This is a genomic window from Flavihumibacter petaseus NBRC 106054, assembly GCF_000974785.1.
Lineage (GTDB): Bacteria > Bacteroidota > Bacteroidia > Chitinophagales > Chitinophagaceae > Flavihumibacter > Flavihumibacter petaseus.
In genome coordinates, this window is sequence record NZ_BBWV01000001.1 from 230,687 (window position 1) to 288,357 (window position 57,671).

Below are 57,671 nucleotides of genomic sequence, written 5' to 3' on the forward strand. Positions count from 1 at the left end.
AAAAATGCGCCAGGCATTCATAGGCAGCCATGTGTGTATATGCGTAAACCCGGCTTGCGACCGGGGGAGAAAATATATCATGCACCATCACATCGGTAAGTGCCTGATGAGCCCTGTGCAGCAACGCAGTTCCATTCACGTCATTCTTTTTTGGCGTTTGGGTCCTTGCAGCACCGCCAACCAACAATAATACCGGCAACAGCCAGCGATTGATACTCAATTTCACTTGTTAATTTTCAGCAGTTCCACCGGGCCGTCATTACGGGCGGCCAGTATATAAGATGTTCCGGTTCCGTTTTTGATCAGGGACAATCTCCTGACATCGCCGCCCAGGTAAAGCGCTGTGGTGGCAGGATCAACCGCCTCAAATTTCCTCGGACCTTTGGGTTGTAGCAGGCAACCGAGACTGGCATCGGACTGACCGGTAGTTACACGGTAAGCTTCAAAATTGCCGGCCAGTAACAGTTCCCTGGTACCGTCCTGGTCGAAGTCTTCATATACCGCGCCGTTCACAGCCGAAAACTGGGCTTCCACCGGTAATGCATCAAATACAAAACGGTTACTTCCCTGGTTCCACAAAATACCGGATGCCATCTGATTACATTGTAACCGGATGGCCTGTTTCATTTTTGCCTTCGGCACAATCTGGTCAACAGTTACATCAGCATAGTCCTTGTAATACACAAATCGCTTACGCAGGGGAGTCACCTGCTCCAGCAACTCATCTCTTGAGGCAACAGGAAAAGATTGTCCCTGGATATAATAGCTCAGCAACGGCTCAAGTGTTCCGTTATCATCTATGTCAACCGCAACCAGGCGCGCAGGTTCGGCTACCGTGGCTTTCATCTGCATGTTCATTCCACAGTTCCCCAGCAGGAGATCTGTCTTGCCATCCCCGTCAAAATCTCCGGCATACATCGAACGCCACCACCCTGATCCGGCTTCCCCGATAGGCTTTGCATTTTTATCCAGTTTGCCCCGGTGGTTCCCAAACACCTGTACTGTCATCCAATCGCCTGCAACCACCAACTCCGGAAATTCGTCGCCATCCAGGTCTGCAAATGCAGCACAGGTTATTGCCCCGGGTGACCAGTTTGCTGCTATTTCATGGGTGATGTCTGTGAAACTTACTTTACCGTTTTGTGAATCGTTGCGAAGCAGCCAGGAAGGTGCCGTCTGCGGATACATACCCGGTGTGTAGAATCCGCCCACGAACAGGTCCAGGTCTCCATCACGGTCAATATCACCAACAGCAACTGTTTGTTTGGAAGACAACATGGCAGGAAGCGCGTCAGTCAGCCTGGTAAACCCTCCTTTTCCGTCATTGATATAGAGCCGGTCCTGGTATTCCGGAGATTGATCCGCGTATTCATTGCCACCGCTCACCACATACAGATCCGGGTCGCCATCTTTATCGACATCAAAAAATATGGCGTTGACATCTTCGGCACTGGAGTCAGCAATCCATGGCTGTGCTCCGGCCCGCACAAACGCTCCGTCACTCGTCTGCAGGTACAATACCCCCTCCTGCCCGATCGCACCGCCCAGGAAAACATCCGGTCTGCCATTTCCGTCAACATCCGCAGCGGCCAATGCCGGCCCCTGCCTCGACAGCATTTGCGGCAACAATACTTCGTCTTTGAAATCAATAAAACTGTTCTCGCGGTGAACAAAATCAAGTCCTGATTTTGCTGTCGCAGGTGAAAAAAGACCAGTACTCATTGCAGCTGCGACAGATGAAATAGTTTTTCGGCTATTGGGCTGCGTTAGTGTGATCGTTTGCGCAGTGGCAATAGCAGTAATTAAGGTATCGGAACCATCCGGCCAGATAACGCGCAGGGATTGCAGTTTTTCATTGTTGCCGGTTCCGAAAATCGTTTCCCCGCCTATTGTACTTTGATAACCGCGAACTGTATACAATTCCCGGTATTGCTTTTTCCCGTCACCCGTGGTCAGCTCAAGCCGCGTTCCCAATGCCGGGGCAAAGCCATTGTGGCTTCTGCAGATCACTTTCAGGAAATGTTTGTTATTGCCGTTGTTCCGGTAAATGGCCACCGGATCATTGTTGTTGCAAATCACGATATCAAAGTCTCCGTCGTTATCGAAATCGGCAACCGCCGCAGCACCGGAAATGGCAGCCTGTGTTAGTCCCCAGTTTTTCGTCTGGTCGGTGAAATGAAGACTGCCTTCATTCCGGAAAATATAGTTCGGAAGCTTGTTGGATGGCATCTGCCTTACCAGGGCGGCGGTTTTAAATTCTTCTTTTCCTTCTTTAACTGCGGCAAACTTGGCATCTGCTACTGTGTACTTCATGAAATCCATGTCTGTATAGTCACGGAGATAACCATTGGTGACCAGCAGATCGTTCCAGCCGTCGTTGTCGAAATCTACCATCAGTCCCGACCAGCTCCAGTCTGTATTGGAAACGCCGGCAAGCTGACCGATCTCACTGAACCGGAGATTACCGCTTTCATCAACACCCTGGTTCAGCTGCAGCATATTACGCATTTGCTGTTTGTAATACCCGCTGTCCAGCAACAGGTGATATTGATCGTATTCATCCGGGCCTTTCAGCATTTTCTGGCGGTGGTTTCCTTCAGGAAGCATATCGAGGGTCAGGATATCCGGCCGGCCATCATTGTTGATATCGGCGATATCCGCTCCCATGCTGTATTTGGAAATATGTGCGAAAGATTTTTCAAGACTTTCGGTGAAGGTTCCGTTTCGGTTGTTCCGGTAGAAACAGTCCTTCTCCGTATAATCGCTTGTAGTATAAATATCCGGCCAGCCGTCTTTATCAATATCGGAAACGACTACCGCCAGTCCAAAGTTCAGTGCATTGTTGATGATGCCAGCCTGTTGTGTCACATCGGTGAATGCAGGTATGCCATTTATGGATCCCTCATTCCGGAACAACCTGTTACCAAATCCTGCGTGAGGTGTTGCCCTGATTTTTCTGGTATTCAGGAAGGGATTGTACGTGTGATTGGAATGATTGAGCAGGAACATATCCAGGTCACCGTCCCTGTCATAATCCAGGAATGCGGCTTGTGTACTTTGGGTGCCTGGTGCATCGAGACCATAGGCCTTTGCCATCTCCTTAAACACAGGAATTCCGTTTTGAATGCCCTGGTTGATGAACAATTCATTGCTTAGCTCCTCAGGCGAGGCGTATTTGCCTGAATGACACAGGTAAATATCGGTCAGACCGTCTCCATTCACATCAGCAATACAAACACCAGTGGCCCAGCGGCCATTGCCGGCAGTTTTGGACGCGGCGGTAATGTCAGTGAACGACATGCCACCTTTGTTCAGGTACAGCTTCGATGGGGTCATATTGCCGGAGAAGTAAATATCCGGCAGACCATCATTATTGAAATCACCGATTCCGGCACCCGCACCATTATAGAGATATTCATAACGGAATACATTAAGTGAATCATCCTCAGTGACGCGGTTGATAAAATCAATCCCGGTTTCGCGGGAACTCATCAAACTGAACAAAGGAGCCTGAGCGTGGGCGCCTCCTGCCAGCATCAGCAGGAGTGTTACCAGTTGCCCTATGACCGGACGCTTGATCATTCAGATTTGAGATTAATATTTTCATCACCTGGCTGATAGGGAACGAAGATGACCATCAGCGTCATCATTTCATCAGTCGTTTTCATATCGCCTCTTGAGAAAATGGTTTTCGGCGGACTATTCGGGTTGAAGGGGTTGTCTGCTGTGTTGTCATAGGTCCCTTCAATATGTATCACAGAGCCTTTGGGTATCCTCACAGGTTTTTCAAAGCGGTAAACTTCCTGCCAGCGGAAATCCCAGTCAGGGATGTTTACGAGCCTCACGGTGTCTTTCGCCGGGGTGATCGCGTAGGCTTTAAATACTTTTCCGATAAGATGCATATGGGGCCAAACGTAGAGCAGGGATTGGTCTTCGTTCGGGTTACTGACATCCAGGGTAAAGGTTTGTTTTTCGTTGGCCTTGATGTAAAAGATCGGATCGATCTGACCTTCGCCGATACCGCCGGAACCAAAGCTGACCACTTTGACAGGCCGTTTCACTTTAGTTTTCTTAAAGAAAAGGTTTACTCCACCGCGGAAGGTTTCGTTTTCCGGAATGGGGCTGAAATGCACGGTCATCAGGATGACGCCGCGCTTGGGCATTACCCAGCCGAAGTCGCCGGGATATGATTCATACCGGGCACCGGGAATCCAGCCACCGTAATACGTGATCGTCTTACGATATGGCTGATACTGATCAAATAGACGGCGGTTGCCGTCGGTGAGGTTAACAAGGGGTACGGATTTGCTCATGTCGATGCTTTCATCCAGTACGGGGTGGATGGCATAATTCACATGATGCACCAGTTTTTTATTGTTGGCGATGAACTCAATGGCCTCCACATTGAAAGAATCCTTGAGTTCAAAGGGAAGTTTGAAGATTACGTACTGTTCATAATTGCCGCCGGAGATGACAAAGCTGTCAGACATCTGCAGGACCATATCCGGTTTCCTGGGATAGGTAGTTCCGGTCACAATATTTTGCTCGGGAGCAGGCGTCCCTGACTTGCGTTTGCCGGCGGGTGCTTTGGCATCCACCCACTGAACGATTTTCTGAATGTCTTTATCGGAGAGGGACCTGTCATTGGCGAAGTGCACGTAGCTGTTATCCGCTTTCCAGGGTGGCATAAAACGCGATTGTACAACATCGCGGATAAAGCTGGCTCTTTTGGCAACGTCCTGGTAGGTGAGCAGTGAAAAGGGACCGGCTTCCCCGGGCTTGTGGCAGGGCGCGCAGTTGGCCATGATGATGGGTTCGATATCGTCGTAATAGGTTGGCGTCTGGGTGTATGCAACCGCACAAAGGAACAGACTGCCAAAGAGCGTAATTAGTTTGGAATGCAGCGTCTTCATCTTGGTCTAGAATTCATTGATCAGGCAACCTTTGGGAGCGGTTTGTTTCACCTGGATCGGTTGATGGGTGATATATTGGTCAATTGCTGTTTTGAGGTATTCATTTTCCGGGCGGAGTTTTTTTCTGCCCAGCGTTACAACCCAATCATCGATTGCTCCCCGGTAAAGGCTCCAGCCGTCGGGGTCAAGCAGTATCGCTTCGGGAGTAACAGTAGCTTTAAGATAGGATGACAGTTTGAATTTCGGATCGATCACTACCGGAAAATCGATGTGGTATTTGGTCATGTAGCCTATTATTTCCTCGTCGGAATAAGCGGCGCCGGGAATAATGCCGATCATCTGCACGCGGGAGGAGTAAGCGTCATTGATTTTTTGCAGGACCACCCCATAATTTTTGCAAAGGGGACAATCGGGGGAGAGAAAAAGGAATGCGACAGCTTTATGGTCCTGAAAAAGCGTTTTACCTGTGCCTCCGGCAACGATGCGCAGCTTCATCTGCTGCATGACCCGGAAACTAAAAGTCTCCTGGGCGCTGGCAGCAAGCGCGCAGCTAAAAATCAGAACAAGCAGGCAGTATCGCAACATGGTACAATTTAAGAATAAAACCCCGGCAGGGGCCCGGGGTTTTATATCGTCACGAGAGAATCAATTAGGGTTTATCCCACCAAACACGGCCGAAGGCGTCGCTTGGTGTCTGCCCAAAGTTTGGATCCTGAGCCATTTCTGAATATGCCGCTGCCTGATTTTCATACAGAAGGCTTGTGGTTGGCAAAATCTGAAGGGAAGCTCTTCTGGCCAGTGGCAGGACTGCTCCGTTGCTCTTTAATACCGTCCAGGGCAATACAGATGTAGAATTGGGGAAACCTGTCCGCTTCCACCATGCCCAGCCTTCAAATGGATTCCGGAAGAAATCCAGATAAGCTTGTACGGCGATCAGTTCGGTTGCTTTGGCTGCATCAAACTTAACGTCAGCTTTGGCGTAATAAGCGTCCTTTTCACCTTCGGTTACTGGCACATAATCGGGAACCTCTGCCAGCCTGGCTTGCTGATTGTAAAGATCAATTGATGCATACACGCCATTCTTGTACCAGGTTTCAGCATCTGATCCTGCGATATTACGGGCAGCCAGATCTGCACGGATAAAGCAATATTCTGCATAGGTCAACAAGGGATAAAATCCGGTACCCTTTCCAGGATCGCCACCGTTATACGCATAGTTTGGTGTAAACATGCGGTGTTGCAATTGGGACAGTGTGTCCGGCGTAGAATACAGTGGACGGTTAGCTGCAAGTTGTGCATCGTCTGGGCTGGTAAAACTTCCTACATATTCGCCGTCTTTGTTGGTGCGGTAGAACATGCGGAGACGTGGATCTTCATTTTCTTTCATGAACTCCAGCACCGGACGGCCTGCTGCAAATCCAGTGGGATTGAAGTTGCCACCGGCATCAGCGAAAGTGGGCCCAACTTTTAACATCCATGAATCTGCTATTGACTCCATTTGCATCGGATCAGCCAGCACCTCGTTCGCAATAGTGGTCAGGGTGCCTGGATCAGCTTTCATCAACCTCAGTGCAATTTTTAACCGAAGCGCGTTTCCGGTACGAATCCACCGGGTTACGTCACCGCCAAAAAATGGATCATTCCTACCCAAAGCAACCTGATCACCCGCGTTAGCCTCCAACGCTGCTACTGCACCCTTGATAAGGGCATCAGCCTGGGAAAAGATCGCTTGCTGGTCATCATAAACCGGGGTAAGCGTTCCACCGTAACGGGCCTGGAAGGCCTCGCTAAAGGGTATGCTGCCATTGATGTCGCTCACGTAAAAACCATAATAAGCAAACAAGATTTCGCTGATCGCCTTAATATTCGTATAGGAAGCTTTTTGATCTTCAGGCAGGCTCTCGATTATTTTGAGAGCATCGACAACTGCATAACCTACATCACCAAAAAATCGTCCATAACGATAGTTGAACTGCGCTCCCGGTTCTGTAAAACCGGATCCGTTTCCAGCGGCTTCTGTAGTATACTGTAGCCAACCATTAAGCCTGCGATAAACATCATAATAGTACTCAAAATCATTGACCACACTGGTAGAAGCTCGCAGGAACTGGTCTTCGGGTTTTAGTTCGTAAATAGTTGTCGGAGAAATGTTCTCTTCTACGAACGCTTCTTTTTTACAGGAAGCTGCTATAAACGTTATTGCAGCGCCTAGTAAAAAATACTTATATAGTTTATTAGCTCGTTTCATTTCTTCAAAAATTTGATATTATTATTAGAACGCTGCATTAACGTTAAATCCGAGGCTTCTTACGAAAGGATATCCGCCGTATTCAGCAAATGCCGCTGAGCGGTTGCTGTAGATACTTTCTGGGTTAACGCCACCTTCTGTAGTACGGTACAAATAAGTCAGGTTTCTTCCCACGAGGGATACCCGCAGGTTATTACATTTGATTTTGTTGATCATTCTGGCTGGAAAGCTGTATCCGATGGACACTTCGCGTAAAGCAACCCAGGAATTCTCGAAGATGGAATACTCGCGGATACCAGATGACCACTGAGACAGGTTCTCGTAGTAGTGATACGCCGGAATGGCTTTCAGCAATCCCTGATCATAAGCCTCTTTATAGGTCATACCACCCAGGTCAACCGTTTGGCCAGCTGAATTGGTCGCTGTAATTCCATCCTTCATAACACCTTCCGGAATAATTCCGTCATGACGAACCACACCATTGGCATCTGTATAAGTAACACCGCCAGAAGCTTCGTCACGGCCAAAGAGTGAATTGGCGAATGAGCCGTTAGCTGAACCGTATTGGTGTGTGGCTGACGCCATCAGGCCACCAATCTTCGCATCGATCTGAACATTCAGGAAGAAATTCTTATAATTAACGGTTTGTGTTGTTCCTGCAAGGAAATCTTCCAGGATGTTTCCGAGTATCCGTTTGGATTGGTCATAATCCTGTGAGCGCATATAAGTATAGTAACCACCGGTACCGGAACTGGATGTTCCGATCACTTTCTGACCATTAGAGGGGTGATCGATGGGTTTGCCATCAGCATCCTTTTTCTGATAATAAGCATACCCAAATCCGGTTTCAACATCCCCCCAGCCACCACCTGCTACGGCTTTGGCTACAACGTCTGCACCAAAGGCAAGTTCGAGATCAATTGAAGGAACACCAGGTGCAATCTCGATGATCTTGTTACGGTTACGGGTGAAGGTGAAGTTTGCATTCCAGGTCAGATCTTTCGTCCGCACCGGAACTGTAGTCAACAAGATTTCTATACCCGTGTTTTCTACGTTTCCGCCATTAACCAGCCGTTTAGTGATTCCACTTTCACTGGGAGTATTCAGTTCGAAGATTTGGTTATAGGTGTTTTTCTTGTACCAGGCGAAGTCAATACCCAGGCGATTGCTGAAAAAACGGAGGTCTGCGCCAATCTCAATTTCACGGGTCAGCTGATTTTTCAGATCCTGGTTACCAAGTGTTGAACCATTCCAGCCGTAAACTGACTGATTGCCAGTTGTGCTGTTAAAAGTTCCCACCAGTCCATAGTAACCTGTATTATTTGTAACCTGCGGATCGGCATCCAGACCAGTCCATGAAAGGGCACCTCTTAATTTACCATAAGATAGCGCTTGGAAATTCTTAACTGCCGGTAATTCGGTGAAAATCCAGGCCAAGCCAACACTTGGATAGAAGTAAGTATAATTACCGTGTCCGTCAGCATAGGTCAAAGTTGAAGACCAGTCGTTGCGACCACTCACGCTGAGTGTAAGCATATTTCTCCAGCTAACATCACCATACAGATAAAGGGCGTCTGTTCTTTTCGCGGTTTTTGTAGGGTATGCATCCGTGGTAGCAGGATTAACAGAATTGCTGATGGAAAACTGGCCTGGAATTTTCAAACCACCATCAGTTTGGGCATTATTATAGAATCCGCCAACATTCTGATAAGTTTCACCACCCAGGGAGAAAGTTGTGGAGAAATCATCAGTAAGTTGCTTGTTACCATTAAGCAAGGCCTGTATCCTGAATGTCTGATAATCTGAACTTGTCAACTGGTAATTGCCTCCGGTGAAGCCAACACCATTACCAAGGAATTTCCGCTCATAGTTGTCAGCATAATAATTGGTGTTCGCGCGTACCAATACATCGAGCCAGGAGTTCAACTTAACAGAAAGATCCACGTTGGCAAGCAAATTGGTCTCTGTCTTTTCGCGATTGTCTTCATTAAGAGTGAAAAACAAGCTACCCAAACGGTATGGGTCATTGATATCAGGATCAACACTGCTTAATGCACCGCCTGCAGGATTCGTGTAATGGCTATTATAGTACATTATGTCAACATGCCGTGGCATATAATAAGTAAAAGCGAACAGCGGGTTGTTCCGGCTACCCTGACGAATGGGATTATAAGACTTCGTGTTCACATAGTTAACACTGGCATCGATATTTACTGCATTGGATATCTTGTGAGTGGCCCTGAACGTGAAGCTGTTCCGTTTCATATCGTTGTTGGGCATGATGCTATTGGTGTACAGATTACTGTAAGAAAAACGAAACGTTGTACGTTCATTTCCACCTTCTACTGCAACATTGGTATTGATAAACTTACCAGTCTGAAAATAATCCAGCGGGTCGTTGGCTTCCCATTTGATCATGCGGCCATCAAGTTCTTTCACGGTACGGCCATCAAACTTGGGACCAAAGGAATAACCGCCCACATTGATATTTGAAATCGGATCAACTATCTCAACACCATTGGCATCTTTTTCGAAAGTAGGGTAAATACCACCACCATATTCGTTTTGCAGATCAAGGAACTTGTAAGCATTATCATACATCTCAGAATGTGAAACATTGAGACCAAGGCCCTTACGTGCACGTCCTTTTTTGGTAGTGATCAGCAGTACACCATTCTGGGCTTTTGAACCATACAAAGCACTCGCTGATGCACCTTTCAATACAGAAACACTTTCGAAATCATCAGAGTTCAGGTTTTTCATGATGTTTCCGAAATCCGGGTTTTCACCCCAGGAATCGTTTCCGGTAGTTCCAGGCTCGATAAGGATACCATCCATTACGATCAACGGAGTGTTGTTGTTTCCGGTGATAGACGTGTTACCACGGATACGAATCCGGGAACTGGATTGTGGACCACTCGCTCCCTGTTGAATGCTCACACCGGCAACTTTACCCTGTAAAGCATTCAATACGTTGGCATTGTTTGCACGAACGATCTCGTCACCTTTGATCTCCGTCACAGAAGATGCCAGCTTCCTGGTTTGTTTCCGGGTACCGAATCCGGTTACTACTACTTCATCAAGATCTTTGGCGTTGGATGCCATTACGATCGGCAGTTCAGATCTGCCTGAAGTAGAAATCTCCTGTGATTTGAAACCTACACCACTGAATACGAGTGTAGCATCTTTGTCGAGGGTGATCAGGTAGTTACCGGAGTTATCGGTAACGCCACCAGTTCTGGTTCCTTTAATTACAAAGGTCACTCCGCTGAGCGGATTGCCCTTATCGTCCCGGACGGTACCTGTAACCGTCTTCTTTTGCTGTGCGAAAACGTAAGCAGATGTTACGCTCAGCAACAACAGTAGCAGCATTCGAACAGTCGTTCTTTTCATTGCAGTTGTGTTTATGATATTTACTAATTCTACTTCCTTAGGGTTCAGATGAGTTCGATCCCGGTTCCTTTCGATTTCTTCTTTCTCCTATCCTTACCGAAATTTTCCATTACCAGTGCCGCCGCACCCAACAGTTCATCGCGCGCGCCAACAGTGGAAATTTCAATTTCAGTGTGCTCTGCCAATCGGGGAATGCTGTGCTCGTTAATCGCCTGTTGAATCGGTGCGCGCCAGAGTTTTCCGGCGCTCGCACCACGGCCACTCAAAATGATCAGTTCAGGGTTCAGGATATGGATCAATATGGCGAGACCGCGTCCGATATTGTAACCGATCTCAGAAATGATTTCTATGCAGAATTTGTCACCTTTCAGCGCCATTGAAACAATGGACTCATAGGCCTCTTCGGGATTCGTATCAGAAAGGTGGCGCAGGTTGGTGGTTTTTCCATTTCTGATACCTTCTTTAGCCTTTTCAATCAACACCAGTAAAGAGGCCTCAGTCTCGAGGCAGCCGGTTTTGCCGCAGCTGCAGAGCTTATTGCTCGTAAAAATGGGAATATGGCTGAACTCCCCGGCGAATCCATTATTGCCACGGAACAATTCCCCCTTGATGATAATGCCAAGTCCCACCCCCCAGCTCATATTGACCACCATCACATTTTTCCGCTTGCGGGCAGCCCCGAACCGGTACTCGGATAAGGCGACCAGGCTGGAATCGTTGTCAATATAAACGGGAAGGTTCAGCCGCTCCTCCAGGAATTCAGCAATACTGTGTTCGCCAGAGGGGATAAACGAATAATTGATGCCCTTCTCCACATCCACAAACCCGGGCATACCGATTCCTATACCGGCAATGGTTGCCCCATCAATATGATTTATCTTGATATAATCCTGGATAAGCGCTTCCAGCCCCGAGAGGGCTTCTGGGTTATCTGCCAGCCGGAGGTCATAACGGCGGACTGGCTTCACAAATTCATGCTCCATATTCATGAGGCCGATCTTCGTGAAAACCTGATCCATGGCCACTGTGAGCACGTAACGCACGTTTTTCTGGAGGGTATACAGCATGGGACGGCGTCCGCCGGTGCTGGGAGCATACCCCAACTCCATAACTTCTCCGTCACGGATCAGTTCGTTCAACAACTTCAGAACAACAGGCAAACTCTTCGATAGCTTTTCACTCAAATCGGCACTCGACAGTTGCTTGTTGAAGTAAAGATGTTTCAGGATCCCTTTTTTCAGCAGACCGATTTTATCCATACTCAGCGCGTCTTGGTTGGCTTCTTTTTGAGAATGGTTGACAAGTTAAGAAGACTTTATTAAAATTTAACAAAAGTGTAATTAAAATTTCCGAAAGTTATCTACTCAGGCATAATTAATTGTAAATGAATGCCCAATTTACGGGTAGCCATGATAAAGTTCGGGGGACTAATAAAATTGTCGGAAAGTCTACTTCTTCCGGTAGTTTTCAATCCAGCCGGCAATGAAGAGAAAGCAAGCGGAGAAAATACTTAGGATACCCATGTGGGTTGCCACTGTTTTGAGATTGCCATGTCGCAGGAAAAGATCATTGATGGCATCCAGTGCCCAATACATGGGTGAAGCTTTGGCGAGTTGCTGAAGGCCGGGTGGAAGGATTTCCACAGGCACCCAAATACCTCCGATCGCCGATAGAATCACTATAGAAATCGCACCAAAGGGCAAGGCCTGATTGGGCGTTTGAAACACCGCTCCAACAAGAAGTCCGTAAGCCGTGGCGGTAATGGCAATGGCCAGTGCCGTCACCAGCAGCGCGGCGGGCGCCTGGCCCATGACCAACGCCGGCAGGCCGAGATGCGGCAGGATCAGCAGCCCGGCTACCAGCATCATATAAAATTGTGCCGTTCCCAACAACACATAAAACAACAGTTTGCCCGCCAGGATGGACAGGTACGAACCGGGAACCATCCTGATCCGCATCAGGCTCCCCTCCTCTCTTTCCCGGATCATATTACCCGAAATCGGCACAATGATGAAGAACAGCCCGAAAATCGCCCAGGCGGGAACGTTATGTTGTACAGAATTGCTCGACAACTGCGGCCCTTTCCGGGAACCGGCAGCAAACTCGCGCAGCCGGACGGCCTGTAATTTCTCTTCCAGGTTAAACTGGCTTACCCCGGTACTGTCAAGGTCTTCCATCTTCCTGGAAAGCCGCCCCAGGATCATTTCTGCCTGAACCTTGGTCAGCTGTTTGTCCAGCGCATTCAAAAGTGCCGATTTCATGGCCTGCTTGGTCACGGGATCGAAATATATTTCCACTGTAGCCTGCCGCGTCGGCCGCTCCGGCAACTTCCCGGCGGCCCCAAGCGACTTACCCAGTTCATTGGCGACCTGGTTGGCGCTGTTGACTACTTCTGCAGAAATAGAACGGGGAACGATGATCCCGATCTTATACCGCCCTCCCTGGATGGCAGCCTTTACCGCAACCGTGTCAAGCGGCCGCCCATCCAGCGAATCTATCAGTCTGAACTGACCAGTCTCTTCCAAACCTTCCCGCAGGTTTTCCGCAAGCTGCCCTTTATCTGCATCCAGCCAGAGAATTTCAAAACGGATATGCTGGTATTCGCGGAAAGGGGCGTCCTGGATCAACGCCATGATGATGGTTAGTCCCAGGGGCATCAGGAACAGCAATACCATACCTGTAATATCCCGGATAAACAGCCGGCATTCATTCCAAAATGTAGCGATGATCTTTTTCATGGTCAGTCGCGCAGGGAAATACCTGTTAAATGTAGAAATACCTGTTCCAGGCTGGAAAATCCATGGTCCTTCATGAGCAGCCTGGGGTCACCCTGAACCACCAGCTGTCCATGATCCATAATGGCCACCTCCCTGCAAAGCTGCTGCGCTTCTTCCAGCAGATGAGAGGTATAAATGATCGAATGGCCTTGCCCGTGATAGTCTTCAAGAAACTGAAGAATGAGGTTCCGGCTCTGCACATCCACTCCGGCGGTTGGTTCGTCCAGTACCAGCAATTCCGGTTCATGAAGAAGGGATGCAATAATATTAGCCCTCCGCTTCATACCACCCGAAAAATAGCGAATGGCTTTACTGCCGGTATGGTCCAGCCCGAACAACTGAAGGAAATGCCTGATCCGTTGCTGCAGGATGGTGCCGGGTATCTTGTAAAGCGCCCCTATATATTCGAGGTTTTCCCGCACGCTTAATGGCGGGTATAAAGCAATGGATTGGGGTACTACTCCTATCCTTTTTTTTATCCTTTCCAGGTCAGTCCGGATATCTGCACCAAGCACCTCTACCGTTCCCGAATCGGGCCTGACCAGGCCACATAATATTGAAATGGTGGTCGTTTTACCGGCCCCGTTAGGGCCCAGCAACCCTGCAATGGTTGGCCTCGGGAACTCCAGCGATAATCCCCGCAGTGTGGGTTCCACTGCTTTCAGGTAAGTCTTGTGGAGATTGCTGATACGTAACATGACCAGCAGTTAAAGCGTCTTCTTCAGCCGCGTGAAAAAATCTTTCTCCAGGTCGGCCAGGTTGCCAAGCATACCGCCAAGCTCCTGGTAAGTGGAAAGATTACCTGTGCGGTCTTTCATCACCCGGGCCGCTGCATAGGCAAAGTTTCGCCACGTGTCGCCAATAACGGTCATTTCCTGGGACAGTTCCTGCAAATCCGGCCGGTTAAGAATAGTTGCAGCTTCCTGGAGAAATGCCGCATACAGAAACCGGAATCCGCCACCGCCAGTACCTATTTCTTCCTGCATCCGGATAATATTTCCGAGGAACAGGGCTGCTTTCCGGGGTTCCAGCTTCTGCGGATAGGCAGCAACTTTTTTGCCGAGAAAGCGGATGCCATGGTGACCAAAAAAAGGCGGGGGCGATTTCAGCATGAAAAAACAGGTCTTTTTCATACCGTTCTGTATGGCAGTTTCAATGCTGTGCCCTTTGCCTGTCTGCACGGGGAAATACATTTTGCCATTGGGAGCGGGAAAACCTTTGGCGAACCGGGCTTTCTGTAATTCATCAGACGGGATCCTGGTAATGCTTTCCATCACCGGATCACTGATGAGATATTCATTGCCATCTTTTCCGTAGGCGATCAGGTTGTGCGCATTGAAATGAAAACGCCATGCCGGAGGAAAATAATTCAGGAAATAAACGCTGCTTTGCATCCCTACCGGCTGTTGCCGTTGCAGCGCCTCATCCAGCGCAGCCATGCCTTTCTCGGGCCGCGAAAATGATTGTACCTGCATCTTAACCCCCAATTCACTGCATACTCTTTTGAAAATATATCCGGGCCAGATGCGAAACGTGGTGCCGGGTACACCATTCACTTTTACAAAAGGAAGATGACCGAAAAACAGTCCCGCGCCAATACCAAAAACCAATGGTTCAGTAAGTGCCGGGAGGCCATAATGATTTAAAAGGCTGAGTGTAACACCACTCTCGCAATGGGCAGATTGCTGATGCTTGAAATTGTCGATGATCATGGAACTATGCGGCTATGCTTGAGGTCATCCGGTGAAATATTGAATACCCCGGCATACCGTTGGATGATGTTGTCTGATAATTTTTTAAAGATGGACGGTCGCAGGTGACGTTTCACCCGGAATTTCCAAAGACCAACGTACTTTGCCAGTGTCGGAAGGTCCATCAGGCTTTTTTCCATGTAATACGCGATCGGGCTGAGCTCACCCTTCAACACGCGCTGCCTGGTGATTTCGATCTTTTCGTCGATATCGTCCCAGGCCTGGCTCAGGGCAAGGTTTTCGGCTTCCCAGCCCGTGTATTGGGTGGTACCGTATTTACCGTTCTTATCGGTTACGTACAGCACTTTTACCAGGCTGTTATCTTCTCCGTGAATGATTTTCTTGTCCTGTGGAACCTGGTCTTTTTCCATAAGTTTATACTACGGTGAAATGTGCGTAGATATAGGTAAAGCGCGCGCTCTCCGGGATCATCAGCAGCAATGTATCACCTTTTTTCAACTTTCCGGAATGGAACATTTCCTCCAGCATCAGGTATGGGGATACGCTGCCTACATTTCCAACCCTGGTCAGGTTGGTGAACCATTTTTCCTGCGGGATATGGAGCCCAATCCGGTCCTGTTCCTTAACAATGATCTCCCTGAAATATTCAGAAGAAAGATGGGGAAGGAACCAGGTAATCTTTTCCGGGGAAAGCTGATGCTTTTCAAACACTTCTTTCATGAAGATGCCGCCGGTCGGAACAATCTTCACTCCCAGGAGTCTTGTATCCTGTTTAAAGGAAAATATACTCTGGTGTGCCCAGTCTTCAGGTTTGTAATCCGGGAAGCCTGTCAGGTTGCCGTTCGGGCTTCTGACCGCACCATTATACATACAGGTGGCAATTTCATTGGCATAGGATTTTACGTCAATGAAATCGATCCTCAGGGAAATTCCTTCTTCATTGGGTTTGTCCTGCAATAAGGCAGCGGCAGCCCCATCGCTTAACATCCACCTCATGAACTCCTTTTCGAAAGCGATCATGGGGTTGGCGTCAAGCTCTTTCAGTTTTTCTGTTTCCGCATCAAATTTGTCGTGCCGCAACCAGGTGGAAACCTTTTCAGAAGCAAAGGAGACCGCATTGTTTTTCTCACCGCCTTTCACTGACAGCCACGCATATTTCATAGCCTGAAATCCGCTCGCACAGGAACTGCTGATAGACGCGATCTCCACCGGCGGGCACCCCAGTTCGCCATGCACCATGGCGGTATGGCTCGGCAGCAATTGCTCGGGAGACATGGTTCCTCCCGTGAGCAGTTCTATATCGTTTTTTGTGATCTTTTCATCGAACAACCCCTCAATAGCCTTCGCCGCCAGTTGTGCATTGGAGTGAGTGGACTTCCCGGCTTCGTCAATGGCGTAATATCTGCGCTCAATTTTATTGTTGCTCAAAATCTTCACCTTAGCCCTGGAAGGCTTATTATCCACCATGCCGAGGTAAAGTTCTATCTCTTCATTGCTAACCGGATCATTGGGTAAGAACTTCGACAGCCTGGTAACAAACACATCTCCCATAATTGTTTCTGATTTTTCTAATGCAATATTACTATGTCCTACTAAATTACATCCTGCTGAAACTTTACTCCCCGGAAATAGTCCAGCTGCCTCTTAAAGCTTTTCTTTTTGAACAGGCTTTCGAGTTTGGCAGTCAGTCCGGAAACGGGGGAAAGTACAAATATACCAGTCAGCAGCAATCTTTTAAACAACCGTACCCTGCTCATCCTTTCCGGATTTCCCCTTTCGCCTTTTTCCCTGATATAAGTGGCGAATTTTCTGAAGTTGGTGATCCCTCTTTTTTCCAATACGATCAGCGTTGGTTTCAGGGACACGGCTCCGGCTTCCAGTAATTCGGGTTGCAACCGATCATAACCACCAGACAACGCATTATTATAAATTATATTTCCGAAGCGACCGGATGCATTGATATCTTTTGTCTGCACTCCCGCCTCAGGCAAAAAGCGCCCTGCTTCTTTCTGACCGGTGAAGGTCCACCGGATAATGGTAAACAGCGATATGAGATTGTGATTGGTGTCTGCGAGTACAATATTACCCACATGCCTTGCACCGATCCTGTTCAGTGCGCCTTTTACACGTTCCTGGGCATTCAGCCACATATTGCGTGAACCGACCACGGTGATCACCGGCTTTCCTTTCAACGCCGCGGCCTGGCTGCTCTGGAGGAAGCTGGTGGTAGGCACTGACGGAGAAAGGAACCAGGGTTGGTATCCCAGGATAACAAGGTCATAAGGAATGTCCGGAATCGTGAAGGGCTGAAGCGGAACGGAGATTTCTTTCACACATTCCGGCATCGCATCAAAGAACTGATCACTGGTCCATGGGAAGGGAAAATCATCCACAGGTTTATAAGATACAAAATCGATTCTTGCTTTTCCTTCCAGCGGCGACAGCATATTGTCGAGGATCTGCTTCAACTGTCCGCTCTGTGTATAGTACAGGACCAGGATATTCAAAGACATGTCTGTTTTTCTAGCGGCCCAAGATAACTAATTCCGTCAAATGATAAATATGGCTATTTTTGGCCATCCTAAAACAAACGGCCTTCATGGAAGATTTCAAACGTTCTCTTAAATCGCAGATCATTGAAGCCCTTAATCTGCAGGGCATGGAACCTGAAGAGATAGACGACGCGGCTCCCTTGTTTGGTGAAGGCCTTGGACTCGACAGTATAGATTCACTCGAACTCATCGTATTGATGGAGCGTCATTATGGGATCAAGATCGAAGATCCCCGTGAAGGCCGGAGGGTGTTTGAGTCAATCAATGTGATGGCCGACTATATCCAGGCGAACAGAAAAAAGTAATTGTGCAAAAAATATATGTCACCGGGATGGGCATTGTCAGTGCCCTGGGGATAGGAATTGAAGCGAACCGGTCGGCACTACTGGCAAAAAGGTCCGGTATCGGACAGGCGCGCTGGCTGCAAAGCAGGTTAACGGAACGGCTGCCACTTGGAGAAGTTCCTTTCAGCAATGATGCGTTATGGAGTGCCGCCGGGCTGCAACAGCACCAACCTGCCGGAAGACAGGTTTTACTCGCACTGCATGCCATGAAAGCTGCGCTTGGGGGGATCAAAGCCGCAGATATTGATCCGCAGATGGGTTTTATCAATGCCACCAGCGTCGGCGGCATGTCTGACGTGGAAAATATCTATTCCAACCTGATTGACCCTGCAAAGCCCATTCTGAATAACGAACTTGGTGATTCGCTCGATTGTTCGCAGGGTACAGAATCGCTGGCCAGGATCTTTGGCCTGAAAAGTTATATCACGACCATCAGTACAGCCTGCTCTTCTTCAGCCAACGCCATCATGTATGCAGCGCGGCTGATCAGCAACGGTCTGATTGATTCAGCAGTCTGCGGAGGCACCGATACACTTGCCCGCTTCACCCTCAATGGTTTCAACAGTCTGAAAAATGTAGACGCGCAACCCTGCCGTCCTTTCGATGAGAACCGGAATGGCCTCAACCTGGGCGAAGGCGCTGCCTATCTTGTTCTCGAAAGCGAACAACAGCTGAAGCGTTCGGGCAGACAGCCACTCGCCTTATTAAGCGGATTCTGCAACTATAATGAAGCCTTCCATCCCACTGCTCCTTCTCCGGAGGGACTGGGTGCACTGGCAGCCATGCAGGGCGCCATCAAAAAAGCCGGACTGCACCCGGATGATATCTCCTATGTCAATGCACATGGAACAGCGACGCTTAACAATGATATTGCTGAAGCCATGGCGCTGCAGAAACTTTTCGGAGAAAATATGCCGGCGTTCTCCTCCACCAAATGTTATACTGGACACACCCTTGCCGCAGCCGGTGCCATAGAGGCAGTTTTTTCCGTGCTGAACCTGCAGGAGGATGAAATCTATCCCGTACTTAATTTCGGGCAACCTATTGCTGCCGCACCCGTCGTACCCGTTACGGAAGTCCACACCGGAAAAGGCCTTAAACATATTTTAAGTAATTCATTCGGCTTCGGAGGAAATAACGCCAGCCTCCTGTTCAGCAAAGTATGAAAGACATCATTTACATGAAGTCCGCTTCAGCGGTTTGCGCACAGGACATCTTCCGCAAAGACACAATTCCGGATACATTGGCAACAACCGGCAATAACGTACTTAACCTCCTCGAACCGGACTATCGCCAGTACTTCTCCATTATGCAGCTCCGCAGGATGAGCAAACTGACGAAGGCCGGACTGGTGACTGCAATTGAAGCGCTACGTCAGTCCGGAATTGAAAAACCTGAGGCAATCATAACCGGAACCGGAAAAGGAAGCCTGACCGACACAGAAAAATTTCTTAAAAGCATCGACGAGTTTGAAGAAGGTACACTGAACCCGAGCCCGTTCATTCAAAGCACATACAATTCGCTGAATGGGCTGATCGGCCTTCATCACGATGTCGACTGTTACAATACGACCTATGTTCACCGTGGGTTTTCACTGGAACATGCCATCCTGGATGCTATACTGCAAATCAGGGAACATCAGATCAGCAATGCCCTGGTTGGTTCTTTTGAAGAGATCACAACGCAGCACTTTACCATCAAGCATAAACTGGGCTATTGGAGAAAGGAAAAAGTAGCGCCGGAATCACTGTTCAATACCGACGCAAGCGGATCAATTGCCGGGGAAGGCACCTTCTTTTTTACATTGTCGGCAGCGCCCGAAAATTCACTGGCAGAAATCAGGGGACTACGGCTGTTGTTTGAGCCTGACCACGAAGCTGTTGCAGCTGCCATGAAGTCGCTGCTAACAGAAAACCAGCTGACCATTGAAGATGTGGATGTTGTGGTATCAGGTAGAAATGGTGATAACCGGTTTGATCACTATTACGATGCGCTGGAGTCTGTGTCATTGAATCACACCCATATCACCACCTTCAAAAATATCAGCGGAGAATTTGATACAGCATCAGGCTTTGCACTCTGGATGGCAGCATCTATTCTGAAAAACCAGGAGATCCATCCGCAGGCGCTTTACCGTAAAGGCACCACTTCAACCTTCAGGCACCTGCTTATATATAATCATTTTTATGGCGAGCAACATGCACTTTACCTGCTCAAAAAATAAGGGGCTTTAAATAAAAAAAGCCGCAAAGACGAGTCTTTGCGGCCAATATTTATGAACCACTGTTTCCAGCAGTACATTGTGCTTAGTTGATTTCTACGTCAGCACCTGCTTCTTTCAGCTTATTAGCGATATCGTCAGCTTCAGCTTTAGATACGCCTTCTTTTACAGCTTTGGGAGCACCGTCAACTAGTTCTTTGGCTTCTTTCAGACCAAGACCAGTCAGGTCTTTTACGATTTTAACCACGTTCAGTTTAGAAGCACCACCGCTCTTCAGGATTACATTGAAAGCAGTTTTTTCTTCTACAGCGGCTGCGCCACCACCAGCATCACCAGAAACTACTACAGCTGCTGCTGCAGGCTCGATGCCATACTCAGATTTCAGAAAATCAGCCAGTTCCTGTACTTCTTTTACAGTGAGGCTAACCAGTTGTTCAGCTAATACTTTTACGTCTGCCATTGTTTAAAATTTTTACCGTCTTCACAGCCTGTTGCTCCGACGGCAGTATTTAAAAAAATTCTAAATATATCCCCTCAGGCAGGGGAATTTTTTCTTGTATAAAAACAATTATTCAGCTGGTGCAGCTTCAACACCACCTTCTTTCTTTGCCTTCTCAAGCAATGCAGCGATAACACGCTGTGCAGGAGCTTGCAGGAGACCGATAACTTCGCCAATGAGCTCGTTCTTGGTCTTGATCTTGGTGAGTGCTTTCAGCTGATCGTCGCCAACGTATACATCTCCGTTGATGAAGGCTGCTTTCAGAACTGGACGGTCACCCTTGCTTTCTGTACGGAAAGAAGAAATGATCAGTGCAGGTTCTTTGGGGTTCTCACTGAAAAGCAATGCAGTCACATTGTTCAGGGCTTCGTAAATACCGCTGTATTTGGTGCTGTCGATTGATTCCAGTGCCTTTTTGATCAGGGTATTCTTGGCCACTTTCATTTCGACGTTTTTGTCGAAGCAATGCCGGCGAAGTTTGCTAACCTGGTCAACAGAAAGTTTTTCTGTATCGGTAATATAGAAATTGTTGTATTGGGAGAACTTGCCTTTCAGCAGTTCAATCACTTCTTGTTTTTGTTCTTTAGTCATATCGCTAAATTTTTACTGCTTAGTGAATGAAGATTTTGGTGTCGATGGTTATGCCGGGGCTCATGCTGCTGGCCATGCTAACGCCTTTCAGGTAAGTACCTTTTGCGGTAGCGGGTTTCAGTTTGATCAGGGCATTGATCAGTTCCTGGCTGTTCTCGGCGATCTTGTCGGGATTGAAGCTCACCCTTCCGATAGAAGCGTGTACAATACCCGCTTTGTCCACCTTGAAAGCGATCTTACCACCTTTCACTTCGTTAACTGCTGCAGCAACATCATTGGTTACTGTACCGGTCTTGGGGTTCGGCATGAGGTTACGGGGACCGAGAACCTTACCGAGCTTACCGATCTTCGGCATCACGCTGGGGGTAGCGATGATAACGTCAACGTCGGTCCAGCCGCCTTCGATCTTGGAGATGAATTCGTCCAGGCCAACAAAATCAGCACCGGCGCCTTTTGCATCATTCTCTTTGTCAGGAGTACAAAGAACCAGAACTTTTTTAGTCTTACCGGTTCCGTGTGGAAGGGTAACGGTTCCGCGTACTGCCTGATCCGCTTTCTTGGGATCAACACCGAGGCGGATGTGCAGGTCTACAGAAGCATCAAATTTTGCGATATTCACTTCTTTCACGAGGGAAGAAGCTTCTTTCAGCGAATACAATTTATTGGAATCAACCTTAGGGTTAACTGCTTTTCTTTTTTTAGTGATAGCCATTGCTCAAAAGTTTTTGTTAGTCAACAATTAATTTTCCCATGGAGCAACACCCTCAACAGTGATACCCATGCTACGTGCTGTACCGGCTACCATTTTCATGGCACTTTCAACGGTAAAGCAGTTCAGGTCAGGCATTTTATCCTTCGCGATAGCTTCAACCTGAGCCCAGGTAACTTTTCCAACTTTTGAACGGTTAGGCTCTTTTGATCCACCTTTCAGTTTGGCAGCTTCCAGCAACTGTACAGATGCAGGAGGTGTCTTGATAACGAAATCAAAAGACTTGTCAGAATAAACAGTAATGAGAACCGGGAGAACTTTTCCCACTTTGTCCTGTGTCCGTGCGTTAAACTGCTTACAGAATTCCATGATGTTTAATCCTTTGGAACCAAGTGCCGGACCGATGGGAGGCGCAGGGTTGGCTTGACCGCCTTTACACTGCAGCTTTACGAAACCAGTGATTTCTTTTGCCATTGTAATAGATTTTTTGGTGATAGCGCCCACTTTTTCCGTTGCCGGAGCAGTGAGCTCCCAAATCCAATTCAAACAAGAACTAACGATTGGGGACGCAAAGCTAGTAATTTTTCCTGAGCTGTCCCAAAAATATTGGCCATTAATGGCCCGGACCTATAACCAGGGAATAGCCGACCTACAGCGATCCTACAGCGCCCCTATAGCAAAAGGGTGGGTTTGCTGGGAGATGGCTGTAGGATCGCTGTAGGTCGGCTATTGTATAAGGCCAGGTAACCCAGGGGTAAAATGAATCATTTTGATTCCTGAGCTACTAGATAACACCTTATTTATCAATGTAATGAATAAAAAAAACCGCCATCTGGCGGTTTTTTCCAAATTTATTCACGTTGATCAGGAGATTTTTTCCACCTGCATGTAGTTCAATTCCACAGGTGTTGAACGTCCGAAGATCTTCACGGTTACTTTCAGTTTCTTCTTTTCATCATTAACCTCTTCAATGATACCATTGAAATCATTGAATGGTCCTTCGATGATCTTGATGGTTTCTCCAACGATGAATGGCTCGCTCATGCTCATACCGCCTGCTTCGCTCATTTCATCCATCTTACCCAGCATCTTATTCACTTCTGCCTTACGGAGGGCGATCGGATTGTCCTTACCCAGGAAGTGAATAACATTGGATGTATTCTTGATGGTGTCCCGGAGGTCATCTCCCAGTTTACCCTCTACAATCTCAATCATTACATAACCGGGGTAGTAGTTCCGCTCGCGCATTACTTTTTTACCGTTCTGCACCTTGTATACCTTTTCCACCGGAAGAAAGACCTGCTTTACCACCTCGCTCCAGCCACCGCGGCTGATTTCTTTATCGAGGTACTCCTTCACCTTCCGCTCCTTGCCGCTCACCACGCGCAGCACGTACCATTTGGTCTCCTGTTGATTGACGATTTCTTCCATTACTTAAAGAGTGGATAGATGAGATTGTTAAGCAAAGAATTCGCAGCAAAGTCCATCACACCTACCAGGAGGGTAATCAACAGCGTAGCCACCAATACGATAATGGTGGATTGCTGCAGTTGTGGCCAGGAAGGCCAGGTAACTTTCTCTACCAGCTCTTTGTATGACTCGCTGAAATATGTTGTTATCTTATTCATGATTATCAACTGGCACGGGCAACAGGATTCGAACCCGTATCAAAGGTTTTGGAGACCTCTATTCTACCATTGAACTATGCCCGTGTACGAATGTCAAATGTAAAAATTAAAAAGTAAAAATCAGGATGTTCTCCCTTTTTTTACTTTTTAATTTTACCTATTGACTTATTGAGATTCAATTATTTAATGATCTCAGTTACCTGTCCGGCACCTACGGTACGGCCACCTTCGCGGATCGCGAATTTCAGACCTTTTTCCATAGCGATCGGCTGGATCAGGGTTACTCTCAGGTTGGTATTGTCACCAGGCATTACCATCTCTGTACCTTCAGCCAGTGTACATTCACCGGTTACGTCAGTTGTACGGAAATAGAACTGGGGACGATACTTATTGAAGAACGGCGTGTGACGACCACCTTCTTCTTTGCTCAGTACGTAAACCTCACCACGGAACTCAGTGTGCGGAGTGATGGAACCCGGCTTACAGATTACCATACCACGACGGATATCTTTTTTCTCAATACCACGGAGGAGCAGACCGGCGTTGTCACCAGCTTCACCTTCGTCGAGGAGTTTTTTGAACATTTCCACACCAGTTACGGTAGAAGTCATCGCTGCAGGCATCAGACCTACGATCTCAACACCTTCACCAACTTTGATACGGCCGCGCTCGATACGACCGGTAGCCACTGTACCACGACCAGTGATAGAGAATACGTCTTCCACTGACATCAGGAAAGGCATATCCACCGGACGGGGAGGCAGGGGGATGTAGCTGTCAACAGCGTCCATCAGCTCCTCGATCTTCTTCACCCACTTGTCTTCACCAGCGAGAGCACCGGTAGCAGAACCCTGGATGATCGGAGTGTTGTCACCGTCAAAGCCATAAGAGCTCAGCAGGTCACGGATCTCCATTTCAACGAGTTCCAGCAGTTCGGGATCATCAACCAGGTCAACCTTGTTCATGAATACCACGATCTTAGGTACACCTACCTGGCGGGCGAGCAGGATGTGCTCTTTAGTTTGAGGCATAGGACCGTCGGTAGCAGCCACAACCAGGATGGCACCGTCCATCTGAGCAGCACCGGTAATCATGTTCTTCACATAGTCAGCGTGACCAGGACAGTCAACGTGAGCATAGTGACGGTTTGCTGTCTGATATTCAACGTGTGCAGTATTGATGGTGATACCACGCTCTTTTTCTTCAGGAGCGCCATCAATTTCATCGTACTTTTTAGCCGTTGCCAATCCTTTCGTTGCGAGAATGGAAGTGATGGCGGCAGTCAAAGTGGTTTTACCGTGGTCAACGTGGCCAATAGTACCTACGTTAACGTGGGGCTTTTCCCTCTTAAAGGTCTCTTTTGCCATTTTATTTGTTTTTAAGTTGTGGTTTAAAACTGGAAGACCCGAAGGACTTCATATCATTAAGGCGGCTGCAAAGATACTGTATTACCAGATCGTCGCTGCTGCCGACTACACTTTCATTTACCAAAACCGCCGGAATACCTCCCCCTCAGGGAACGACTTCCGGCTCCAGGTCCTCAGTAGAGCCGTTGAAGAGAATTGAACTCTCGACCTCTTCCTTACCAAGGAAGTGCTCTACCACTGAGCTACAACGGCTTAAAAATTTGTGGTTTGCCATTTACGGCCCGAGATCGAGTGCTCAACCCTCAAACCCTAAACGGCAAACCACAAAACATAATTGGAGCGGAAGACGAGTCTCGAACTCGCAACCTATAGCTTGGAAGGCTATCGCTCTACCAATTGAGCTACTTCCGCTTCTAACCACCCGGCTTTTTGGCCAGTGATAGCTCCGGCGAATGGTGTGGGCAGGAGAGGATTCGAACCTCTGAAGTCGAAAGACAGCGGATTTACAGTCCGCCCCATTTGGCCGCTCTGGAACCTGCCCGGAATTATGCTGAGCCACTTGTCGGAATCGAACCAACGACCTACTGATTACAAATCAGTTGCTCTACCAGCTGAGCTAAAGTGGCAAAATATTTATCGCAAAGAACTACCCGTTTTTTGTTTCGGGATGGCAAAGGTAACAGAATTATAGAAATACAAAAATTTTAGGTTCACTTTTTTATAAAAACCGCTGAAGCCCATCCAGCTCTGCATAACAGCAAAAAAAAAGACCTCCGATGGAGGTCTTTTGCCGTTATCCGGCGTATTGTTTTTCTTTTTTTCTCTTTATCTGATTAACGAGGGAATCCAATGCACTATCAAAGGACTCTTCAAATGATTTTGAACTTGCTTTTACGAAGAAATCGTGTCGGGGGACGTGAACTCGGATCTCAGCAATCTTGTCTTTAATGGTATGCACTACGTTGTCCAGCTTCAAAAAAACATCCACTTTGATGATTCGGTCATGAAATGTTCCCAGTTTGTTCAATTTGGCGGAAACATACTCCACTAGTTTTACATCTGCATCAAAATGTACAGTCTGAATGTTAACGTTCATAGCAATCACGTTTTAACAGTGAACAATAAATAAAGAACTTTGATAGTAATATTACTTTCATAGGCTATTGGTGTTTCATTATGAAGGTAATATAATGAACCCCATTTTCCAAGAAAGCCCCCCATCTTTTTTACTTTTCACAAAGCGTTCACAATCAGTAAATTATTTTAATTTTTTACCCCTTCGGATGGGCCTTTTTATGCACGTCCTTCAACTTTCCGATGGTATTGTGTGTATACACCTGGGTCGCCGCTAGACTCGAATGCCCCAGCAACTCCTTCACCGCATTCAGCTCCGCCCCCTGGTTCAGTAAATGCGTTGCAAAAGTGTGCCGCAATATATGCGGGCTTTTTTTAGCCAGATGCCGCGTCGCCTCATTCTCCTTCAGCAATTGATTCACGATATTGTAAACATACTTCGAATACAACTGTTTCCCTTTCTCTGTCAGTAACAGGTACTCCTGATCAGCTTGCTCCCAGCCCTGTACCGCCTTTTCCGCCTCATACGCCTTGATCGCAGTTAGCATATCCGCATGGAGCGGAATGATTCTTTCCTTATTACCCTTACCCAGCACGCGAAGGTGCTTTGCATAATAATCAACCTGTGATTTCCGCAAATTGATCAGCTCACTTAACCGGATTCCCGTCTGGTAGAACAGATCCACGATCAGTATTGTCGTCCTCGATTTCCAGTCGCCGCCAGCCGGCATCTGCTGCATCAGTACTGCCGCCTGGTTCTCTTCCACATAAACCGGAAGTTTCCTCCCCGACTTCGGCGCGGTAATAACGGCCACAGGCGAAGTTTTCACCGCCTTTTTCCGCATCAGGTATTTGTAAAAGGAACGTAATGAAGAAAGTTTGCGGGCAATCGACCTGTTCTCGTATGGATCACTCCCCTCCCGCATGGAAGACAGCCAACTACGCGCCATGAAGGTTGTCACCGCTTCCCATTGCGCCGTTTCATACTCCTTCACCAGGTACTCCCGGAATGTCTCCAGGTCAACCTTATACGCGTTTACTGTATGTTGGGAATAGCGTTTCTCCCATTGCAGGTAACGGAGAAAATCAGCGATGAACAAGTCTTCTGTTACAGACATAAAAAAGGGGATAGCAGCTAAGTTAATACTTTGCTGCTATCCCCATCACACTATGATGATCGGCTTTCGCTTAAGATTCGATCTTGCCGCTGGCGATCTGCTGCTTGTAGACTGCCTTCAGTACCTGAGCCCGACGCTTAATGCTAGGCTTGGTGAACGACTGACGCTCCCGGAGTTGTACAAGCACTTTCGCTTTCTCAAACTTCTTCTTGTACTTCTTGAGGGCCTTGTCAATGTTTTCGCAATCTTTGGAATCGATAATCAGCATGGTAATATACCTCCTTTGGTAATTTTAAGGACGGCAAAGATAGGAAAGAATCCACTAATGCCAAATCTTTTGCGGAAATTTTCGCATCTCCTAAATTGCAACATGTTTACCGGAATTATTGAAGCCCTCGGAAAGGTCATTTCTGTTACCGAAAAAGGCACCAACTACGAAATCTGGATCGAATCACCGCTTTCCGACACCTTTTCAATCGATCAGAGTGTCTCCCATGACGGGGTCTGTCTTACCGTAGATGCGCTTCGTCCCGGAGCACACCGCCTCACTGCAATTGCCGAAACACTCGAAAAATCCACCATTAAACACTGGAAACCAGGCTACAATGTTAATATAGAGCGCTGCACACCGGTAGGTAGCCGGTATGATGGCCATATCGTTCAGGGGCATGTCGACTGCACAGCCACCTGCACCCGCCGGACTGATAAAAACGGGTCATGGGAATTCCGGTTTGAGTTCCCGGCCGAATTCAGCGCCCTGATCGTGGAAAAGGGATCCATTGCCGTCAACGGAACCAGCCTCACTATTTTTGACATCGGCCTGACTGCCTTCTCCGTGGCAATCATTCCCTACACTTTTGAAAACACCACCATCGGACAAGTCAGCGAACAACAGGAAGTCAACATTGAATTTGATCTCGTGGGAAAATACATCCGGAGACTGTTAACCATAAACGCACTTTCTCAATAATGCTGAGAACCCTTTTTCTTGTGCTGGTAACATTGCTGTTGCTGTCGGCAGGCCTATGCTGTTTTTTCCAGAGCCCCACCATGGATGACTTTGTAGGCACCTACCTGGTGAAACACTACGGATATTGCAACGGCGTACTTACTTACCTCAGACATGGAAACGGCAGGTTCTCCTCCATCCCGCTCTTTGTTGCGATCAGTTCCACCCGATTTCTCGTGGATCACTACTGGATTGTATTGATCTCCGGACTCCTGGCACTTTTTCTGACGCTTGCCCAGGTGCTGAAAAGTATTTTAGAAAACTATACAGTGCTGAAGCTTCGCGGAGCCGACATCTATATGGCCGGAGGACTGGCACTGCTCCTTCTGTTAAGCTGCGTTCCCGAAATCTCCAGCTTTTTGTACTGGCAGGCTACTGTAGCCACCTACCAGTTCGGCCTGATCCTGCTTCTCCTGCTGGCCCTGCTCCTCTTTCAACTCGCCCCGCAGCATAGCATATCTCCCACGCAATTCCTGCTTTTGGTACTGCTTAAAGCAGGTGCAGCAGGTGCAAACGAAGTTACGCTCCTTTATGGTGCATGTTTCTCGCTACTTGTCTTTTGTTACCGGCCAGCCGGGTCCCGATGGTCATCAATAACACTGAGTTGCCTCGCCATTGACCTGATGATTTGCGTGCTGGTATGGTTCATACCAGGAAACCGGGAACGAAGTGACGGATTCAGCATGCACCATCAGATCACTTTGTCATCCGCCAGCGCTGTTTACCGTTCAATGCAGTTGTTCGCCGGAATACTGTCATCACCAGTATTCTGGATCAGCCTGGCTGCACTCCCCTTTGCAGCAAAATACGTGCGCCCGGAATGGAAGGACAAATGGCTGACTCAAAAACTACTGCTCCTGCCCGGAGGTTTAATGCTTGTGACAATGCCTGTGTTTTTCCATTTTGTCATCAGGCAATTCGGAGGAGAAGTTGTACCGCCAAGAGCGGAGAACATTGTTGTTGCCGTATCGGTGCTGGGAATGCTGCTCCTGGCATTTATCGCCTGCGTTCAGTTTCCCGTCACCATCAATTTGCCGCCAAACATCCCTCATAAATTCACCGCCGTCATCGTGCTTACCGCCATCCTTTGCTCATCGCGCTTCTTCCGGGAATTACCCCAGAATCTTTTCCTGCTTCCCTTACACCACCAGATTGTACAAGACAGGGTAACTGTCATCAGGCAGGCCTTGCAGAATGGCCGGCAAAAAGTCTACATCGCTCCTTACAAAGCAACATTTCAACAACTGCTGTCAGCCAGAATGCCCAAAGTGAATTTTGGCAATGAACTTTCATTTCCTCCCAGCTTTAGCTACTTCAAGGATGATCCGTATAATTTCAACATCGACTATGGTTATGCAGAATACTATGGGATCGATTCGCTGCAAACCGACAGGAAACTGATACTGCGATGGGAACTGACGAAATACTACCCGCTGAATGTTCCATTACCCAACAAGAATTAAGATGCCTGAGCACCTTTCTTTAGTACTTCCTGTTCACAACTGCACGGATGAGCTGTCGGCAGGAATGCCGGAACTGCTGGCGGCTTTTGAAGCGTGGGAATGGCAGGTAGAAGTGATCGTGGTAGATGACGGATCTGAAGATGGCGGTATCATCGCTGCACACTGCAAATCCTGGAATTGCCGTTATCTGCGCAATGAGTCCGCTCGGGGTAAGGGAAATGCCGTTCGGAAAGGAATCTTGTCTGCGACTGCACCGGTGGTGATGTTTATGGATGGCGACTTCCCCTTTGACCTGGAAACTGTTCACCGGTTGGTTTCCATGATGCAGCAGACCAATGCAGGTATCGTGATCGGTAACAGAACTGATCCGCAATCCCAATACCCGAAAGACCTTCCGTTACAACGACAACTGGGGAGCTACCTGCTGTCCCGCTTTATCCGCATGCTGAACCTTACCGTCTTCAAAGACACCCAATGTGGTATTAAATGTTTCCGGACGTCAGTTGGCCACGAGTTATTTTCCCGCGCAAAGGAAGACGGGTTTGCCTTTGATATAGAGATTCTTGCCCTCGCCCAACAACTGCGTATCCCCGTCGTGACCATACCTGTTTCAGTAAAGCCCCAGGCCACTACCACGGTAAAGGTATTCCGGCACGGATGGCAGACTCTCAGACGCTGCCTGGCGATCTGGTACAACCAAAAAATACAGCTGCATGAAACGGGAATGGGCAAATAGCATCCGGAATTTTATAGACAACCGAGTTCCCGGAATTATCAGGAACGCCTCCTGGTTCATGTATCCATTTTTTCTGATTGCTTACCGCGGCAGGAATATCCGCACGGCAATGCATTTCAAATCGCTCGCTCCAAATTGGACAAAGGAAGAATTTGCCCGATATTATGCTGGAATCCGGTCTATATCAAGAGCCAGGCTAACGGATATCTCTTCCGGGTCTCTTTCACTGCTGCTCGATCGTTGTGCAGGATCAAAGGACAAACTTCTGGATGCTGGCTGCGGCAATGGTTACCTGCTTCAACTACTGCACAGACGCTTTCCATTATTGCAATTATACGGCTGCGATCTCGTCAACACCGGAAAGCACAACAATCCCCAAATTCCTGCCGCATTTTCGTTCTTACAGGCAGACCTGGAACAACTGCCCTATCCTGACAAATATTTTGATACCGTCATTTGCAGTCACACGCTGGAACACTTTGCCGACCCCACCCTGGTTATCCTGGAGCTTAAACGTGTTTGCAGAAACAGGTTATTCATCCTAACGCCATGTCAGAAATACTTCTATTTTACATTAGATGAGCACCTCAGTTTTTTTCCCACTGAAACATCAATTACAGACCTCGTCAATTGCCGGCAATACAGTTGCCGGCTGGTAGATGGCGATTGGTTTTATGAAGGAATCGTGGAGGGAGTTTCCTAACTTCACCAGCTATGAGCAAAGCAGTGCAGTTTCTTCTCAGGCACTACCGGCAATTCACCGGCAACAGTTTCCTGAAACAAATTCCTGCCAACAATCCACCACTGGCCATCATCGGGGCCGGGCATCATGCAACCGGAACCCTTTACCCCTGCCTGTGGCATCTTGGTGCCAATGTACAACTCATCTGTACCAGGCATATGGAAACAGCACACGCAGCCGCTGCCCGCTGGCCGGGTTGCAAAGGAACAACCAGGCTGGAAGATATCCTGGAAAACAAACTTATCATCGGTGTTATCGTATGTACGGAACCGAAAGCACATGCGGATATTGTATCCAGGCTGCTGGCTGCCGGCAAACATGTTTACGTTGAAAAACCGCTGGGGTATTCCGGCCGGGACCTGGAACAGGTTTTATCAGCAAACACCGGGAGTACGATCATGGCCGGATTACAGAGAAACTATTCTCCCATAGCGAACAAATTGCAGAACCTGGTCAAATCACCGCTAAATTATCATTACCGGTTTGAAGTTGGCCGGTATCCGGATGGAAATGCTGTTTTTGAGCTCTTCATTCATCCCGTAGCTCTAATTGTTCATCTTTTTGGCAGGGCAGACATCCTGAGCATCACTGTCAACTCCGCAGATCAGCGCCAATTGCTGCAATTACAACTCCGACACGAAAAGGTGAGCGGCCTGCTGGAATTATCCACTGCGGGCAACTGGGAGAATTGTTGTGAGATACTGACGGTGAACGACAGCGCCGGGAAGATCACCGCATCCTATCCGAATGAACTTATGTTGACAGAAACTCCGGGAAGCATTGCCGGTATTCCGGAAGAGAAGGTTTTTGCTACAGCTGCCGTTACCCGGCAATATTTATTTCCCAATAATTTCAATACTGCAATCCAGTTTAATAGCCTTTTCCAGTCCGGTTTCTATACCGCATTACAGGTGTTCCTGCAAAACTGCAATGGAAATAAGGCCCAACCGGCAGAAGTGGAAAAGCTCAGGCTGATATACCAACTGCTCGATCGGATTCAGGAGTCGGTCACTTCGCGATAACGTTTTTGAGCTGTTTCCTCCCACTGATAGTAACCAAACAGTTTGCGGGTGATTTGCATACCGAAGTATTTTTCAAATGTACGGTAAAGGATCACATCATATTTCCGGTGGAAATTCAACCAGCACTGGTTACAGTTGTGCACGTATTCCTGCTGTATCTTCTGGGTTGCCTTGCTGTTAAAAACCGTATCCAGGCTGTCTTTAAAAATATTGCCGATCATCAGGTCGAGGTTCTGGCAGATCGGAACATCACCGTTGGGCAGAACAACGAGGCTATCCAGAATGCTGTAACAACGCATTTTTAACCCGCCTTGGCGCCATTCGTTGTACAGTACCATAAAATCATAATTCTCTGCAAACGATTTTACAATCTCCGGGATCTGATCTCTGATAGCTTCCTGCGGGGCAGTCAGATCATGTTTCGGAAAGCTGGAAACATCAATCGTTTCTGCTTTCTTGATCGATTTGATTTTATCGATGAGCCCTTCTTCCTTCATGCGTGAAACGTCTGTAAACTTCAGGCCGGGCTCGTTTTTATGTTCCCCGATCCCTGTTTCGTGTGCTTTGTCGAAAGTATCAAAGAAAGCAATATCGTTGTAGATGCCAACCCGCATATCGATCCCGTAGCTTTTACACACCTGTGCCACATGTTCCAGGTCTTTGAAATCATTGTACGGTGTAAGCGTGAACATAACAGATACCGGAAGCTTGTCATGCAGGGCTTCTATCACGCTGATAACGGCACCATAACCATTCTTGCCGCGCATGTGAAGATAGGTTTCCTCATCTCCATCGAGGGAAATGTACAGGTGCCGGGGTGGGAATTTCTGAACAGCTTCGATCAGCGTATCCGGCTTCAGGCAATTGCTGAGCAGATCAAAATTGGGATGGTTCACGGTGAACCATTCCAGTATCTCCAATGCATCAGGATGCAGCATGAATTCGCCTCCCTCAAGCCCGACTGACGTTTGCGACGTGATGCATTCACTTTTCATCAGTTCGTAGATCTTTTCCTTCGGAAGAAAATTCACAGGACGTTTTGCCCAGATCAGGCAATGTTTACAAGCGGAATCGCAAAGATCTGTGGCATAGATCATCAGGGTGGATAACCGCTTGTGTGAGGGCCGGAACTGATTGTTCAGGAATGTCAACCCCCGCCTGATATAATCTGCCTTTTTATACATGTTACTCCTGCCCTGCCTGTTTTAATGCCATAAACCGGTAATTATTCCAAAAGTAGACATTGGACCTGCTAAATGTATGAAGAATAGTATCACCAGCTATTGGTGCAGTTACTATTGCGCCTGAGCCACAAATTGGAAAAGACCGCCCAACTGCCAGGCAATTACTACCAGCCTGTTGTGGCACTAATACGCTGTCTGGCATAAGATCGGGTGTCAATTCATCATTGAGGAGCAGCGAAATGCCTGAAGTATCTGTTCCCTGCAGCAGCAGTGCTGCATAAAATCCGTTTCTTAAAACCATTGCGCCCCTGTAGTCACCAGGCACATTGGCCAGCAACAACTGTCCCGGAGCAGCACGCAATTCCTTAACGCCTGTAAGGATATGCTGGGTTCTGCTGGCCGCTTCCAGCCAGATACGATTGTTGACAAGCAGGAAGCAGAGAAAATAAATGACAATTCCAGTCACGGAAAAACAAAACTGCCGCATCGTGACCACAGAGGATATGCTGTAAATGAGAAACGCACAGAGAAAAAACGACGGAAAATAGAGTAGCCTGTCTCCTTCGATCGTGCGGGTGCTGACGCCGAACAGAAAAGGTACTGCAGCCGCGGCAAGTAAGCAAAGGAATAATACACTAAAGCCGGTGAAGGCTGAATAACGATTCCTGTAAATATAAACCGCCGTCAATACAATTGCCATTCCTGCCAGCAAAGTAAATCCGATCAACCAGGCAGAGGCCTCCATCGGCGGAAACCACAGGCGGCCGAACACTTTCGAAACTTTCATCAGAAACTCAGCTGGCCTGAAATCAAAGATCCGGCTGCCATAAGCTCCGGCCATTACTGCACCCACCAGTTTTCGCACGATGAGATTCGCTCCCAATGTTAAAGACAATGCACCCATCCAATAACAGATTCTTCTCCGGCTCTCTCCTTTCCAGAATAACAGTAATGCTACGATAGCGGGTAATGTAACTACAGTTTCATAAGTGCTGAGTGCCAGAAAGTACAACAATGCAGACCAGACTATTGCTTTTCCTGTCCCGCTGTAAAGCGCAAGGATTATCACCAGGAATCCAAGAAAACAGGAGAGATTCGATGCGCGGCCCACTACCCATACAATGGCTTCATTATGAAAGGGGTATACAAGAAAGATCAGCCCTGCAAAAAAAGCAGGTATTTTCTTGTCTCCTGCACCGAAGGGCAATTGCAGTATAATAATGTACAATAAGCACGCATTGGCGACATGCAACAAAAGGTTGAACAGGTTATAGGCAATTGGATTGATCCCCGACAGGAGATAGCAGCAATAAAGGCTGATATCAGACAATGGTCTGAAAAATCCTTCCTCGAGAAAATTCTGCTGGTGAATGATCCGGTACATTACCAAAAAATCATCCGCTGCAAAGCTTTTAGTTAGAACAGGGAAATAAACAACAAAAGCAATAACCAGAAATGCCAGGAAGACCCGCGCTTTTGATTGCGTTAGTAGTAACAGCATCAGATTTTCTTTCCGCGCATTGCCTGACCAATAGCCTTGTCCATCAGCCGTTCTGCATAAGGCCTTGATAAATCATTCAGCGCTTCTGTTTTTGTATGAATGAGGTCTTTGTCGTTTGATGTCAGAACAGATTCAAGCTCCTGAATGGCTGCGCGGGTAGCATCAATTTCCTGTTGCTCAAGATGTTCCCTGTTCTTTTCAATAAAGCGGCCGGTCGCCTCAATCAACTGCTCCGCTTCAGTCCGGGCCTCTACAATCGCCCTTGCAGCAATGTCTTCTTTGGCATGCTGAATACTGGCGAGTAACATGGCTTCCACTTCGGCGTCGGTGAGCCCGTACTGCGGCTGCACGTCAATCTGCTGAGAAACACCGCTTCGAAGTTCGGTTGCCTTCACCGACAGAATGCCATCTGCATTGATGGTAAATGAGATTTCCACCTTTGGAAGTCCGGCTGGCATTGCAGGTATGCCGGTAAGGTCAAATGCCGCCAGTTTCCGGTTGTCTTTCACCAGGTCTCTTTCCCCCTGGAATACCGCTATCTTCATGCCTGATTGTCCGTCACGTTGTGTAGTATACTGCCGCGACGCACGGTTGGGCACTTTCGAATTCCGGGGAATGAGTACATCCATCAACCCTCCCATGGTTTCTACCCCCAGGGAAAGTGGTGTAATATCAAGCAACAGCAGGTCTTTATTATTTCCTGCCAGTACATCCGCCTGGATAGCGGCGCCGAGGGCAACCACTTCATCGGGATTCAGTTCATCATGTACCTTCCTTCCGAAAAAACTACTAACCCGCTGTTTGACCAGTGGTATCCGTGTAGAACCTCCAACCATGATCACTTCGTCCACGGCGCTCGCTGCTATGCCGGCATCCGTTAGGGCTGCCCTGCAGCCCGAGACCGTACGCTCCACGAGCGGTTCAATCAGCTTGTTGAATTCAGATACAGTGATCTGCAACTGGTAGTTGCCTACATGATCGATGAATACATCCTTTTTGCTCAGGTGTTTTTTGGCAGCTTCGGCTTTTAAACGCAAGGCCTGTGCGAGCTCAGGATCAGCCTGAACTTTATCCGCAGCGATCTTGTGTTCTTTCATCCAGTGGTGCATGATCAGGCGGTCGATATCATCACCTCCGAGCAATGTGTCACCGTGTGTTGACAATACTTCAAAGATGCCCTGGCTGATCCTGAGTACGGATATATCAAATGTACCGCCGCCGAGATCGTATACGGCGATCAGCTTTTCTTCGTCTTTTTGCAGCCCGATGCCATAGGCAAGGCTGGCTGCGGTAGGCTCATTGATAATTCGCAATACGTCAAGGCCTGCAAGCTTACCGGCATCACGGGTAGCCTGCCGCTGCGTATCATTGAAATATGCAGGAACTGTAATTACAGCCCTGCTGACCGGCGTCTTTAGAATATGCTCTGCGCGTGTTTTTAATTCCTTCAGAATAAGAGCGGACAATTCAATGGGAGAATAAAACCGGTCACCCACCCGAACTTTCACCAGGCTGTCAGTATCATCGTCAAGAATGGAATAAGTAAACAGCGGGGCATTTTCCTGAATGTCCTTATAGGATTTCCCCATCAGCCTTTTGACCGAAAAGATCGTATTCGCCGGGTCTTTGATCAGGAATTCTTTCGCGCTGTCTCCCACCACGATTGATCCGGCTGACCCGAAATGGATAACAGAGGGGACCAGCGAAGAACTGTCGTGTTCGCGGAGCGCCACAGCTTTCCGGTCTTCCGGGTGAATTACCGCAACAAGACTGTTGGTAGTACCCAGGTCGATACCGATAATCATCTCTTCTTTCTGCAGACTTCCCGTAGCGATATTAATCCCAATCTTTGCCATACTGCAAATGTAGGCATATAAAGGTGATCTACCGGATCAGGTACATCTTGCCGTAGCCTTTGCTGAAATACTTATCCGTATTGTCATTGACCGCTTTGTATTTGTCCAGTTTCTTGCCATTCAGCGTTGTAACTACCCTGTACAGATATACGCCGTTCGCCAGGCGCTGCCCGTACTGGTCAGTACCATCCCATTTGAACTCCGTGATATTCCGTCCGATTCTAAGCGGACCCAGTTCCGGCCCGGTGATTTCCCGGACTATCTTACCCGTAACGGTCATGATCTGGATCTTGAAATTCGTCGGCACCTCGCTTCCGGTCAGTGTAAATACAAATGCGGTGGAAGTAGAGAACGGATTCGGGTAATTCAACAGGTTGGAGATCATCGGCTTGTTGATCACCGTGAAGTTTATTGAATATTCAATATTGCCCGCAGGATTATTGCTGGCATCCTTTCCATTCACCATCAGTTCATACCGGTCGATGCCCGTTTCCTGATCAAATGTTTGCAGAAAAGCCGGGCTGAAATCAATGGTTGCGGTATTGTCTGCAGCCGAGGTTGCTGGTGTAAAGCGCACGGTATCGTTATCAAACCGGTAGGTTTTGACAGTCTGGTCAGGGAACCGTACCCGTACCCGCATCAGGGATGTATCCTTCAGCAGCAGGAATTTCGATTCGTCTTTCAGCTTAATCTGAATATGCGGTTTGGCAGAAACGATATCATCATTCAGGATATGAACACCGTCAAAGGTGACATCCAGCAACGGCTTATGCTTATCACCCTGTACATAAATATTCTTATAGAAGAAATTGTTGAAATGATACATCTCCGGCTGGTCGCCGTCAGGGTTAAAGTCGACATACAGCGTATTGAGTCCCGTGTAGGATTTGCTGTCGATGGTAAACCGGAACATTACTGTATCACCGCCATTCAGCGGCTTCAGCATCTCAACCGGTAATATGTGCGATGAATTGCTGCCATCTGTAAGCGTCACTTTCACTTTCAAACTGTCAAAGGGAACATTGGAAATATTCTTGAAGGCAATGCCGAAATCAACAGTTTGCCCCAGTTCCACTGTATCCTTCGAAACAAAAAAGAGGTTCGGTGCAACAGCTCCTTCCGGAACCGGATCGTATAAGAGCCTCCAGAAGTCCAGCTGGTATGCTGTAAAATCAACAGAGTCAGACACATTCATCTGAAGTGCCAGTCGCGGATATTGTGACGCATCTATATCAGAGATATCCGTAGTAGTTTCTGACAAGCCAACTTCCTTCAAAGGCACGCGGGCGTTTGAAGCTGTTACTCCGATCACCTGCAACTTCACTTTATCGTTGCTGATCGCAGCGTCTGTTGCATGGCCTTTCCAAACCATCTGTTTCCAGGTCTTTGCAGGGCCGAATTCAGGTGACATAATTGATCCTGTGCCGGTTGGCGTTTCTGGTTCGGCGGAAACGATAACCCTGTCATACAGGCCGGCTGATATTTTAGTAACCGGGGTGAAAGTAGCAGCATTCTTCTGATAGATCATGCCCCAGCACTTCGGTGCATTGATATCGTCTATATTGGTCAGGCCTGTAGCCAGCAATTTGTGGTATAGCGAATTTCCTGAACCATATAGCGAAGTATCTGCCATCCAGGTTTTGGAATAGGATTGCGGATTATTATAGTCAAAAGAACGAATCGCAACGAAATATCCATCCGGGATTGAATCCATGAAATCCATAATCAGTTTCCTTGATGCCGGGGTCATATAGGAGAACTCAAAATTCCAGTTACGCGTCCTGGCACAATTTGCCGATCCACTGCCGAAACGATAAAGGTTATTTCCCGCGTCATCAACGTTCTTCCAGGGGATCAGTGTCCGGGGATCGAATACATTGAAGGCCAGGGAATGGCCGACGCAGGCACTTTGAATAAAATCCTGATCATTTACCAATACAGCAAAATCATTGTCCTGGCCACCTGATGTAGGATACATTCCCAACCGAATAATCAGTGAACTGAACCTTTTCCCGAAATCCCATTGCCGGTTGGCATTCAGCACCATTTTTGTAAGGCCCGACTCCGAATGCTGGAAATAATGGGATTGATTGAACCCGGTCTGCACATTTTTCTTAAACAGGAAAGAAAACTGGCTCCAGCGGAATTCGCCTCCGTCACCGGGCACAAATGAAGTGCGCCAGTAATACACTGTACTGTCGAGATAGGTCATCTGCGGATCAAACTCCAGGAGGCCGCCGCGGGAATTGAGCGTAACTGCTTTTTTCAAAGATGAATTGAACTCCGCAGTCGTATCAATTTCCATCACATACTGTTTCATAGAGGCGAAAGGATCAGCAGTGCTTGCATAGAATTTCACAGCGGGGTCGCTAACGATGGAATAATTATAAGGAAACGCCGGAGAAGCTTCGTCTTCATAAATGAAATACGATTTGGTGACCGTATTGTTGGTCTCATCCATTTCTCCGACCAGCTGCTTGCCATCAATGGTGACCGTGATCTTGTTTGTCCCTTTGTCTTTGCTGGCAACGATGGGTACTTCCAGTGTTACAGAATCGGCATAAAGTGTTGGCGCATGCTTCAGGTTGTGGAGCACGGTAACGGTACCATCAGGAGCTGTGCGGCTAACTTCTACCTGAACAGAATCCGCAGTTGCTTTCCCCTGGTTATACCATTTTACCTGCACTTTGTAGTTCTGGTCGTTCACAGAAACCAGGGTTGGAATAATCCTGATCGTGGATTCTTCTATTACATAATCAGGCCGCTCCTGGAAGTTCATTTTCAGGCCCGGATCACCATGCAGCGTGATCTGTTCGGCATGTGAACGTGCCACGAAATCAAAGGAACCATAATCCACAATCAATTGAGCAAGGGCGTCTTTGGTTACTTTCGCCAGATCAGCACCATAATCGGTCTTGGCAGCTTTCTCAAAAAAAGCATCAAGGTAATTGGTCAGGTAACTGGATACACCATAATGCGTGGACGCGATAAATGCAATGGCTCCCCTTTGTTTGGCCAGTACATATTTTTCAGTAAGGGTTTCCAGAACGCTGTAGCGGGCATCACTGTAGGTAAAGAAATCACCTGCATAACAACCGTTAACGGAAAAAACCGGGTATTTGCCAGCGTTATTATAATCGTAAGGATCCTGGATACTGAATTCAAGCGTGGTTGCAGAGGAGTGGCCAAAATAAGTCAGCAGGCTTACCCCTTCTTCCATTTTTTCTTTGATAATTCTGGCTCCGGCCTGATCATTGCCACCCGCAACATTTTTACATAAAATGGTGGCAGCGGCACCGGTCAGGGTATCCTCGAGTATCTCCGCATATTTCGTAACGCTGTTACAGAGGCTGGCGCCGAGAAGCGCGTCAGTTGCACCGGTAACATTCAACACATTCTTCATCCATAATTTATCCTCCATCCGGTTTGAAGGATTTGCCTGCGCTGCTTCGTATTCTTTCACTTTGGCCAGGTAATCTTCCACTTCATTTGGATAAACCGCACTGAGGCGGCCAATTTCTGTTGCAGGAACCGGATCATCGGGAGCGGGCGATGCGAGCAGGTTATCACTGCCCGGATAGCCATGAGTAGGTACCAGGTTTTGTTCGCCGATCCGTGGCCGTTCATTATTTCCGAAACGGTATTGGGAATATACCACGCCTTTACCGATCAGGAATACTTTGGCAATCTGGGTGGAAAAAAACTGGCGTGAGTACCGGATAAAATTCTTGACGGCCAAAGGATGCCCCTTGATACCATAGGCAAACTGGTCGGTCAGTTCATTAATGTCATAGATTTTGGCATTGTGGCTTCCACCGGCTACGGATTGCCTGTATAGCCGATAGTCCTCTACGGGATTATTTCCGTTGGCACCATTATACAAACGCGGATTGGAAATGATCGCAAAATCTCCTTCATTCGCCGGATCACTGTAGTTAACAAATTTTCTTTCCGTAAGTGCCTGGACTGTTTTTATTACACTATTCGACTGCGAAAAAAGTATGAGTTTCCTTGCCGCTGCTGAACCAGGCAGTGCGAAGCGGTACTTTGTACCCTGAACATTGGCAACAAAACGTTCGTTGCTGTTCAGGTCATAAAGAATGGGTGTTGTGCCACCCGCGGCAAAACCAGTGATATCCAGGTAGTATCCCTCTGACCTGGGATCAAGTGAAAATGGAAAGTATGTCGCATTGTTAAAATCAAATAGATGGGGATAGCTGATCTCGAAGAAAGACACTACCATACGGTCCAGATAGGGATCGTCCCCCTGGGCAGGTTTTGGAGGCTGCACATCGGTAAAGGCAACGGTGGCGCTGCCCGAGGCAAGAAGAGAAGGCGATATGGGAATGGTAACCACCATATCACTCATGTAGTTCAGTGCCGTGTCATGCAGAATACTGCTGTTGACGCTTGCCTGAACCCTTCGCTCTTTAACCATATTGCCGAATGCACCATAACGGAATGATGCATTGGGACCGTCGGTTGCTATCTTAAGATTGTTGACGGTTTCCGATAATGTCGCCCGTTCACGGATATCATTGCTTGACCAGAACTCTCCCCTGTCATATGATGATGAATAAATGTACTGTTCAATGTCAGCAGCAAATCCGGGATTGATCTTGTTTTTGTAATATTTTCCGAAGGTATATTGGAACCACGGCTCAGCAGGCAATGTATTACCTGCCACGTTATTGTTCACTGTTACGTAACGCCTGGCTCCCGGGGTAGCCTCAGCAGTAAGAAAGTAGGTGGCAGAATCAGCATGAAGGTTGAATTTTTCAGTATGCTGGAACCCTGGATTCCGGTAAAGACTTTTATCAGGTTTACCATCATTGGCAAATCCTGCAAACTCAAGATAACCGCCGTCGGGAAGTGGCCCGGTACTTGCTGAAGTATACAGGGCAATCTCTTCACCGTTCCGGAATAAACGGAACTGTTCCACGGGCGTATTCTCATGTCCGTTCGCCCTCAGCAGGGTAACCGGAATGCGGTAAATACCATCGGATCCTATTTTGAATTTAAGGTAGGTATTGCTGAAGTTGATCCATTCATTGTAATAGGTCTGAGCCGATGCTGCATAACCTGAAACCAGGCAAACCAGCAAAAGGATCGCAATCCTGAAAGGTATAAGAACGCTGTTCTTCGTTGGCATAGGCTAGGCGCTTACTTTTTCTTTTTTTTCTTGACGAGGTCGAGCTTCAGTGAGAATACATGGGTATACAAAGGATTGGACTGATTGGCCAGGTTGGTGAAGGCATAATCGATCATCACATTCTGGATCCTGAATCCTGCGCCGATGGCGGGCTGATAGATCCAGACTTTTTGGGTGTAAGTGCTGTCTTCATCTTTTAAGGCCTTCTGGAAATTGTTGATACCAGCCCTTACATAGAAAATGTCTTTCAGGGACGCTTCCAATCCGATCTTGGGATCGATACTTACGGCACTTGAACTGATCACCGTGTTTCTTCGGCCATCAAAAGTGAAATCAAGGTTCGCCTCAGCCAGCAGGTTGACGGACTTGCCCAGTTTGAAATTATAGGATGCGCCACCGATCAGTTTGGGGGCTGTCAGCTCGGTTGATTTTACCGGGATTTCATTCTGGGTAACATAAAACACCTCCCGCATCTTGTCATTGATGCTGTATGACCAGGCGTTAAACGTTGTGGTGACGTCACGGGCAACGATCCCGATCTGCAATCTTTTATTGATGTATTGAATTCCTGCATCAAACCCGAATCCCCATGCTGTGGCAAAATCCCCCGCTTTCCGGTGAATGACCTTGGCGTTGAACCCGAGGTTCAGCTTCTTGTCAGGGTTTTTCATTTTCAGCGTTTGGGCATACGAAAACAGGAAAGCATAATCTGCAGAAGAAAACGTGGTGATATTGTCAAAATTGATCGTGCCGTCCGGCTCTACCAGGAATACCGTATTGGGTATATCATCCACTGCGAAACGAAGCACGGAAATACCGATAGTGCGTTTACCGTCTTTAAGGGGAATTGCCAGGTTGCCATAATCATATTTGCCAATACCTGCGAAATATTCGGCATGCATCAGGCTCAGCTGGGGTTGTTCGCGAACCTGAACAAGTGCGGCGGGGTTCCAGTAACCGGCTGTACCATCGCCCACTGAGGCGACCTGTGCCGAGCCCATTGCCAATCCCCTGGCGCCTGCCCCAATGTTGAGAAACTCATTGGAGTATTTCCGGAATTGTGCAACAAGCGTGAAAGGGAACAGTAGAAGTAACAGGACCAATACTCTGATCTGACATCTCATGGGGTCTTCTTTCAGCATAAGCAATAAATACGGCAATGACATAAAACGCGGGTCCGGCCCCAATATTGCCCGATAGGAGTCGGCTTTATTGCCTTAGTTTTGCTGCAAATTGCAGTCTTTTTATGAATTTTATCGAAGAATTACGATGGAGAGGGATGCTTCAGGATATCAAGCCCGGAACCGAAGAACAGCTGGCGAAAGAAATGACTGCAGCATATATTGGCTTCGACCCGACGGCCGACAGCCTTCATGTCGGAAGCCTGGTGCCCATCCTGCTCCTGATGCACCTTCAAAAGGCTGGTCATAAACCTTTTGCCCTGATCGGTGGCGCTACCGGCATGGTTGGCGACCCTTCTTTTAAATCAGAAGAACGGAAAATGCTTGACCTGGATACCCTCCGCCACAACCTGGCAGGTATCCGCGCACAACTGGAGCGATTCCTCAATTTTGATCCGGCCCTCCCCAATGCTGCCGAGATCGTCAATAACTACGACTGGTTCAAAGACTTTACATTCCTGGACTTCATCAGGGAAGTGGGTAAACACATTACGGTAAATTATATGATGTCGAAAGACAGTGTCCGGAAGCGACTCGAGGGCGACACTGGCATCAGTTTCACAGAATTTACCTATCAGCTGATCCAGGGCTATGATTTTTACTGGCTCTACAATAACCGCAACTGTAAGCTTCAGATGGGTGGGAGCGACCAGTGGGGAAATATTACAACAGGAACCGAACTGATCCGCCGCATGGGTGGCGGTGAAGCCTTTGCCTTCACCTGCCCCCTCATGACCAAGTCTGACGGTGGCAAATTTGGCAAAACCGAAAAGGGGAATATCTGGCTGGATCCGGCCAAAACCTCCCCTTACCAGTTTTACCAGTTCTGGCGCAATGCAACAGATGAAGATGCGCTGAAATGGATCAGGATCTTTACTTTCCTTACACCGGAAGAAATTGAGGCGCTGATCACGGAGCATCAGCAGGCGCCCCATCTCTGGTTACTGCAGAAACGCCTCGCTGAATCAATCACCAGGCTCGTTCACGGAGATGAAGAATATGCATTTGCCATAAAAGCGTCCGAGATTCTTTTTGGAAACAGCACCACGGATGTTTTGCAGCAGCTGAATGAAAAACAACTGCTGGAAGTGATGGAGGGGGTTCCCAATATTGATGTGGCCAGAACATCCCTGGAAGAGGGAGCGAATATTGTCAACTTTCTCGCTGACAACGGCATTTTCCCCAGTCGTGGAGAAGCCAGGAAGATGGTTCAGAATGGCGGTGTAAGTGTGAACAAGATCAAAGTGTCGGGACTGGAAACAACGCTTGGCACTGATCATCTGCTGAACAGCCGCTATCTCCTCGTACAGAAAGGAAAACGCGATTATTTCCTCGTGCGGGCAGTCTGAGGCTAGAAACTTTTCGTGTTCACAAATGCTTTGATGGCTTCCACCAGTACATCCAGTTGACGTGTGGTGGTATACACATTAGGTGTAATGCGCACTCCCCTGATGTTTTCCCATTCGATGCTTACGGTATGGATCTTATACTTGTCAAGCAGGAAGTTGTCGAGTTCTGCCGGCTTCCTGTCATCAATACTGACCAGACCGATGGCGCAGCCAAAAGCCGGCTGAAGAGAAGTTCCCAGCTGCACTCCTGGCAGATCCTTTATACGGGTCATCCAGTAGTTTTTCAGGTAATGCAGCCGCTGCTCCTTTCGCTCCGCACCGATCATGTCGTGAAATTCGATGGCTTTGCCGATCGCCTGCTCAATGAAAAATGGCCGGGTTCCGGTGCTTTCAAATTTGCGGATATCCGGTGATTTAGGGTCACCTGCTGCAAACAGGGGATATATTGAAGCGATCTTTTCTTTCTTCACGTACAGAAGGCCGGAACCTATGCAGGCACTGAGCCATTTATGCAGGCTGGTACCAAAATAATCTGCACCGAGGGAAGGCAACGTAAACAGGAAATGCGCAAAGCTGTGAGCGCCATCCACCAGCACCTCGATGCCTTTCGCGTGTGCAGCATCAGCTATGGCGCGTACCGGCAGAATCTGGCCATTCCAGTTAATGATATGGGTAACATGTACCACTTTTGTTCTGGCGGTAAAGGCCCGCGTATACTGGCTCAGCAGGTAGTCGTTGTTTTCGGAAGGCAGTTCCAGGTTGATCCAGACCAGTTTGATGCCGTCCCGCAGCGCTCTTTGCTTCCAGGCATTGATCATATTCGGATAATCCTGCTTGCTGAGCACCACTTCATCACCTGCTTTCAACGGCAATCCGAAAATGACCGTTTCCAGCGCTTCCGAAGCATTACGGTGGATGGCAATTTCCTCAGCGCCGACACCAGCCAGCCTGGCCAGTTCCCGGCGCAATGGCTCGCGGCCCTGATCCAGGATCCGCCACATGTAATAGCTGGGCGCCTCATTGGATAAATCATGATATTTTTTCATGGCTTCCTGTACCACCCGGGGTGACGGACTCACCCCACCATTATTCAGGTTGATCAGGCTTGGTGACACCGTATACGCTTGCTGTACGGCATACCAGAAGTCTTCCTCTCCGGCCAGGTCGGCAGCCGGCAATCCATTGAACTGATTGATCTTCTGTTGTAATTCACGGCTCCACACCGGCTGCGTAACGCCTGCCAGTAATCCTCCTAAACCCAGTTTGCCAAGGCCATTGAGAAAATTTCTTCTGTTTGAAATCATGCTGTCAGGTGTGTGTCACTAAAGATAATATTTGTCGGCAAAAAAGCTTTTTTTTGGACGATTTCATCCCAGCCCTTATTTTTGCACTCCCTTTACGGGACGGATTGCCCGATAGTATAATGGTAGTACGACAGATTTTGGTTCTGTTTGTCTAGGTTCGAATCCTGGTCGGGCAACAAAAAGAGGAAATGTGGCATTTCCTCTTTTTTTTTATAATTTGCTCCCTGTTATACCTAAGCGCAATTATTATCTAAAACCTTAAACTATGAAAAAGGGATTTGTGTCTCTTTCCACTATTTTGTTGTTTTTCACTTTTCAGTTGCTCACCTCCTCCTGTGAAAAGGAAGTTATTAAGGAAGTACAGGTAACTGATACCCTAATCATCAAGGATACAGTGCTGACTGACTTTCCCAAGGATACACTGGCATTCCTGACAGGCAGAACCTGGAGAATCCAGGAAATCCGGATTCTTCAGAATCAACAATTCTACTTCTATCAATACGGTGGTTCAGACCACACTTTTGATGATGAGTACATCAAATTCAATACAGACGGCACCGGTCAGTATCATGCCGACGGCGTAAATGATAACCTGGTATGGGCATTCAAAGGTGACACCAAAACCAAGATCGAATACACGCTTAATCGTACAACGCCGCTGGTTGTAAACTGGGAAAACATGCATTACAAAAAAGACAGCCTGATCTATAGTGAGTACTATATCAAAAACGGGACCCTGAAAACGCAAAGCGCGGTAGTAAGGATCCCTGAGGAAAGCCGCTAAGCCTGCAGTCTTCTTACTTTATCAGCAGCCGGGTCAATGATCCGGCTGTTTTATTATCCCTTCCATATGGCGAAATAATACACCCATACCATCAGGGCGATCTGCATGGGTATACGGAACCACAGGTAACTCAATCCATTCCCTTCCCTGTCTACCTGCTGGTAATCGATCTTATTGATGGCAGCATAGATATTTGCCGGTAACAGCAATACAAAAAATACCAGCAGGAACCAGCCCGCCTTTTCCCTTACCACAGGTATCAGGAGTGCTACTCCCGCGAGAATTTCCAACAGGCCTGTGATATAAACCAGTTCTTTCTTGAATGGAACTGGACCGGGGATCATTCTGGCCATCGCATCAGTAAACCGCCAGTGGCCGAAGGCCGTAAAGAACAGCATGATGCACAGGGCAATATTCCCTGCCGGCCGGGGTTGCCAGTATCCGGCAGTTACCCTGATGCCAACTGACGCAAGTACAAAGGCGGCTAACAGTACAAGTATAACTTTCATGGTTCCGTGATAAAAGTGATTTAATTTGACAATTATGACACTTGACAATTTCCAGGCATTCTGCCTGTCACTGCCTGATGTAACCGAAGAGTTTCCCTTCGGGCCGGATACGCTCGTGTATAAGGTTAAGGGGAAAATGTTTGCCCTGGCCGGCATTGACACCTTTGAAAGCATTAACCTGAAATGCGACCCGGAAGAAGCACTCGAACTCAGGGAAAGGTACCAGGCGGTTGTACCAGGATACCATATGAACAAAAAACACTGGAATACGGTTCACCTTGATCACTCTATCGGTGACACAATGCTCCGCGACTGGATCAAAAGATCCTATGACCTGGTGCGTGCGTCCCTCCCGAAGAAAGACCGGTGATCAGGTGCCTGCGGATACTTCAGCTATCCATTCCCGGTAGCAGCTGTCTTCTTCCCGGCAGGCCATATCACAAAGCGACCGCCATTCAGGCCACAACTGTTTTAACTGGGCTTCCATGGAAGCCAGGTGATGCTGTTCTTCAGCAATGATATTGTTCACGCTGATACCGCTGCCGGCCTGTTTCAATACCTCCTGGTAAACGGGATACAGTTCATCGGCCCGCACTTCAATGGCATAGGTTACCAGCAGATACGCCGCATATTTCAGTTCATGCCCGCTAAAACCGTATTCATCCTTGAGATAACGGCAAACACGCATGTCGATCCTGTGAAGGTAGCGCGAACTTACTGCTGGTGCCAGCAGGTAGGGCGCCTCATAAGTTGGACAATTGCCTCCAACCTTATGCAGCTGCTTCTTCAGATACCAGGCATGTCGTGCTTCTTCTGCTGCATGTTTCAGAATATCCTCCTTTACGAATACAGGGTGCTCACATTGTTTGATCTTGCGCGCACCTGCATTTTCCAGCATACTGAGGGTGTTCAGCCATCGGGCATGTGTCTCGGGCCGGGATACGATCCGGCTGATCAGGTCGTGCAGGGAAGTTGCAGCTGTCATTGCAGGCAATTGGATGAAGGCGCAAATTAACCCCTCATCTCCTATTTTCAACAATTTCTGTGATCTGCTGTTAATCCCATCACCAAAACCATTCATTATGCAAGCAGCCAAAGGATATGCTGTTCACAACGAAAAAGACAGCCTGAAGCCATGGGATTTCCAGCGCCGTGATCCCGGCCCTCATGATGTACAGATTCAGATACTCTATTGCGGAGTATGCCATTCCGATATTCACCAGGTCAGGGGAGAATGGGGCAATTCCATGTACCCGATGGTTCCTGGTCATGAGATCGTTGGCCGTATTACAGCCGTAGGCAAATCAGTTACCAAATTCAAAACGGGTGATCTCGCCGGCATCGGATGCATGGTGGATTCCTGCCGCGAATGCAATAACTGTAAAAACGGCCAGGAGCAGTTTTGTGAAAAGGGAGAAACCGTAATGACTTACAACGGTCGCGAGCGAAACGGCGGTGCACTGACTTTCGGCGGCTATTCCGACATTATTTTATGTGATGAAAAATATGTCGTTTCCGTCTCAGACAAACTTCCGCTTTCAGGTGTAGCCCCCCTGCTGTGTGCAGGTATAACCACCTATTCCCCACTCAAGCGCTGGAAAGTTGGCAAGGGTCATAAACTGGCCGTACTCGGACTCGGCGGCCTCGGTCATATGGCGGTGAAATTTGGTGTGGCTTTCGGTGCTGAAGTAACTGTACTGAGCACATCACCTTCGAAAGAAAATGATGCACGCAAACTCGGCGCCCACAAATTCTGCAACACCCGTAACGAGGAGGCTACCAAAGCGCTTGCCGGCTATTTTGATTTTATTATCGATACCGTTTCTGCGCCCCACAATTACGACATGTACCTTAACATGCTCACCACCAATGGTGTAATGATCTGTGTAGGTGTACCACCGGAACCGATTAAACTGACAGGGTTCCTGTTACTTGGAAACAACCGGACAATTACCGGCTCTATGATCGGTGGCATTCCGGAAACACAGGAAATGCTGGATTTCTGCGCGGTCAATAACATCGTATCCGATGTGGAAGTAATCGATATCAGCTACGTGAATGAGGCCTACGAGAGAGTAGTCAAAAGTGATGTGAAGTACCGGTTTGTGATCGACCTGCAATCATTGGCCCGCTAAATATCCCTGCAACTGAAGAAGGCAGGCTTGCAGACTTTCCTGCCACGGATAAACCGGCACATCAAACACCTGCCGGATCCTGTTCGTGTCAAAGACGCTGTAAGCAGGCCTTTTTGCAGGGGTGGGGTATTCGGCCGTGGTAATCGGGTTCACCCGGCATCTGCTACCCGTCATGCCTGCAATAGCCTGGGCAAATTCGAACCAGGTGATCGCCCCGGCATTGGCATAATGATAAATACCCCCGGCGTTTTCGGTATCCGGCAGCTTCTGTACGATCTGCATGATTGCCCGCGCAAGATCAGCTGCATAGGTGGGTGATCCCTGCTGGTCATTCACTACATTGATGGTTTCCCGTTCAGCCATCAGCCGCAGCATGGTCTTGACAAAGTTTTTTCCGAATGAGGAATATACCCAGGACGTCCGGATCACAATCGAATCCGGTGCAATACTTAAAACCAGTTGTTCTCCTTTCCATTTGGAAACGCCGTAAACGCCGAGCGGATTCGTGACGGCAGTTTCGGCGAGCGGCACAGTAGCTGTACCATCAAACACATAGTCAGTCGAAATATGGATCAGGCGGCATCCCGTAACATCCGCAGCTTTTGCAAGGTTTCCTGCGGCTGCGGCATTCACTGCATCAGCTTTATCCGGTTCGCTTTCCGCTTTATCCACAGCAGTATAGGCAGCACAGTTGATACAAAATGCCGGGCTTTCCTGCATGAATATATTCCTGACAGCAGCCTCGTCTGTAATATCAAGCTGGCTGCTCCCCGTAAACAGAAACCTGTATTCCGGATACAAGGAAGCAATAACCTGCAGTTCACTGCCAAGTTGCCCGTCAGCACCAGTTACAAGAATAGTGTGCATTGATCAGAAAAAGAATGAATGGTTACCAGCGGCAAATGTCGGATACAATTTATCCTTTTCAGACAATATCATCTGGCCGGCAGGAACTTTCCAGTCAATGGCAAGCGCCGGATCGCTGAACAGGATACCGCCTTCGCTTTCTTTATGGTAAAACCGGTCAACCTTATACATCACTTCCGCCTGCTCCGTCAGCACAGAATAGCCATGAGCAAATCCGGCCGGTATCAGTAACTGTTTTTTGTTTTCGGCCGATAATTCGATGGAGAAGACCTTACCATAAGTGGGCGAGCCTTTCCGGCAATCCACCACCACGTCGAGAATAGTACCCTCAAGTGCACGGATCAGCTTGGTCTGGCAATATGGATGCTCCTGGTAATGTAATCCCCTGACAACCCCATAAGAGGATCGCGCCTGGTTGTCCTGAACAAAATGAAATTCCAGTCCATTTGCCTGGAATGCGCGGGCGCTGTAGGACTCATAAAAATAGCCACGGTCATCGCCGAATACTTTCGGCTCAAAAATCCACAAACCCTGAAATCCGGTTTCGATAAATCCCATATCAATGACTTCCGTATTGTTCCTGATAATATTTCTGATACGCTCCGCTGGTAACATGCTCCACCCAGCCGGTGTTTGCCAGGAACCAGTCTACCGTGCGTTCCAACCCCTCTTCAAACTGCAGGGAAGGCGCCCATCCCAGCTCCCGGTTCACTTTGGCAGCATCGATCGCGTAACGCAAATCATGGCCGGGCCGGTCAGTCACATAGGTGATGAGTTTCGCAGATGCACCTTCTTCCCTGCCGAGCTTCCTGTCCATAATTTCGCAAAGCAGCATCACCAGGTCGATGTTTTTCCACTCGTTGAAACCGCCGATATTGTACTTGTCACCGGTTTTTCCCTGGTGGAAGATAAGGTCGATAGCAGCGGCGTGATCCTCCACAAATAACCAGTCACGGATGTTCTCACCTTTTCCATATACCGGAAGCGGCTTTTCCTTCATGATGTTGTGAATCATCAGCGGAATCAGTTTTTCCGGAAAATGGTAGGGGCCATAATTATTGGAACAGTTGCTCATTACCACCGGCAACCCGTAAGTGTGGTAATAAGCCATTACGAAATGATCTGAAGAAGCTTTTGATGCCGAATAAGGTGACCTTGGATCATACGCGGTCTCCTCCGTAAAGAAGCCGGATTCACCGAGAGAGCCATACACTTCATCTGTTGATACATGATAAAAGCGTTTGCCGTCAAAGTTGTTTTTCCAGGCTTTGCGGGCAACATTCAACAGGTTGGCTGTACCCAGCACATTTGTCTTCACAAACTGCAACGGGTCTGAAATTGAGCGATCCACATGGCTTTCTGCCGCCAGGTGGATCACTCCGTCTACCGGGTATTTTTCGAAAAGCGCTGTCATGCCGCTTTCATCAGTAATATCTCCCCTTTCAAACTGGTAATTGGGTGCAGCTTCTACATCCCTGAGGTTTTCGAGATTTCCGGCATAGGTGAGCAGATCGAGGTTCACGACCTGGTATTCCGGGTACCTGGTCACCAGCCGCCGCACCACATGAGATCCGATAAACCCGGCACCTCCCGTTACAATAATTACCTTCTTGAAACTTTTTGTCACAGACTCCAGTATTGTCTAGAATGAATTTTGTTTTTATAGATCCCTTTCAGGTCAACAACAACACCATGTGAGCGGGTAATACCCGCAAAATAGGCGTCGTCCAGCTTTAAATAAGGGCTGTGCGGTACGGTCACAATTACAGCGTCATAGTCTTTTCCGCTATGCCGTACCAGGTTAAGACCGTATTCTTCCTTTACTTCATTGTGCTCTGCAAAGGGATCTTCCACATCTACAGCGATATTGAATGCCAGCAGTTCCTGAACGGTATCAACGATCTTGGAGTTACGGATATCACTTACATTTTCCTTAAACGTAACACCTTTCACCAGGATACGCGGGTTGTCAGAATTGCGCAGCACATACTTGATGATCTTGCGGGCAAGGTATTTTGCCATATCGTCGTTGATATACCGGCTGGCAGCAATTACACGGCTCTGGTATCCCATTGAAGCCGCCTTATGTGTCAGATAATAAGGATCAACGCCAATGCAGTGACCACCAACGAGACCCGGCTGAAACTTCAGGAAGTTCCACTTGGTACCTGCCGCTTCGATCACATCATAGGTATTGATACCCATCCTGTCGAAAATCAGGCTCAGTTCGTTCATCAGTGCGATGTTCATATCGCGCTGGGTATTTTCCACGATCTTGCTGGCTTCTGCAACTTTGATCGAGGGAGCACGGTGTACCCCGGCATCCACCACCAGTTCATACACCCTGGCAATTTCTTCGAGCGCCACATCGTCATTTCCGGATACTACTTTCACCACAGTACGGAGGGTGTTTTTCTTATCTCCCGGGTTGATCCTTTCCGGAGAATATCCCAGTTTGAAGTCGTCGCCCATTTTCAGGCCTGAAACTTTTTCAAGAACAGGCAGGCAATCCTCTTCCGTACAACCTGGATAAGTAGTGGATTCATACACCACATAGTCACCCTGCTTCAGCACTTTGCCCACGGTAGTGGAAGCGCCGACAAGCGGCTTCAGATCAGGCACATTGTATTTGTCAACCGGTGTAGGTACAGCTACAATATAGAATTTAGCTTTCCGCAGCACTTCGAGGTCATCGGTGAACTCAATATCACGGTCTTTAAATTCATCAGCCCCTACTTCTTTGCTTGGATCAATGCCATTTCTCATCAGGTCGATCCGGTGGGAATTGATGTCAAATCCGATCACCGGGATCCTGCGTGCAAGTTCCAGTGCCAGCGGCAATCCGACATAGCCTAATCCGATAACAGCGAGCCTTTCCTTTTTGTCAAGTAAATCCTGATAAATTTTCATTAGTGTAAGCTTTTAAATTCCTTGGGTTGTTTTGTCAGTTCTTCCGACGGTAAGGATTTAAAATACTCGTAGGTGATGCGAACACCGTCAGCCCGGCTGACTTTCGGTTCCCACCCCAGGAGGGTTTTCGCCTTAGTGATATCTGGTTTTCTTTGCTTTGGATCATCTGTAGGCAATGGCTTATACACGATTTTCTGCGTTGTACCTGTCAGCCTGATAATTTCCTCCGCAAACTCCCTGAGGGAGATCTCGTCAGGATTGCCCACATTCACGGGATATGCATAATCGCTCATCAGGAGGCGGTAAATGCCTTCGATCAGATCGTCAACATAACAGAAGGAGCGGGTTTGTGAACCATCCCCGAAAACCGTAAGGTCTTCTCCCCGCAATGCCTGGCCGATAAATGCCGGAAGTGCCCTCCCGTCATTGAGTCGCATCCGCGGACCATAGGTATTGAAGATCCGGATGATTCTTGTTTCCACCTGGTGGAAAGTATGGTAGGCCATGGTGATGGATTCCATGAACCGCTTGGCTTCATCATAAACACCGCGCGGTCCGACAGGATTCACATTTCCCCAATAGTCCTCCGACTGAGGGTGTACCAGCGGATCGCCGTACACTTCGGAAGTGGACGCAACCAGGATACGTGCCTTTTTTGCCTTGGCCAGCCCAAGGCAGTTGTGGGTACCCAGGGCGCCCACTTTCAGGGTCTGGATGGGAATTTTCAGGTAGTCAATCGGACTGGCCGGTGAAGCAAAATGAAGGATATAATCCAGTTCTCCCGGCACATGGATGAATTTGCTCACGTCATGGTGATAAAATTCAAAGTTGGGGAGCCTGAAAAGGTGCTCAATATTTTTCAGATCGCCTGTAATCAGGTTGTCCATTCCCAGTACGTGGAATCCTTCCTTAATGAACCGATCGCAAAGATGGGAACCCAGAAATCCGGCCGCTCCCGTTATCAATATTCGTTTTGGGGTCATGCAATTACAGCGGTTGGTTGGTTTACAGGTCTGCGGCCAATACTTTCATAATGGAAGCCGAGTTCACCGATAGCTCTGATATCGAAAAGATTGCGGCCGTCAAAAATCACTTTCTTTTTCAGGTTGCTTACAATCTTCAGAAAATCAGGCGTCCTGAATTCGTTCCATTCCGTTGCAATGATCAAAGCATCGGCACCTTTGAGTGCCTCATACTGGTTCTCTGCAAATTTGATCTTATCCCCTACTACCTGCTGCACATTTTTCATCGCTTCAGGATCAAACGCAGTTACTGTTGCGCCGGCTTCCAGGAGGGCATCAATGATGTATAATGCCGGAGCCTCCCGGATATCGTCTGTATTGGGCTTAAAGGCAAGTCCCCACAGGGCAAAGTGCCTGCCTTGCAGATTGCCGCTGAAGTAACGGAGGATCTTGGGCAGCAGGTGCAGTTTCTGAATTTCATTCACCTGCATTACCGCGTCAAGTATCCTGAAATCATAACCCGCTTCGTCGGAGGATTTAGCCAGGGCCTGAACATCTTTCGGGAAACAGGAGCCGCCATAGCCGATTCCGGGAAAAAGGAAACGCTTGCCAATACGGTCATCACTTCCAATTCCCAGCCGAACCATGTCAACATCTGCATCCAGCTTTTCACAGAGTTGCGCAATCTCATTCATGAAAGAGATCTTGGTCGCCAGGAAAGAATTGGCTGCATATTTCGTCAGCTCCGCTGAACGTTCATCCATATAGATCACCGGGTTGCCTGAGCGTACAAACGGGGCATAGAGTTCACCCATAAGCTTGCGGGCCCGGTCACTGCTGGTTCCGATCACCACGCGGTCTGGTTTCATAAAATCATCCACGGCAACACCTTCACGGAGAAATTCAGGATTGGATACCACATCAAACGGAACCTTTGCGTTCCTGGCAACACTCTCATATACTTTCTCAGCTGTGCCAACAGGAACAGTGCTTTTATCCACCAATACTTTATAGTCTGTCAGCAATCTGCCGATATGATCAGCCACACCGAGTACATATTTAAGATCTGCTGAACCATCTTCACCGGGAGGTGTGGGAAGTGCAAGGAAAACGATCTTCGCTTCCTCAATTCCGGCGGCGAGGTCAGTAGTGAATTTAAGACGGCCTTCTTTCAGGTTACGCAGGAAAAGTTTCTCCAGGCCGGGCTCATAAATCGTGATTTCCCCGTTGGTCAGTTTATCAACCTTTTTCTGGTCGATATCCACGCAAATGACCTCATTCCCGGTTTCAGCAAAACATGTTCCGGTTACCAATCCAACATATCCGGTTCCAACAACAGCGATCTTCATTTGTAGAATAATTATTTATGGTATTAATTGATGTACTGCAATACTTTGGAGGTGATAAACTGCAACTGCTCTGCATCGAGTTCAGTATGCATAGGCAGTGAGATCACCCTGCCGGTCAGCCAGTCGGTAACGGGCAGATCAGCCTGGTCAGCACCAAAGGCAGCAAACATTTTTTGCCGGTGAGCGGGCACCGGATAGTAAATCATAGACGGAATCTTATGTTCCGCGAGGAACTGGTTCAGTCCGTCGCGGTCAACACCTTCCAGCTGGAGCGTATACTGGTGGAAGACATGTTTGTTATTTTTCTCACGGAATGGTACCGTAATTTTCGGATGGCCGGCAAAAGCTGCATCATAAGCATCCGCTGCTGCGCGTCGCGCAGCGATATACTGATCGAGCCGCGGCAGCTTGATATTCAATACGGCGGCCTGGATACTGTCAAGGCGGCTGTTGCAGCCCACGATATCATGATAGTACCGTACACTCTGGCCGTGATTGGCAATTTTCCTCATTTTTTCCGCCAGCACGCTGTCATTGGTGCAGATGGCACCGCCGTCGCCATAACAGCCCAGGTTTTTGGAAGGGAAAAATGAAGTGCAGCCGATCGTTCCGATCGCACCCGTCTTTTTCGTGCTGCCGTCACTGAAATGGAAATCACTGCCGATGGCCTGGGCATTATCCTCAATTACCGGAATTCCGGCTTTATTGGCAATCGCCATGATGGCCTCCATATCCGCAGCCTGCCCGTACAAATGAACAGGCACAATAGCTTTTGTATTTGGTGTGATGGCTTTTTTCAGTGCCTCCGGGTCCATACAGAATGTCTTTGGGTCAACATCCACAAACACCGGCTTAAGTTTTAATAACGCAACTACTTCAGTAGTAGCGATATAGGTGAAGGAAGGAGTGATGACTTCATCCCCTGGCTGCAAATCGAGTGCCATCATCGCAATCTGCAATGCGTCTGTACCATTGGCACAGGGAATTACTTCCTTAACCCCCAGATAACGGGAAAGCGCACCTGCAAAATCGTGGACCGCCTTTCCATTAATAAAAGAAACCGAATCAATCACTTCATGAATTGCAGCATCTACCTCAGCTTTGATCTGGTCATATTGCTGCCGCAAATCAACCATTTGAATAGGACGCATATGCGGTCGTTATTTTAAATGCGCACAAAAATAGCAAAATATAGGTAGGGTGGAAGTTTGATTTTAGTTTTGCAGCACATTAACCGTTTGATTCAGTGAGTCTTCTGTTATATAATATTTTTATTCTCCTTTACCGGGTTGCGCTGGGAATCGCCTCATCTTTCCATCCCAAGGCCAGGCAATGGGTTGCGGGAAGACGCAACTGGCAGGAGAAACTGGCAAAAGACCTGGAATTCCGGCCTGATGCCCCTTTGATCTGGATGCATTGTGCCTCCCTGGGCGAATTTGAGCAGGGACGCCCGCTGCTGGAACATATCCGGGAAAAATATCCGCATTACCGGATCCTGATTTCATTTTTCTCTCCCTCCGGTTATGAGATCCGTAAAAACTGGGAAGGTGCCGATATCATCACCTACCTGCCTGTCGATAATCCCGGCAATGCCAGGCGGTTCCTGGATCTGACGAAGCCCGCACTGGTACTGTGGGTACGGTATGAGTTCTGGTATCACTACCTGAATCAGTTGAAATCCAGGCAGATACCGGTCATACTGGTATCAGGATTATTCCGTGAATCGCAACCGTTTTTCAAGTGGTATGGTAACCTGTACCGACACCTGCTGCATTGTTTTGACCAGCTTTTTGTACAGGAAAAAGATTCCGTAACACTTTTGAATAATGTAGGGATTACCACTGTCACCTTATCTGGCGATACCCGGTATGACAGGGTTTCAGCCATTGCTGCTTCTGCTCCTGCCCTGCCACCCATAGAAGCTTTTGTGCAACAATTTCCGGTATTGATCGCCGGTAGTACCTGGCCGGAAGATGAAGAAGAGCTTGATCATTTCTGTAATCACCGTAAAGATCTCAGGATCATTTTTGCACCACATGAGATCAGCGAGGCGCATCTGCTGGAAATGGAAAAACTGCTGAAAGGAACAATCCGGTACGGGCAATGGCTGGATCACCTGAAACGCGGTGAATTACCGGCAGACAGGCACGTACTGATCATTGACAACATCGGAATGCTTTCTGCACTCTACCAGTATGCATCAGTCTCCTATGTGGGTGGTGGATTCGGGGATGACGGTCTGCACAATATCCTGGAGCCGGCAGTCTGGGGAAAACCGGTACTCTTCGGGCCTGTTTTTGACCGGTACCCGGAGGCAGCGGGAATGATCGGCGCAGGTGGCGCTTTTTCAGCAGGAAATGCACTGGAACTGGAAAAAAGATTGAACGACCTCTTCCAGGATCCGCCAATGGCAGCTGCAGCAGGTGAAGCCGCAAAACAGTTTATCCGGCAGCACAGGGGCGCTACGGCAATGATTATCCGCTATTTGGAGGAAAACCGTCTTCTGACGA

General features: G+C 48.1%; 52 protein-coding genes and 6 tRNA genes (3 of these 58 only partly in view). 14 read left to right on the forward strand and 44 right to left on the reverse strand.

Translation table 11 applies throughout. The annotated features are described in order from the left end of the window. From FPE01S_RS00905 to FPE01S_RS00965, 13 genes are all read right to left on the reverse strand, one after another. Positions 1-226: the start of a vanadium-dependent haloperoxidase gene (locus FPE01S_RS00905; RefSeq protein ID WP_046367078.1), read on the reverse strand. Its footprint begins 1,100 nt before the window's first position; only the first 226 of its 1,326 coding nucleotides appear in the window; its start codon is at positions 224-226; the stop codon falls past the left edge of the window. Then, on the reverse strand, positions 223-3,582 hold the full coding sequence (locus tag FPE01S_RS00910; RefSeq protein ID WP_157473852.1) for a VCBS repeat-containing protein: 3,360 nt from the start codon (positions 3,580-3,582) through the stop codon (positions 223-225). Before FPE01S_RS00910 ends, FPE01S_RS00905 begins: the two co-directional genes overlap by 4 nt. Next, positions 3,579-4,913, reverse strand: coding sequence for a c-type cytochrome (locus tag FPE01S_RS00915; protein ID WP_046367079.1), 1,335 nt, complete (start codon positions 4,911-4,913; stop codon positions 3,579-3,581). The genes FPE01S_RS00910 and FPE01S_RS00915 overlap by 4 nt, the downstream gene beginning before the upstream one ends. A 6-nt stretch (positions 4,914-4,919) precedes the next feature. Next, the gene (locus FPE01S_RS00920) at positions 4,920-5,498 is read right to left on the reverse strand and encodes a redoxin family protein (RefSeq protein ID WP_052955424.1); all 579 of its coding nucleotides are present in this window, start codon (positions 5,496-5,498) and stop codon (positions 4,920-4,922) included. 64 nt (positions 5,499-5,562) lie between these two features. Beyond that, on the reverse strand, positions 5,563-7,161 hold the full coding sequence (locus FPE01S_RS00925) for a SusD/RagB family nutrient-binding outer membrane lipoprotein (RefSeq protein WP_046367080.1): 1,599 nt from the start codon (positions 7,159-7,161) through the stop codon (positions 5,563-5,565). Positions 7,162-7,185: 24 nt separating this feature from the next. After that, positions 7,186-10,554: a SusC/RagA family TonB-linked outer membrane protein gene (locus FPE01S_RS00930; RefSeq protein ID WP_217998156.1), complete on the reverse strand. Its 3,369-nt coding sequence runs from the start codon at positions 10,552-10,554 to the stop codon at positions 7,186-7,188. A 44-nt stretch (positions 10,555-10,598) separates the two neighbouring features. Then, positions 10,599-11,813, reverse strand: coding sequence for an ROK family protein (locus FPE01S_RS00935; protein WP_046367081.1), 1,215 nt, complete (start codon positions 11,811-11,813; stop codon positions 10,599-10,601). Positions 11,814-12,002: 189 nt separating this feature from the next. After that, positions 12,003-13,292, reverse strand: a complete 1,290-nt coding sequence (locus tag FPE01S_RS00940) for an ABC transporter permease (RefSeq protein ID WP_046367082.1) — start codon at positions 13,290-13,292, stop codon at positions 12,003-12,005. 2 nt (positions 13,293-13,294) lie between these two features. Continuing rightward, positions 13,295-14,029, reverse strand: a complete 735-nt coding sequence (locus FPE01S_RS00945; RefSeq protein WP_046367083.1) for an ABC transporter ATP-binding protein — start codon at positions 14,027-14,029, stop codon at positions 13,295-13,297. 9 nt (positions 14,030-14,038) lie between these two features. Continuing rightward, a complete protein-coding gene (gene darH, locus FPE01S_RS00950; RefSeq protein WP_046367084.1) occupies positions 14,039-15,043 on the reverse strand; it encodes a BtrH-related acyltransferase DarH in 1,005 nt (334 codons plus the stop codon). Next, positions 15,040-15,453, reverse strand: a complete 414-nt coding sequence (gene DarG / locus FPE01S_RS00955) for a flexirubin biosynthesis protein DarG (protein ID WP_046367085.1) — start codon at positions 15,451-15,453, stop codon at positions 15,040-15,042. Before DarG ends, darH begins: the two co-directional genes overlap by 4 nt. Positions 15,454-15,457: 4 nt before the next feature. Continuing rightward, on the reverse strand, positions 15,458-16,594 hold the full coding sequence (darB, locus tag FPE01S_RS00960) for a dialkylresorcinol biosynthesis protein DarB (protein ID WP_046367086.1): 1,137 nt from the start codon (positions 16,592-16,594) through the stop codon (positions 15,458-15,460). 41 nt (positions 16,595-16,635) lie between these two features. Beyond that, the gene (locus FPE01S_RS00965; RefSeq protein WP_046367087.1) at positions 16,636-17,556 is read right to left on the reverse strand and encodes a hypothetical protein; all 921 of its coding nucleotides are present in this window, start codon (positions 17,554-17,556) and stop codon (positions 16,636-16,638) included. Between the two features lie 86 nt (positions 17,557-17,642). Between FPE01S_RS00965 and FPE01S_RS00970 the strand changes: the two genes are divergently transcribed. Genes FPE01S_RS00970 through FPE01S_RS00980 form a run of 3 tightly spaced genes read left to right on the forward strand, consistent with a single transcriptional unit; the run spans position 17,643 to position 20,163 of the window. Continuing rightward, positions 17,643-17,900, forward strand: a complete 258-nt coding sequence (locus FPE01S_RS00970; RefSeq protein ID WP_046367088.1) for a phosphopantetheine-binding protein — start codon at positions 17,643-17,645, stop codon at positions 17,898-17,900. A gap of 2 nt (positions 17,901-17,902) precedes the next feature. Beyond that, positions 17,903-19,105: a beta-ketoacyl-[acyl-carrier-protein] synthase family protein gene (locus FPE01S_RS00975; protein ID WP_072053932.1), complete on the forward strand. Its 1,203-nt coding sequence runs from the start codon at positions 17,903-17,905 to the stop codon at positions 19,103-19,105. Beyond that, positions 19,102-20,163 carry a beta-ketoacyl synthase chain length factor gene (locus FPE01S_RS00980; RefSeq protein ID WP_046367090.1) on the forward strand — a complete coding sequence of 354 codons (1,062 nt, stop codon included), beginning with the start codon at positions 19,102-19,104 and terminating at the stop codon, positions 20,161-20,163. Before FPE01S_RS00975 ends, FPE01S_RS00980 begins: the two co-directional genes overlap by 4 nt. 82 nt (positions 20,164-20,245) lie before the next feature. On the opposite strand, the gene rplL is transcribed toward FPE01S_RS00980, so the two are convergent. The 15 genes from rplL to rpsU all read right to left on the reverse strand — a co-directional run bounded on the left by rplL (position 20,246) and on the right by rpsU (position 27,414). After that, positions 20,246-20,620 (reverse strand): 50S ribosomal protein L7/L12, encoded by a 375-nt coding sequence (rplL, locus tag FPE01S_RS00985; RefSeq protein WP_046367091.1) that lies wholly within the window; start codon positions 20,618-20,620, stop codon positions 20,246-20,248. A 108-nt stretch (positions 20,621-20,728) separates the two neighbouring features. After that, positions 20,729-21,250 carry a 50S ribosomal protein L10 gene (gene rplJ, locus FPE01S_RS00990; protein WP_046367092.1) on the reverse strand — a complete coding sequence of 174 codons (522 nt, stop codon included), beginning with the start codon at positions 21,248-21,250 and terminating at the stop codon, positions 20,729-20,731. Between the two features lie 19 nt (positions 21,251-21,269). Continuing rightward, positions 21,270-21,962: a 50S ribosomal protein L1 gene (gene rplA / locus FPE01S_RS00995; RefSeq protein ID WP_046367093.1), complete on the reverse strand. Its 693-nt coding sequence runs from the start codon at positions 21,960-21,962 to the stop codon at positions 21,270-21,272. A gap of 27 nt (positions 21,963-21,989) precedes the next feature. Beyond that, entirely contained in the window at positions 21,990-22,433 is a 444-nt protein-coding gene (gene rplK / locus FPE01S_RS01000; RefSeq protein ID WP_046368523.1) for a 50S ribosomal protein L11, read from the reverse strand. A gap of 390 nt (positions 22,434-22,823) precedes the next feature. Then, the gene (gene nusG, locus FPE01S_RS01005) at positions 22,824-23,390 is read right to left on the reverse strand and encodes a transcription termination/antitermination protein NusG (protein WP_046367094.1); all 567 of its coding nucleotides are present in this window, start codon (positions 23,388-23,390) and stop codon (positions 22,824-22,826) included. Continuing rightward, positions 23,390-23,587: a preprotein translocase subunit SecE gene (gene secE / locus FPE01S_RS01010; protein WP_046367095.1), complete on the reverse strand. Its 198-nt coding sequence runs from the start codon at positions 23,585-23,587 to the stop codon at positions 23,390-23,392. The genes nusG and secE overlap by 1 nt, the downstream gene beginning before the upstream one ends. Before the next feature lie 10 nt (positions 23,588-23,597). Further along, positions 23,598-23,671 (reverse strand) — tRNA-Trp (locus FPE01S_RS01015). Positions 23,672-23,766: 95 nt separating this feature from the next. Further along, a complete protein-coding gene (gene tuf / locus FPE01S_RS01020) occupies positions 23,767-24,954 on the reverse strand; it encodes an elongation factor Tu (protein WP_046367096.1) in 1,188 nt (395 codons plus the stop codon). A gap of 180 nt (positions 24,955-25,134) precedes the next feature. Continuing rightward, a tRNA-Thr gene (locus tag FPE01S_RS01025) sits at positions 25,135-25,206 on the reverse strand. Positions 25,207-25,289: 83 nt separating this feature from the next. Next, positions 25,290-25,365, reverse strand: a tRNA-Gly gene (locus FPE01S_RS01030). A 47-nt stretch (positions 25,366-25,412) separates the two neighbouring features. Then, positions 25,413-25,495, reverse strand: a tRNA-Tyr gene (locus tag FPE01S_RS01035). 12 nt (positions 25,496-25,507) lie between these two features. Then, positions 25,508-25,580: transfer RNA gene (locus FPE01S_RS01040), tRNA-Thr, on the reverse strand. 167 nt (positions 25,581-25,747) lie between these two features. Then, positions 25,748-26,050 (reverse strand): ribosome hibernation-promoting factor, HPF/YfiA family, encoded by a 303-nt coding sequence (hpf, locus tag FPE01S_RS01045; RefSeq protein ID WP_046367097.1) that lies wholly within the window; start codon positions 26,048-26,050, stop codon positions 25,748-25,750. Between the two features lie 175 nt (positions 26,051-26,225). Further along, a complete protein-coding gene (locus tag FPE01S_RS01050; protein ID WP_046367098.1) occupies positions 26,226-27,146 on the reverse strand; it encodes a tyrosine-type recombinase/integrase in 921 nt (306 codons plus the stop codon). Positions 27,147-27,216: 70 nt separating this feature from the next. Beyond that, on the reverse strand, positions 27,217-27,414 hold the full coding sequence (rpsU, locus tag FPE01S_RS01055; RefSeq protein ID WP_046367099.1) for a 30S ribosomal protein S21: 198 nt from the start codon (positions 27,412-27,414) through the stop codon (positions 27,217-27,219). Between the two features lie 102 nt (positions 27,415-27,516). On the opposite strand from rpsU, the gene FPE01S_RS01060 reads away from it, so the two are divergent. Genes FPE01S_RS01060 through FPE01S_RS01080 form a run of 5 tightly spaced genes read left to right on the forward strand, consistent with a single transcriptional unit; the run spans position 27,517 to position 32,118 of the window. Next, complete coding sequence (locus FPE01S_RS01060) at positions 27,517-28,116, forward strand: riboflavin synthase (RefSeq protein WP_046367100.1); 600 nt, start codon at positions 27,517-27,519, stop codon at positions 28,114-28,116. Further along, on the forward strand, positions 28,116-29,618 hold the full coding sequence (locus FPE01S_RS01065; protein WP_046367101.1) for a hypothetical protein: 1,503 nt from the start codon (positions 28,116-28,118) through the stop codon (positions 29,616-29,618). Before FPE01S_RS01060 ends, FPE01S_RS01065 begins: the two co-directional genes overlap by 1 nt. A 1-nt stretch (position 29,619) precedes the next feature. Beyond that, on the forward strand, positions 29,620-30,354 hold the full coding sequence (locus FPE01S_RS01070) for a glycosyltransferase (RefSeq protein ID WP_046367102.1): 735 nt from the start codon (positions 29,620-29,622) through the stop codon (positions 30,352-30,354). Beyond that, the gene (locus FPE01S_RS24535; RefSeq protein ID WP_052955425.1) at positions 30,332-31,057 is read left to right on the forward strand and encodes a class I SAM-dependent methyltransferase; all 726 of its coding nucleotides are present in this window, start codon (positions 30,332-30,334) and stop codon (positions 31,055-31,057) included. Before FPE01S_RS01070 ends, FPE01S_RS24535 begins: the two co-directional genes overlap by 23 nt. An 11-nt stretch (positions 31,058-31,068) precedes the next feature. Beyond that, positions 31,069-32,118: a Gfo/Idh/MocA family protein gene (locus FPE01S_RS01080; RefSeq protein ID WP_046367103.1), complete on the forward strand. Its 1,050-nt coding sequence runs from the start codon at positions 31,069-31,071 to the stop codon at positions 32,116-32,118. On the opposite strand, the gene FPE01S_RS01085 is transcribed toward FPE01S_RS01080, so the two are convergent. The 5 genes from FPE01S_RS01085 to FPE01S_RS01105 are packed head-to-tail and all read right to left on the reverse strand — an operon-like array spanning position 32,094 to position 42,935. After that, positions 32,094-33,302, reverse strand: a complete 1,209-nt coding sequence (locus FPE01S_RS01085; protein ID WP_046367104.1) for a radical SAM protein — start codon at positions 33,300-33,302, stop codon at positions 32,094-32,096. The two genes, FPE01S_RS01080 and FPE01S_RS01085, sit on opposite strands and share 25 nt — an antisense overlap. A gap of 1 nt (position 33,303) precedes the next feature. After that, positions 33,304-34,803, reverse strand: coding sequence for a hypothetical protein (locus FPE01S_RS01090; protein ID WP_046367105.1), 1,500 nt, complete (start codon positions 34,801-34,803; stop codon positions 33,304-33,306). Then, a complete protein-coding gene (gene hscA, locus FPE01S_RS01095; protein ID WP_046367106.1) occupies positions 34,803-36,659 on the reverse strand; it encodes a Fe-S protein assembly chaperone HscA in 1,857 nt (618 codons plus the stop codon). Before hscA ends, FPE01S_RS01090 begins: the two co-directional genes overlap by 1 nt. A gap of 28 nt (positions 36,660-36,687) precedes the next feature. Beyond that, positions 36,688-41,811 carry a putative type IX secretion system sortase PorU2 gene (porU2, locus tag FPE01S_RS01100; RefSeq protein WP_083990101.1) on the reverse strand — a complete coding sequence of 1,708 codons (5,124 nt, stop codon included), beginning with the start codon at positions 41,809-41,811 and terminating at the stop codon, positions 36,688-36,690. Between the two features lie 11 nt (positions 41,812-41,822). After that, positions 41,823-42,935, reverse strand: a complete 1,113-nt coding sequence (locus tag FPE01S_RS01105; RefSeq protein ID WP_046368525.1) for a putative type IX sorting system protein PorV2 — start codon at positions 42,933-42,935, stop codon at positions 41,823-41,825. Between the two features lie 122 nt (positions 42,936-43,057). Here FPE01S_RS01105 and tyrS point away from each other — a divergent pair, with 122 nt between their 5' ends. Beyond that, the gene (gene tyrS, locus FPE01S_RS01110) at positions 43,058-44,341 is read left to right on the forward strand and encodes a tyrosine--tRNA ligase (RefSeq protein WP_046367108.1); all 1,284 of its coding nucleotides are present in this window, start codon (positions 43,058-43,060) and stop codon (positions 44,339-44,341) included. A 2-nt stretch (positions 44,342-44,343) separates the two neighbouring features. Here the strand turns inward: tyrS and FPE01S_RS01115 are convergent, their stop codons facing one another. Beyond that, positions 44,344-45,645: an aminotransferase class V-fold PLP-dependent enzyme gene (locus tag FPE01S_RS01115; protein ID WP_046367109.1), complete on the reverse strand. Its 1,302-nt coding sequence runs from the start codon at positions 45,643-45,645 to the stop codon at positions 44,344-44,346. Positions 45,646-45,750: 105 nt separating this feature from the next. On the opposite strand from FPE01S_RS01115, the gene FPE01S_RS01120 reads away from it, so the two are divergent. Beyond that, positions 45,751-45,821, forward strand: a tRNA-Gln gene (locus tag FPE01S_RS01120). 89 nt (positions 45,822-45,910) lie between these two features. After that, positions 45,911-46,429 (forward strand): hypothetical protein, encoded by a 519-nt coding sequence (locus tag FPE01S_RS01125; protein ID WP_046367110.1) that lies wholly within the window; start codon positions 45,911-45,913, stop codon positions 46,427-46,429. 53 nt (positions 46,430-46,482) lie between these two features. Here FPE01S_RS01125 and FPE01S_RS01130 read toward each other — a convergent pair whose 3' ends face one another. After that, a complete protein-coding gene (locus FPE01S_RS01130) occupies positions 46,483-46,938 on the reverse strand; it encodes a DoxX family protein (protein WP_046367111.1) in 456 nt (151 codons plus the stop codon). Between the two features lie 34 nt (positions 46,939-46,972). On the opposite strand from FPE01S_RS01130, the gene FPE01S_RS01135 reads away from it, so the two are divergent. Beyond that, positions 46,973-47,308 carry an MmcQ/YjbR family DNA-binding protein gene (locus FPE01S_RS01135; RefSeq protein WP_046367112.1) on the forward strand — a complete coding sequence of 112 codons (336 nt, stop codon included), beginning with the start codon at positions 46,973-46,975 and terminating at the stop codon, positions 47,306-47,308. On the opposite strand, the gene FPE01S_RS01140 is transcribed toward FPE01S_RS01135, so the two are convergent. Next, positions 47,309-47,923, reverse strand: coding sequence for a hypothetical protein (locus FPE01S_RS01140; RefSeq protein WP_046367113.1), 615 nt, complete (start codon positions 47,921-47,923; stop codon positions 47,309-47,311). A gap of 97 nt (positions 47,924-48,020) precedes the next feature. Here FPE01S_RS01140 and FPE01S_RS01145 point away from each other — a divergent pair, with 97 nt between their 5' ends. Beyond that, on the forward strand, positions 48,021-49,073 hold the full coding sequence (locus tag FPE01S_RS01145; protein WP_046367114.1) for an NAD(P)-dependent alcohol dehydrogenase: 1,053 nt from the start codon (positions 48,021-48,023) through the stop codon (positions 49,071-49,073). Here the strand turns inward: FPE01S_RS01145 and rfbD are convergent. The 7 genes from rfbD to FPE01S_RS01180 are packed head-to-tail and all read right to left on the reverse strand — an operon-like array spanning position 49,059 to position 56,312. Continuing rightward, positions 49,059-49,940 (reverse strand): dTDP-4-dehydrorhamnose reductase, encoded by an 882-nt coding sequence (gene rfbD, locus FPE01S_RS01150; protein WP_046367115.1) that lies wholly within the window; start codon positions 49,938-49,940, stop codon positions 49,059-49,061. The two genes, FPE01S_RS01145 and rfbD, sit on opposite strands and share 15 nt — an antisense overlap. A gap of 3 nt (positions 49,941-49,943) precedes the next feature. After that, the gene (gene rfbC, locus FPE01S_RS01155; RefSeq protein ID WP_046367116.1) at positions 49,944-50,498 is read right to left on the reverse strand and encodes a dTDP-4-dehydrorhamnose 3,5-epimerase; all 555 of its coding nucleotides are present in this window, start codon (positions 50,496-50,498) and stop codon (positions 49,944-49,946) included. Position 50,499: 1 nt separating this feature from the next. Next, a complete protein-coding gene (rfbB, locus tag FPE01S_RS01160; protein WP_046367117.1) occupies positions 50,500-51,567 on the reverse strand; it encodes a dTDP-glucose 4,6-dehydratase in 1,068 nt (355 codons plus the stop codon). After that, positions 51,564-52,850, reverse strand: coding sequence for a nucleotide sugar dehydrogenase (locus tag FPE01S_RS01165; RefSeq protein WP_245623917.1), 1,287 nt, complete (start codon positions 52,848-52,850; stop codon positions 51,564-51,566). Before FPE01S_RS01165 ends, rfbB begins: the two co-directional genes overlap by 4 nt. Then, a complete protein-coding gene (locus FPE01S_RS01170) occupies positions 52,850-53,833 on the reverse strand; it encodes a UDP-glucuronic acid decarboxylase family protein (protein WP_046367118.1) in 984 nt (327 codons plus the stop codon). The genes FPE01S_RS01165 and FPE01S_RS01170 overlap by 1 nt, the downstream gene beginning before the upstream one ends. Next, on the reverse strand, positions 53,830-55,161 hold the full coding sequence (locus FPE01S_RS01175; protein WP_046367119.1) for a UDP-glucose dehydrogenase family protein: 1,332 nt from the start codon (positions 55,159-55,161) through the stop codon (positions 53,830-53,832). Before FPE01S_RS01175 ends, FPE01S_RS01170 begins: the two co-directional genes overlap by 4 nt. A gap of 23 nt (positions 55,162-55,184) precedes the next feature. Further along, on the reverse strand, positions 55,185-56,312 hold the full coding sequence (locus tag FPE01S_RS01180; protein ID WP_046367120.1) for a DegT/DnrJ/EryC1/StrS family aminotransferase: 1,128 nt from the start codon (positions 56,310-56,312) through the stop codon (positions 55,185-55,187). A gap of 95 nt (positions 56,313-56,407) precedes the next feature. Here FPE01S_RS01180 and FPE01S_RS01185 point away from each other — a divergent pair, with 95 nt between their 5' ends. Continuing rightward, positions 56,408-57,671 carry the 5' portion of a 3-deoxy-D-manno-octulosonic acid transferase gene (locus FPE01S_RS01185; RefSeq protein ID WP_046367121.1) on the forward strand. Its footprint extends 5 nt past the window's final position, so 1,264 of the gene's 1,269 nt are visible here — the first part of the coding sequence; the start codon lies at positions 56,408-56,410; the stop codon falls past the right edge of the window. Next, positions 57,643-57,671, reverse strand: the final stretch of a protein-coding gene (locus tag FPE01S_RS01190) for a DUF8457 domain-containing protein (protein ID WP_157473853.1). 643 nt of this gene lie beyond the right edge of the window; 29 of the gene's 672 nt are visible here — the last part of the coding sequence; the start codon falls outside the window, past its right edge; the stop codon is at positions 57,643-57,645. The two genes, FPE01S_RS01185 and FPE01S_RS01190, sit on opposite strands and share 34 nt — an antisense overlap.

Excerpts from the sequence above, each read along its gene's own strand:
- FPE01S_RS01130 (WP_046367111.1), bottom strand. The coding sequence starts at position 46,938 with ATGAAAGTTATACTTGTACTGTTAGCCGCCTTTGTACTTGCGTCAGTT.
- hscA (WP_046367106.1), bottom strand. The coding sequence starts at position 36,659 with ATGGCAAAGATTGGGATTAATATCGCTACGGGAAGTCTGCAGAAAGAA.
- tuf (WP_046367096.1), bottom strand. The coding sequence starts at position 24,954 with ATGGCAAAAGAGACCTTTAAGAGGGAAAAGCCCCACGTTAACGTAGGT.
- FPE01S_RS01070 (WP_046367102.1), top strand. The coding sequence starts at position 29,620 with ATGCCTGAGCACCTTTCTTTAGTACTTCCTGTTCACAACTGCACGGAT.
- secE (WP_046367095.1), bottom strand. The coding sequence starts at position 23,587 with ATGAATAAGATAACAACATATTTCAGCGAGTCATACAAAGAGCTGGTA.
- FPE01S_RS00940 (WP_046367082.1), bottom strand. The coding sequence starts at position 13,292 with ATGAAAAAGATCATCGCTACATTTTGGAATGAATGCCGGCTGTTTATC.
- FPE01S_RS01050 (WP_046367098.1), bottom strand. The coding sequence starts at position 27,146 with ATGTCTGTAACAGAAGACTTGTTCATCGCTGATTTTCTCCGTTACCTG.
- rplL (WP_046367091.1), bottom strand. The coding sequence starts at position 20,620 with ATGGCAGACGTAAAAGTATTAGCTGAACAACTGGTTAGCCTCACTGTA.
- FPE01S_RS01080 (WP_046367103.1), top strand. The coding sequence starts at position 31,069 with ATGAGCAAAGCAGTGCAGTTTCTTCTCAGGCACTACCGGCAATTCACC.
- FPE01S_RS01115 (WP_046367109.1), bottom strand. The coding sequence starts at position 45,645 with ATGATTTCAAACAGAAGAAATTTTCTCAATGGCCTTGGCAAACTGGGT.
- nusG (WP_046367094.1), bottom strand. The coding sequence starts at position 23,390 with ATGGAAGAAATCGTCAATCAACAGGAGACCAAATGGTACGTGCTGCGC.
- tyrS (WP_046367108.1), top strand. The coding sequence starts at position 43,058 with ATGAATTTTATCGAAGAATTACGATGGAGAGGGATGCTTCAGGATATC.
- FPE01S_RS00935 (WP_046367081.1), bottom strand. The coding sequence starts at position 11,813 with ATGGATAAAATCGGTCTGCTGAAAAAAGGGATCCTGAAACATCTTTAC.
- porU2 (WP_083990101.1), bottom strand. The coding sequence starts at position 41,811 with ATGCCAACGAAGAACAGCGTTCTTATACCTTTCAGGATTGCGATCCTT.
- rplA (WP_046367093.1), bottom strand. The coding sequence starts at position 21,962 with ATGGCTATCACTAAAAAAAGAAAAGCAGTTAACCCTAAGGTTGATTCC.
- rplJ (WP_046367092.1), bottom strand. The coding sequence starts at position 21,250 with ATGACTAAAGAACAAAAACAAGAAGTGATTGAACTGCTGAAAGGCAAG.
- rplK (WP_046368523.1), bottom strand. The coding sequence starts at position 22,433 with ATGGCAAAAGAAATCACTGGTTTCGTAAAGCTGCAGTGTAAAGGCGGT.
- DarG (WP_046367085.1), bottom strand. The coding sequence starts at position 15,453 with ATGGAAAAAGACCAGGTTCCACAGGACAAGAAAATCATTCACGGAGAA.
- FPE01S_RS01145 (WP_046367114.1), top strand. The coding sequence starts at position 48,021 with ATGCAAGCAGCCAAAGGATATGCTGTTCACAACGAAAAAGACAGCCTG.
- FPE01S_RS01175 (WP_046367119.1), bottom strand. The coding sequence starts at position 55,161 with ATGAAGATCGCTGTTGTTGGAACCGGATATGTTGGATTGGTAACCGGA.
- FPE01S_RS01090 (WP_046367105.1), bottom strand. The coding sequence starts at position 34,803 with ATGCTGTTACTACTAACGCAATCAAAAGCGCGGGTCTTCCTGGCATTT.
- rfbD (WP_046367115.1), bottom strand. The coding sequence starts at position 49,940 with ATGCACACTATTCTTGTAACTGGTGCTGACGGGCAACTTGGCAGTGAA.
- hpf (WP_046367097.1), bottom strand. The coding sequence starts at position 26,050 with ATGAACGTTAACATTCAGACTGTACATTTTGATGCAGATGTAAAACTA.
- FPE01S_RS00910 (WP_157473852.1), bottom strand. The coding sequence starts at position 3,582 with ATGATCAAGCGTCCGGTCATAGGGCAACTGGTAACACTCCTGCTGATG.
- FPE01S_RS00930 (WP_217998156.1), bottom strand. The coding sequence starts at position 10,554 with ATGAAAAGAACGACTGTTCGAATGCTGCTACTGTTGTTGCTGAGCGTA.
- darB (WP_046367086.1), bottom strand. The coding sequence starts at position 16,594 with ATGGGAGATGTGTTTGTTACCAGGCTGTCGAAGTTCTTACCCAATGAT.
- FPE01S_RS01125 (WP_046367110.1), top strand. The coding sequence starts at position 45,911 with ATGAAAAAGGGATTTGTGTCTCTTTCCACTATTTTGTTGTTTTTCACT.
- FPE01S_RS01060 (WP_046367100.1), top strand. The coding sequence starts at position 27,517 with ATGTTTACCGGAATTATTGAAGCCCTCGGAAAGGTCATTTCTGTTACC.
- FPE01S_RS01085 (WP_046367104.1), bottom strand. The coding sequence starts at position 33,302 with ATGTATAAAAAGGCAGATTATATCAGGCGGGGGTTGACATTCCTGAAC.
- FPE01S_RS00920 (WP_052955424.1), bottom strand. The coding sequence starts at position 5,498 with ATGTTGCGATACTGCCTGCTTGTTCTGATTTTTAGCTGCGCGCTTGCT.
- rfbC (WP_046367116.1), bottom strand. The coding sequence starts at position 50,498 with ATGGGATTTATCGAAACCGGATTTCAGGGTTTGTGGATTTTTGAGCCG.
- FPE01S_RS00980 (WP_046367090.1), top strand. The coding sequence starts at position 19,102 with ATGAAAGACATCATTTACATGAAGTCCGCTTCAGCGGTTTGCGCACAG.
- FPE01S_RS00915 (WP_046367079.1), bottom strand. The coding sequence starts at position 4,913 with ATGAAGACGCTGCATTCCAAACTAATTACGCTCTTTGGCAGTCTGTTC.
- FPE01S_RS00965 (WP_046367087.1), bottom strand. The coding sequence starts at position 17,556 with ATGTCTTTGAATATCCTGGTCCTGTACTATACACAGAGCGGACAGTTG.
- FPE01S_RS01105 (WP_046368525.1), bottom strand. The coding sequence starts at position 42,935 with ATGAGATGTCAGATCAGAGTATTGGTCCTGTTACTTCTACTGTTCCCT.
- FPE01S_RS01165 (WP_245623917.1), bottom strand. The coding sequence starts at position 52,850 with ATGAAAATTTATCAGGATTTACTTGACAAAAAGGAAAGGCTCGCTGTT.
- rpsU (WP_046367099.1), bottom strand. The coding sequence starts at position 27,414 with ATGCTGATTATCGATTCCAAAGATTGCGAAAACATTGACAAGGCCCTC.
- FPE01S_RS00945 (WP_046367083.1), bottom strand. The coding sequence starts at position 14,029 with ATGTTACGTATCAGCAATCTCCACAAGACTTACCTGAAAGCAGTGGAA.
- FPE01S_RS01180 (WP_046367120.1), bottom strand. The coding sequence starts at position 56,312 with ATGCGTCCTATTCAAATGGTTGATTTGCGGCAGCAATATGACCAGATC.
- FPE01S_RS01170 (WP_046367118.1), bottom strand. The coding sequence starts at position 53,833 with ATGACCCCAAAACGAATATTGATAACGGGAGCGGCCGGATTTCTGGGT.
- FPE01S_RS24535 (WP_052955425.1), top strand. The coding sequence starts at position 30,332 with ATGAAACGGGAATGGGCAAATAGCATCCGGAATTTTATAGACAACCGA.
- FPE01S_RS01135 (WP_046367112.1), top strand. The coding sequence starts at position 46,973 with ATGACACTTGACAATTTCCAGGCATTCTGCCTGTCACTGCCTGATGTA.
- FPE01S_RS00970 (WP_046367088.1), top strand. The coding sequence starts at position 17,643 with ATGGAAGATTTCAAACGTTCTCTTAAATCGCAGATCATTGAAGCCCTT.
- FPE01S_RS01140 (WP_046367113.1), bottom strand. The coding sequence starts at position 47,923 with ATGACAGCTGCAACTTCCCTGCACGACCTGATCAGCCGGATCGTATCC.
- darH (WP_046367084.1), bottom strand. The coding sequence starts at position 15,043 with ATGATCATCGACAATTTCAAGCATCAGCAATCTGCCCATTGCGAGAGT.
- FPE01S_RS00925 (WP_046367080.1), bottom strand. The coding sequence starts at position 7,161 with ATGAAACGAGCTAATAAACTATATAAGTATTTTTTACTAGGCGCTGCA.
- FPE01S_RS01065 (WP_046367101.1), top strand. The coding sequence starts at position 28,116 with ATGCTGAGAACCCTTTTTCTTGTGCTGGTAACATTGCTGTTGCTGTCG.